The organism is Amycolatopsis sp. lyj-109 (genome assembly GCF_046548995.1).
Taxonomy (GTDB): domain Bacteria; phylum Actinomycetota; class Actinomycetes; order Mycobacteriales; family Pseudonocardiaceae; genus Amycolatopsis.
Genome location: NZ_JAJPWR010000005.1, coordinates 224,461 through 279,267 on the forward strand (window position 1 = coordinate 224,461; position 54,807 = coordinate 279,267).

A 54,807-nucleotide genomic window follows, 5' to 3' on the forward strand; every position below is an offset into this window, starting at 1 on the left:
CTCTCCCTGGAACTGGAAGAGGTCTACCGGAAGATCGACGAGCTGCGCGAGAAGCTGGTTCACGCCGCGAAGCGCGAAGACGGCGACCGCGAACTGGAGCTGGAAAAGGCGCAACAGGAAATCGCCACGCTCCGCGAGGAGCTCAACACCCTCTCGCGAGCGGCGACGACCAGCAAGGCGGGACGGTACCTCGACTCGGGGTCGGACGACATCTTCAGCTCGAGCGATCGCGCCGTCCCCCCGACCATCGGCGCCTGATGGTGCCCAGGTCGAGACGGCGGCGCAAGCACTTCCGCATCGCGGACACCTCGGCTCCCAACGCATGAGAACCCGAGCGGTCCGCTGTGGAATCGCCCACCCTGAAGCAAATCACGATCTTCAGGAGAGCCCATGTCGCTGACCGAAGTCATCGATGGCACCCGCAAGGCCGTCGACGCCGATCCGCACAACGCTGCCGTCTCCTTCAGCGTTGACCACGTTCTCAAGCCCGGGACCGCGACCCAGGTCGAAGTCAAGGTCCGGGACCACAGCTTCACCGTCGACGAGCCACCCGCGCTCGGCGGGACCGACCAGGCCGCCAATCCCGTCGAGTACGCGCTGGCCGCCCTCGGGTCGTGCCAGGTCATCACCTACCAGTTCTGGGCGGCGAAGCGCGGGATTCCGCTCGATTCGATCAAGGTCACCGTCGACGGGGACCTCGATCTGCACGGCTTCTTCGGCTTCTCCTTCAACACGCGGCCCGGCTTCGGGGATGTCCGCGTGTCCGTCGAGCTGGAGGGGCCGGCGAGCCGGGAGCGCTACGAAGACCTCAAGCGCGAGGTCGACGAGCACTGCCCGGTGCTCGACCTGTTCCGGAACGAAACGCCCGTCAGCACGAAACTGACCTAACCGACAGCGCCTTAGACAAACGTGTGCCGCACGATCGTCTGCTCGCGGCCCGGGCCGACGCCGATCGCGGAGATCCGGGCGCCTGACAGCTCTTCCAGGCGCTCGACGTACGCGCGGGCGTTCGCCGGGAGCTCCTCGAACGTGCGGCACGCCGAGATGTCCTCGAACCAGCCCGGGTGCTCTTCGTAGATCGGGATCGCGTGGTGCACGTCGGTCTGCGTCATCGGCATGTCCTGGGTGCGGAATCCGTCGACTTCGTAGCCGACGCACACCGGAACCTTCTCCAGGCCGGACAGCACGTCCAGCTTCGTGAGGAAGTAGTCGGTGATGCCGTTGACGCGCACCGCGTACCGCGCGATCACCGCGTCGAACCAGCCGGTGCGGCGCGAACGGCCGGTCGTCACGCCGAACTCGCCGCCCTGCTTGCGCAGGTACTCGCCGGACTCGTCGTGCAGCTCGGTCGGGAACGGGCCGGAGCCGACGCGCGTGGTGTAGGCCTTGAGGATGCCGAGCACCGTCGTGATGCGGCCCGGCCCGATGCCCGAGCCCGCGCTCGCGCCGCCGGACGTCGGGTTCGACGACGTCACGAACGGGTAGGTGCCGTGGTCGACGTCGAGCAGCGTGCCCTGCGAACCCTCCAGCAGCACGGTTTCGCCGCGCTCCAGGGCCTGGTTGAGCTGCAGGCGCGTGTCGGCGATGCGGTGCGCGAACTTCTCGCCCGCCGCCAGCACCTCGTCGGCGACCTGGTCGGCGTCGAGGGCCTTGCGGTTGTAGACCTTCACCAGCACCTGGTTCTTGAACTCCAGTGCGGCTTCGACCTTCTGGCGGAAGATCTTCTCGTCGAGCAGGTCCTGCACGCGGACGCCGACGCGGGCGATCTTGTCCTGGTAGCACGGCCCGATGCCGCGGCCGGTGGTGCCGATCTTGCGGCTGCCGAGGTAGCGCTCGGTGACTTTGTCGATGGCCACGTGGTACGGCATGATCAGGTGCGCGTCGGCCGAAATCAGCAGCTTGGACGTGTCCACGTTCCGCGCTTCGAGGCCGGAGAGCTCGTCGAGCAGCACACCCGGGTCGACCACCACGCCGTTGCCGATGACGTTGGTCACGCCCGGGGTCAGGATGCCGGACGGGATGAGGTGCAGGGCGAAGTTCTCGCCGTTCGGCAGGACGACCGTGTGACCGGCGTTGTTGCCACCCTGGTAGCGGACGACCCACTGGACGCGGTCACCCATCAGGTCGGTGGCCTTGCCCTTGCCTTCGTCCCCCCACTGGGCACCGATGAGCACGATGGCCGGCATGTGACACTCCAGGTGTTCGACGACTGAGGTTAAGTGTCCCGGACGGACACCGGTGGCGCTGAAGAAATGCCGGTGCATGACTGTAACGGAGGACCTGCGGGTGCGCGGAATCGTGGTGGCCTGTGGCGACGGCGCGGCGGGCTTCGAAGAGGTCGACGACGTCGCGTCGATCCGCGTGCCGAGCCGTCCCGGCAAGGCGGAAATCGACCCCTTGCTGGGCGAACACGATCATCTGGTGGTGTCGGGCACGGACGCCGACCTCGCCGCGGTCGTGCTGCGCCTGCTCCGGAAGGACGCGCTCTCCGGCGTGTCGGTCGGGTTCGTGCCGTCGTCGCCGGACTCGGTCGTCGGCGCACTCTGGGGCCTGCCGAAGACGCCGCTGCGGGCGCTCGCGCTGGCGTTGCGCGGTGAGGTCGACCCGGTGCCGCTGATCCGCGACGACGTCGGCGGCGTGCTCGTCGGGCGCGGGCAGCTGCGGCTGGTCCGCGGCGTGGCCTACGCCGACGAGCAGGTGGCGCTGCGGGGGCCGGCCGCGTCGATCGAGGTGACACCGGACCCGGGCGGCCCCGGCCTGGCCGTCCGCGTCGTGAAGGGCACCATCTTCAAGCGCCCGGCGACGCTGTACTCGCGGGCGTTCCAGATCGGCTGCATCCCGACGCGGCCGGTGCTGGACGACGTCATCCACGAGCGCGCGGTGAACAAGTGGACCTGGTACCGGCACACCGAGGACCTGCGGCTGGTCCGGGGCGCCGTCTGAACAAATCGTACGGTGACCCGCGAGTAACCCGGTGTTCATTGCCGGACAGCAACCTGTCACCTATACGTGTTGTACACGCCACTCCCGTGCTTCAGGGTTAGCTGTCCCCACTACCCGGAGGCAGCAAAATGCCAACCAGGCGTGCTGTTCGTCATACGTTCACCGTTCTCGCGGTCACCGCGGTGCTGTCCGGCACCCTGGCCGGCGTCGCGGACGCGACCCCGCCGGGCATCCCGTCGGCCACCACGGCGAAGTCCGAGCTCGCGACCCTGACCGTCAAGGCCGACGGCTCCCAGACCGGCTACAGCCGTGACAAGTTCCCGCACTGGATCGACCAGGGCAGCAGCTGCAACACCCGTGAAGTGGTGCTCAAGCGCGACGGCACGAACGTGGTGACGGACTCCAGCTGCGCCGCGACCTCCGGCAAGTGGGTCAGCCCGTACGACGGCGCGACCTGGACCGCGGCGTCCGATGTGGACATCGACCACGTCGTGCCGCTGGCCGACGCGTGGCGCACCGGCGCGTCCTCGTGGACGACCGCGCAGCGCCAGGCGTACGCGAACGACCTCACCGACCCGCAGCTGATCGCCGTCACCGACAACGTCAACCAGGAGAAGGGCGACAAGTCGCCCGACGCGTGGAAGCCGCCGCTGGTCAGCTACTGGTGCACCTACGCGAAGATGTGGGTCGCGGTGAAGTACAAGTTCAAGCTGACGATCAACTCCGCCGAGAAGACCGCCCTGACGGACATGCTCAACCGCTGCTGACGCCGGTACGCTTGGGCGGTGCGGATCCTCTTCACGTGCCGCCCGGCGTACGGCCACCTCTTTCCCCTGCTCCCGCTGGCGAACGCGGCGAAAGCCGCCGGCCACGAAGTCGTCTTCGGCACCGGCGAGGCGTTCGTGCCGAAGGTGCGTGAGCTCGGCTTCGAGGCCTACCGCGTCGGCATCTCCATCGGTGACGCGGAGGCCGAAGCCAAGCGGCGCCACGGTGCGGACGCCGGCTTCTTCGACATCGGGATCACGATGTTCGCCGAGTTGCTGCCACGAACGACGATGGCCGACCTGCGGCCGCTGCTGCCCGAGGTGCGGCCGGACCTGGTGGTCTACGAGCAGAGTGACGTCGGCACCGGGGCACTCGCGCGGCAGGTGGGCATCCCGGCCGTCTCGCTGGTGATCGGCCGGTCGATGTCGCCGGAGGTGCTCGCGGTCGCAGCCGAACGGCTGGCTCCGCTCTGGGGCAGCCTGCCGGCGGACGCCATGCTCGGCGACGCCTGCGTCGACGTCTGGCCCGACAGCGTCCGCGACCCGGGAACGGCGGCCGTGCCGAAGGTGTTCCGGATGCGCCCGACGCCGTACGACGCGGATGTCCCGCTGCCGCCGCTCCCGGAAGACGGCTTCGTGTACCTGACCCTGGGCACGGTGGTCTTCGGCGCGACGCAAGTGCTGCGCCGGGCGATCCACGCGCTGGCTCGCCTGGGTGTGGACGTGCTCGTCGCGCTCGGACCGGGTGATCCCGCGGCGCTGGGCCCGGTGCCGGAAAACGTGCGGGTGGCGGGTTTCGTGCCGCAGGCCGAGGTGCTGAAGCACGCCGGACTGGTGGTGCACCACGGCGGCACCGGAACGGTGCTCGGCACGCTCGCCGCCGGGCTGCCGCAGCTGATCCTGCCCCAGGGCGCCGACCAGTTCGCCAACGCGGAGACGCTGTCGGCGCTCGGCGCGGCGAAGGCCCTGGTGGGTGACGCCATCCGGATCGACGCGATCGAGGCGGCGGCCCGCGAACTGCTGGCCGGCCCGGCCGCCCGGAACATCGCCCGCGGCATCGCGGCCGAGATCGCCGGAATGCCCGCGCCCGCCCGGGTCCTCGACGACCTGGTCGCCTGGGCCTCGTGAGTGGTAATTCGGGTTAGAACCCTAATTACCACTCACGAGCGCCAGGATTTCCCGGGCCACCGCGTCGTTCTGGCGGAAGGACAGCGCGTTCGTCCGCGGCCGGGTGAACGCCGCCGCCGAGCGGGCGCTCGTGTGGGGGCCCACCGCGAACCGGTGCGGGTGGGGGCGTCCGGTGCCGTCGAGCAGCCGGGAGTCCGACACCCGCGTGTGGATGCGGCCCGACGGCAGCAAGGCGCCCGTCACCGGGTCCGCCACCGTCTCCTCCGCCAGCTCGCCCGCGTCGCGCAGCTGCCGGAGCAGGCCGTCGGCCGCACGGGTCACGCTCGGGCCCGGCAGCCGCGCCTCGATCAGCGTGCGGGCCTCGACCCGCTCCGGGTGGCTCGCCGACGACGCCACGAAGGCGCCGCGCTCCGCCGTCACCCGCATTTCCGCGCCCGCGAAGGAAACGATCCCCGCCTCGTGCAACGCCAACAGCTCATCCAGGCGACGCGGCGGCGGACCGCTGGCGTAGTAGGAGAAGAACCCGTGGAACCAGCCGTCCATATCGGACACTTGAGACGCGGCGCCCAGTCGTCCTTTTTGGACCAGGGTCGGCAGCTGGCCGTACACCGACAGCAGCGCCATGAAGGCACCCAGGTCCGCGCTGAACTCCTGGTCCGCCCGGCGCGCCAAATCGGCCTCGACGTACTTGCGGAGCTCCTTGCCGAACTCCTCCGCCGTGCCGAAGGTGCGGTCCGCCATCGGGCGGTCCAGCCGGTCGAGGTCGAGCCGGTCGGCCTCGGCGGGCACCGCCCGCGCGACGAGGTCCCGCATGGACGGCGAATCCCAGGCCAGGTCGGCGAAGGCGTCGGCGAACACGGCGAAGTCCATGCGGACGCGGCCGGGGTGCCCGGTGAACAGCTCGCTGTAGTAGCCCCAGGCCAGTTCCTTGGCGATCAGCGGCCAGACGTCCGCGCGGAAGTCGAGCGCGTCGCCGGCCAGCCCGTCCATGGCGTAGGCGTCGAAGAACCTGGGCAGCCGCAACGGTTTCCCTCGCAGCCGGTAGCCGATCTTCGCGTGGTACGGCACCCCGCGCCGCGAGCCGACGTGCAGCACCGGCTCGGCGCCGCTCGGGTGGTAGCGGAGGCCGCCGCACGGGAGGTCCTCGAACCGGCCGCCGCGGCCCTCGGTCAGCAGCAGCATCAGGTCGACGAACGCCAGTCCGAACCCGCGTACCAGCACGGTTTCGCCCGGTTCGACGCCCGCGTAGTCGACGTCGGCGGTGTAGCCGGCCGGGTAGTAGGACAGCCCGTGCCGCGCGGCGAACGCCACCAGCTCGAGTTCGCGCTCGTCGGGTTCCGCGTCGAGGTGGCCGACGGTGAAGACGACGGCGTCCGCCACGATCGCCGATCCGTCGGACAGGCGGACGACGTGGCCGTCGACCCCGGTCGCGCTCGCCGCGTGCTCGACGACGTCGATGCCTTCGGGCAGGTCTTCGAGGACCTTCCGGTACACCCAGGTCAGGTAGGCGCTCTGCAGGCGCCGGGTGGGGAAGTCGAAGGGGTCGAGCGCCGTCAGCTCGGCGACGACGTCGGGCGGCACGTCGGCGTCGAGCTCGCCGGCCCGCACCCTCCGCGCCCACTCCAGCAGCGACGGCCCCGGCCGCACCGGGCCCGCCATCTTCACCGAGTCGTCGGTGAACATCGTGACGTCCTCGGGCATGGAGTTCATCCGCAGCAGCGGCGACTGGTCGTAGCGCCACACCCGGCCGGGTCCCGGCGGGAACGGGTCGATCAGGTGCACCTCGAGCCGCCGGCCGCCGAGCAGTTCGCCCGCGTTCGCGCCGAGCCGCTCGAGGATGCCGACCCCGCGGGGTCCGGCGCCCACGACAGCCAGGGTGAACGGCGGGAGAGCGGTCACCAACCCGAAGCTACGCCGGGGTTCCGGCGCCGGAACCACTTCCCACAGAGCGGAACCCATCCAGCCCGCGCTCGGCTCCGAATCCCTGCGGCCCATCGGCGAAAGGAGCGGACTTGATCTTTGTCCATCGAGGCACGCGGGCCTCAGCCGCACGTCGCCACCTGCGAATACTTGGCCGATGAGATCGGTTCGCCGCACCGCGTCCACACCGCGCAGGACGTGGTCGGCACCCTCCTCCGGGGGAACTGGGCGATCTTCGCCCACGAATGGGCCGATCCGGACGGGATCGACCCCGAGCACTGGCGGGACATCGTCGAGGCCGCCGCGGAGGCGGCCGGGGTCGACATCGAGTTCGTCGTCATCCCGCGCCGGTCCCTGACCGTCGTGTTCAACCGGGCGGTACCGCCCACCTTCGAGCAGGTCCGCGCGTCGATCGAGGTCATCGAGCACCACCGCGGGCCGGCCTGACCTCGTCCCTTCCCCGGTATCCACCTCGCGAACGCGAGGTGGATACTTTTGCCTCTGGCGACCGACCAAGCGGTACGGAATGATCGATTGGTGACTCCTGAGCCACCGGTCAGACACTGCGGGCTATCGTCTGACCCGTTCGGGAAGCTCCGGGACACCTTGGATACCAGCGAAAGAACCTAGAGATTTACCAACAGTCACGGGACACTGGCTGGGGTAACTCACGTACCGTGACTGCCCCATGACCGACTGGTCGTCTCGTCACCGCGGGTCATGGGACTGACGCGGTCTGTACAAGTGGTCGGGAGAAAACGCATGGCAGCACCGCCGGATCGCGTCACGTTCCGCGAGGTGTTCGGGATCGCCGAGTTCCGGGCGCTGTGGTTCGGCGAGCTGCTCTCGATCGCCGGCGACCAGCTGGCCAGGGTCGCGCTGTCCATCCTCGTGTTCACCGGGACGAACTCCGCGACGCTCACCGGCCTGACCTACGCCCTGACGTACGCGCCGTCGCTGCTGGGCGGCATCTTCCTGACCGGCTTCGCCGACCGCTTCCCGCGCCGCAACGTGATGGTGCTCGTCGACCTGCTGCGGGCCGGCCTGATCCTGCTGGTCGCCCTGCCCGGCATGCCGTTCTGGCTGATGTGTGTGCTGGTCGGCGGCGTTTCCCTGGTCAACCCGCCGTTCAAGGCGTCCCAGCTGGCGCTGCTGCCGCAGGTGCTCGAAGGTGACCGGTTCGTCGTCGGGATGGGTATCCGGAGCATGACCGTGCAGAGCGCCCAGCTGCTCGGCTTCGCCGGCGGCGGGGCCCTGCTGCTCGCTCTCGACCCGCACGTGGCACTGGTCGTCGACGCGGCCACGTTCGTCCTGTCGGCCGTCTTCGTGCGCTTCGGCGTCCGCGCCCGCCCGGCCGCGGCGACCGGCGAGCAGCGCAAGTCCTTCTTCGCGACGCTCGGCGGCGGTGGCCGGACGGCGTTCGCGAGCTCGCCGCTGCGGACGCTGGTGCTGTTCACCTGGCTGATGGGGCTGCTGCCGGTCTACGAGGGCATCGCCGCGCCGTACGTGACGGCGGCGGGCGGCGGCCCGGAGACGATCGGCCTGCTGCTCGCGGCCGACCCGATCGGCAGCGTCATCGCGACCTTCGCCTACACGCGCTGGGTGCCCGCGCGGCTGCGGCCGAAGCTGATCGGCCCGCTGGCGGCGCTGTGCGCCGTGCCGCTGCTGTTCTGCTTCCTGAACCCCGGCCCGGTCTCGTCGATCGTCCTGTTCATCATCTCCGGCGGCCTGGGCACGGTCTGCCTGCTGCAGGCGACCGCGTCGCTGACCCTGGCGGTGCCGGACGAGCAGCGGGCGCAGGTGATGGGCCTGTCCAACACGGGCCTGACCACGATGATGGGCGTCAGCCCGCTGATCGGCGGCGTGCTCGCGGATCAGCTGACCCCGCACGGGACGGTCGGGATCTTCGGCATCGCCGGGCTCGTGCTCACCCTCCCGCTGGCGGTGCTGTGGGCCCGGGCGCTGTCCGGCGAGCCGGAACGATGGATCGACAAAGAGGCCGCACGCGCCGAACATGCATGACATGCCCCGCGCGTGGGCTTGACCTGCGCGACCTTGCGGTGCGCTGTGCGGTCACTGTTCTTTGCCGCGCATCGCTGGCCACCTCTCGTTCCGGTGTCAAAGAAAAAGTACACACCGAAAGCCCTTGTGGACAGCGGGCGAACGGTCTGAAACTGTCCGTGAGTACTTTGTCACCGTACAAGCACGCAAGGGTCTGGGGGAAAAATGGTCACATCGGGGGAACAGCGCGGCCAAGACTTGATTTCTCGCGCACGGGGCTGGGCACTGTGGACACGCCCCCGCGACTGGATCATCGCGACGCTGACCGCCATCACGGTCATGCTGAGCTGGGCGGCCGTCTCACTGTTGACCGTGCCGGTCACCGTCGCCCAACTGGGCACGTTTGCGCTGCTCACAGCCTTGGCCGTGGCGCAGACGGAGGTCAGCAGGCGGCTGGAGCGGCAGCGCCGCATCCTCAGCAACGGGCCCTACATCTCGATGACTTCGGTGTGGCTGCTGCCCGCCGGCCTGCTGTTGCCGGCTCAGCTGATCGCCGCGCTCGGCGTCGTCCTGTACGTCTACCTCGCGTTCCGTAGTTGGTCCGGCACCCGTCCGGGTGAATTTCACCGAGTGGCCGCGAACGCGACCACGATGATCTTGTCGGCCTTCTCCGCGGGTGTCGTCAGTCACATGACCATCGGCAGCGGGGTGGCGACGGTGACGCTGGCCGCCCTGGCCTTCTTCACGGTCAACACCGCACTGACCGGCCTCGGCCTCTACCTGGCCGACCCGAAGAACGCGACCCCGGTGTCGTGCCTCGGCAACATGGACGACAACCTGCTCGAACTGTCCACATTGTGCGTCGGCGCGCTGCTGGTGATGGTGCTCAACGAGGAGCCGCTGCTGTCGGTGCTCGTCATCCTGCCGCTCTACGTGCTGCAGCGGTCCGTGCTGATCAAGCGGCTGGAAGAGCTGGCCACCACCGACCAGAAGACGCAGCTGCTCAACGCCACCACCTGGCAGGACGGCGCGCAGCGCGAGATCTCGCGGGCGGAGCGGGAGAACGGCAGCTTCGGCGCCATGATGATCGACCTCGACCACTTCAAGCGGATCAACGACACCTACGGGCACCTCGCGGGGGACGACGTGCTCAAGGCGGTCGCCGCCGTGGTCAGGCAGGAGACCAGGGCGCACGACCTGGTCGGCCGGTTCGGCGGCGAGGAGTTCGTCGCACTGCTGCCTTCGACGTCCAAAGAAGACGCGATCGTCACGGCGGAGCGGATCCGGCAGCGGGTCAGCGAGCTGATCATCAGCACCACGAGCAACGCGGGCGCCGCCGTCGACATCGAACGGCAGACGGCGTCCATCGGCGTCGCCGCCTACCCGCTGGACGGTTCGTCCATCGAGGAGGTGATGGCATCCGCCGACGCGGCCGTGTACGCGGCCAAACACGGCGGACGCAACCGGGTGGTGGGGTCGGTCGCCGCGGCGTTGGCCGCGGCTTAGCTACCGCAACCGGTCGATGACGTCGCTCGCCTTGGTCTGCAGGCGGGCGACGCCGCCCACGGTGAACTCGGTGAGCAGGTCGATCAGGGCGTCCTGGTCCGGCGGCTCGCCGTTCCAGGTGGCCTGGACCAGTGACTCGGTCATGGCGAAGAAGAGCGTGACGAGCGCGCGGTCCGCGCGGCCGGAGTCGATGCCGTGCGCGGCCCACCGCTTGCGGCTGGCTTCGGCGTAGACGACGGCCAGCCTCTCCCTCAACCGGGTGAGAGCGGGGTCGCCCGCGCGCTCGGCCGCGCGGAGCACGCCGTAGCCCTCGGGGTGGTCGGCGACGAAGGTGACCATGTTGGCGTAGTTGGCCCGCGCCCAGGCCCGCAGACCGGGTTGCTCGTCGGCCACCGACGGCCCGGCGATGGCAGTGAAAGCCCTCTCCTCGGTTTCGGCCACGACCTCGGCGAACAGCGTCGCCCGGTCGCCGAACTGCTCGTAGACGGCCTGCCGCGAGACGCCGGCTTCCCGCGCGATCTGCTCGATCGTCGCGCCCTGCATCCCGTGCTGCGCGACGACTCTCGCCGTCGCGCCCAGGACGCGGGCGCGCTGCTCCGAAACCGGGAGCTTGCGCGGCCGCCCGCGCGGAGCCGGGCTTGACATTGTGGTCCACCTCACGTGATTCTTTTTCCGACACCTCTGTCAAAAAAGGTGTTCCCCGCGCACTCGACCTGCTCAACGAGGAGCAAGCATGCGTATCTTCCCCCGCCGCGCCCTCTCCGCGGCCGTCGCCGGAGTTTCCGTTCTGGCCCTGGCGGCGCTGGGCCCGCCTCAGGCCTCGGCCGCGTCCTTCTACGACCCGCCGTCCCCCCTTCCCGCCGGCCGCGACGGCGACGTCATCCGGCACGAGGTGTCGACGTTCTACATCGATCCGATCCAGCTGATCAAGGCCGACGCGAACGTGCAGCGGATCATGTACCGCAGCACCGACACGCACGGCTCGCCGATCGCCGTCACCGGCACGGTGCTGACGCCGCGGTCGGCGTGGCACGGCACCGGCGTGCGCCCGATCGTTTCCTACGCCGTCGGCACCCAGGGCGAGGGCGACGACTGCGCGCCGTCGAAAGCGCTTGCCGCGGGCTTCGAGTACGAAGGGCCGTTCATCGCGGGGCTGCTGACGCGGGGTTACGGCGTCGTCGTCACCGACTACGAAGGGCTCGGCACGCCCGGGGACCACACGTACGTCAACCGCGCGTCGGAGGGCCACGCCGTGCTCGACGCGATCCGCGCGGCGCAACGGCTCCCGGAGGCGGGACTCCCGGACGACGGCCCGGTCGCGATCGCGGGCTACTCGCAGGGCGGCGGCGCGTCGGCCGCGGCGGCGGAGCTGCAGCCGGGCTACGCGCCCGAGCTGAAGCTGAAGGGCGCGTATGCGGGAGCGGTGCCGGCGGACCTGGCTTCGGTGGCCAAGAACCTCGACGGCCACTACGCGGTCGGCTTTCTGGCCTTCGCGCTGGTGAGCATGAACTACGCGTACCCGGAGCTGAACATCCCGGCGCTGCTCAACGCGCGCGGCAAGCAGCTGTTCGAGCAGGTCCGGACCGAGTGCACGGTGGAAGCGATCGCCGCGCACGCGTTCACGCAGTCCTCGACGCTGACCACCGACGGCCGCTCGCTGACCGCGTACCTCGGCGAGGAGCCGTACGCGTCGCGGGTGGCCGAGCAGAAGATCGGGACGCTGAAGCCGACGGCGCCGGTGCTGATCGTCCACAGCGCACTCGACGACATCGTCCCCTACGCGCAGGACCGCGACCTGGGCCGGACGTGGTGCGGCAAGGGCGTGAAGCTGCAGTTCAGCACTTCGCTGATCCCGACGCACGTGCTCGGCGCGCTGCGGGCGTTCCCGGAGGCGTTCGCCTGGCTCGAAGGCCGCTTCGCCGGCCTCCCGGCACCAGTCAACTGCGGCTGGTTCTGAGGTCTCCCGCGGCCGGTCGTGAGTGGTAATTAGGGTTCTAACCCGAATTACCACTCACGACCGGTGGGTCACTTGAGGCCGGTGGCTTCCGCGGCGGCGGGGTCGGAGTCGGCGAGGAACGTCCGGCAGCGCTCGTGCTCCTCGGTCTCGCCGATCTTGCCGGCGGCCTTGCCGAGCACGGCGAGGGCGCGGAGGAAGCCCTGGTTGGGGCGGTGCGACCACGGGACCGGGCCGAAGCCCTTCCAGCCCGCGCGGCGCAGCTGGTCGAGCCCCCGGTGGTAGCCGGTGCGGGCGTACGCGTAGGCGGCGACGGTCTCGCCCGCGTCGAAGGCGTTCTCGGCCAGCGAAGCCCACGCCTCGCTGTAGTCGGGGTGTTCGGCCGCGACGGTGGCCGGGTCGCTCCCGGCGTCGAGCGCGGCCTGGGCGGCGGTGTGCTCGGGCAGCAGCGTCGGCTCGGGGCCGAGCAGGTTGTGCGTCATGGCTCCCATTCTGCCCACGCCCGCGGATCAGAAGAACAAGCCCGCCAGAATCCCGCCGCCGGCCAGCACCAGCGCGGCGACGAGCACGGCCGCGACAACTCGTTTCGGCATCATGGCGCGACACCCTGCCAAGCCGGGCCCGGGAAAAGCAAGTCGGCTACCCGTAGGGGTGAACCCCGATTTTCGCGTCGTTTGCCACGGTCTTGGCCCACTCGTGACCATGACCGGCCATGATGTCCGGCATGGCCAAGGCAGTCGACGTCCCGGTGGACGTGATCCCGCGCAGTCCCGTCGGCAAGACGCGGCTGTTCTTCACGCGGCACTGGCACCGCGGCGCCCCCGGGCAGCCGACGCCGGACTGGGTGCTCCGGTTCTGCTACGGGATGTGGCTGGCGGCGTTCGCGTTCAAGCTGGTCGGCTCGTCGTGGGACATGTCGTGGCACTTCATGTGGCTGCGCGACGACCTGGCGCCGCCGCACCTGATCAACACCGTCGGCACGGTGATCATCGTGGTGCTGGTGGCGATCCACAGCTACACCGGCCTCGGCGCTGACAAGACGTCACTGCGGCTGATGCAGATCGGCCTGCTGACGTTCCTGGTCGCGGCCCCGCTGGACGTCATCAACCACCGCGTCAACGGCCTGGACCTGACCGCGTGGAGCCCGTCCCACATGATGCTCTACCTGGGCACGGGCATCATGCAGGCGGGCGTGCTGCTGGGCTGGCTGCGGTTTTCCCCGCCCGGCCGGTTCCGGACGGGCGTGCTGCTCGGGCTGTGGGCGTTCTTCCTGGAGAACACGTTCTTCCCGAACGGCCAGCAGGAGTACGGCATCCTCGGGCTGCGCGCCTGGGAACGCGGCGAGCCGGAGGCCGAGAAGTCGCTGCTGGACTTCGCCGCCAACCAGATCGGCCACCCGGTCGACCGGACGGCGGTGCTGCACTTCACGATGCCGATTCCGTCGTGGGTTTATCCCCTCTGGGGCATCGGGGTCATGGCGTTGATCCTGGTCCTGGCGCGGCGCACCCTGGGCTTCCGCTGGGCGGCCACTGCGGTGGCGCTCGCGTACGTGGCCTACCGGTCGGTGATGTGGCCGCTGCTGCTCGGGCTGGGTTTCCCGGTGTCGACGGTGCCGTTCTACCTGCTCTTCGTGGGGCTCGCCGTGGACCTGGCGTTCGCTCTCGGGTCGGGTGTCGTGCGGGCCGGCGCCGGAGCCCTGCTGGTGACGGCGTTCGGCTACGGGGCGTTCTGGCTGCAGTCGCAGTTCCGGCCGTGGGTGCTCGGGGACGCGCACACGGAGTCGGCCCCACCGGCGGCGTACTGGACGGCATTGGTGGTGCTCGGCGGGGTGTTCGCCCTGTGGGCGGCGGCCGGTCCGGCGACGAACTGGTGGACGGCCCGGCGAGCGGTGTCCGAAACGGTCTGAAGCACGACCAAGGGGCGGCACTTTCACGTGAAAGTGCCGCCCCTTGGCGCGACGAGACTTACTTGAGCTTCGTGCCCGCCGAGCCGAGGGCCTGGCAGGCTTCGACCACGCGAGCGGCCATGCCACCTTCAGCGGCCTTCAGGTACGAGCGCGGGTCGTAGACCTTCTTGTTCCCGACCTCGCCGTCGATCTTCAGGACGCCGTCGTAGTTCTTGAAGAAGTGGTCCACGATCGGGCGGGTGAACGCGTACTGCGTGTCCGTGTCGACGTTCATCTTCACCACGCCGTACGACACCGCCTCGCGGATCTCCTCCGGGAGCGAGCCCGAACCGCCGTGGAAGACCAGCTCGAACGGCTTCGCGCCGCTGTCCAGGCCGAGCTTCTTCGCCGCCGCCTCTTGGCCGCCCTTCAGCACGTCCGGGCGGAGCTTCACGTTGCCCGGCTTGTACACGCCGTGGACGTTGCCGAACGTCGCCGCCAGCAGGTAGCGGCCGCGCTCGCCCGCGCCCAGCGCGTCGATCGTCTTCAGGAAGTCGCCCTCGGCGGTGTACAGCTTCTCGTTGATCTCCGCCTCGACGCCGTCTTCCTCACCACCGACGACGCCGATCTCGACCTCGAGGATGATGTGCGCGGCCGCCGTCTTGGCGAGCAGCTCCGCGGCGATCTCGAGGTTCTCGTCGAGGTCGATCGCCGAGCCGTCCCACATGTGGGACTGGAACAGCGGGTGCTGGCCGTTCTTGACGCGCTCGGCCGAGATCTCGATCAGCGGGCGGACGAAGCCGTCCAGCTTGTCCTTCGGGCAGTGGTCGGTGTGCAGCGCGACGTTGACGTCGTACTTCGCGGCAACGACCTGCGCGAACTCCGCCAGCGCGGTCGCGCCGGTCACCATGTCCTTGACCTTCTGGCCGGACGCGAACTCCGCACCGCCGGTGGAGAACTGGATGATGCCGTCGCTCTCCGCCTCGGCGAAGCCGCGGATGGCGGCGTTCACGGTCTCGGACGAGGTCACGTTGATGGCCGGGTAGGCGAACTCGTTCGCCTTGGCCCGGTCGAGCATCTCCGCGTAGACCTCGGGGGTGGCGATGGGCATCGTTGACTCCTCCTTGGCACAGGGTGGTCCCGACCGCATCGTACGAGGTGTGCCGCCGCCGCACACCGGTCCCCGCACAAAAACTTCCCGCACGTCGGATCGGTTCAGAAGGAGTGCATCCGGCCGCCGCGCGGAGCGGCGGCCGGACGGAGATCACAGCAGCTCGGAAGCCAGCGCGCGGTACGCCGGCCACGGGTCTTCGTTGAGCACCTGGACGACCACCTGGTCCGCCCCCGCCTCGAGGTGGGCCGACAGGCCGCGGGCGATCGTGGCCGCGTCGCCGTGCAGCGCCAGGGCATCGACCAGGCGATCGCTGCCCTCGCCTTCGAGGTCGGCGTCCGTGAACCCCAGTTTCCGCAGGTTGGCGACGTAGTTCGACAGGCCGAGGTAGAACTTCACCGTGTTGCGGCCGATCGCGCGGGCCTCGTCGGCGTCGGTCGACAGGACCACCTTGTGCTCCGGGGCCAGCAACTTGCCCGCGCCCAGGATCTCGCGGGTGCCGCGGGTGTGCTCCGGCGTCGTCAGGTACGGGTGCGCGCCGGCCGTGCGCTCACCCGACAGCGCCACCACCTTCGGCCCCAGGGCCGCCAGCGCGCGGCCGGCCGCCGGGACGCCCGCCGCGTCGAGCCCGTCGAGGTAGTCGACCAGGGCCGCATACGGCTTCTTGTACTCCGTCGTCGCTTCGCGGTGGCCCGCGCCGATGCCCAGGAGGAAGCGGTCCGGGTACTTGGCCGCGATCCGCTCGTACACGCGGGCGATGTCGGCGGGCTCGTCCTGCCAGATGTTCACGATGCCGGTCGCGATGACCAGGGAGTCCGTTGCCGCGAGGAGGTCGTCCACCGATGCGAGGTCGGCGCTGCCGGGCGAGCCGCCCAGCCAGATCGCTCCGTAGCCGAGCTTCTCCGCCTCCGCCGCGAACGTCGCGTCCACGTTCGCGTGGTACCGCCAGATCCCGAGTTTGCCCAGTTCGATAGCCATAGAACACCCCAACGCGTGGGACGGCGATTTTCCTCCCGGGTCCGGCGAATTACTGTCGAAGACATGACCAAGCTGGGAAACACCGACCTCGACGTGTACGGGCTCAACCTCGGGTGCAACGTCTTCGGCTGGACGGCCGACGAGCCGCAGTCCTTCGCCGTCCTCGACGCCTACACCGCGGCCGGCGGCAACTTCCTGGACAGCGCCGACCTCTACGGCGGCGGGGGCGGCTCCGAGACGATCATCGGCAACTGGCTGGCCTCGCGCGGCAACCGCGACGCCGTCATCGTCGCGACCAAGGTCGGCATGTGGGACGGCCGGCCGGGCCTGTCGGCGAAGAACATCCAGGCCGCGGCGGAGGACTCGCTGCGCCGCCTCAAGACCGACCACATCGACCTCTACTACGCACACCGGGACGACCCGGACACCCCGCTCGAAGAGACGCTGACGGCGTTCGACGCGCTGGTTCGCGCGGGCAAGGTGCGTCACCTCGGCGCGTCGAACTACCACGCCGGACGACTCGCCGAAGCACTGTCTATTTCGGACCGGAACGGGCTCGCGCGGTACGCCGTGCTGCAGCCGCACTACAACCTGGTCGAGCGGGACTACGAACGCGACCTCGCCCCGCTCGTCGCCCGCGAAGGCCTCGCCACGCTGCCGTACTTCGCCCTGGCAAAGGGCTTCCTCACGGGCAAGTACCGCACGAAGGAAACCACCGTCGACAGCCCCCGCGCCGCCCGCGCTTCGTCCTATTTGGACGGCGACGGCGAGCGCGTGCTGGCCAAGCTCGACGAGGTCGCCGAGGCGCACGGGGTTTCGGTCGCCACGGTGTCGCTCGCCTGGCTGCGGCAGCAGCCGACGGTCGCCGCCCCGATCGCCAGCGCCCGCACACCCGAGCAGCTCGCCGACCTCATCGCCTCAGTCTCCCTCACCCTGACTCCAGACGAAGTAGCGTCGCTTTCACGTGAAAGCGACGCTACTCTCGGGTAGCTTACTGCGGGTAAGTTGGGGTACGGTCCCTCCGAGAGCGACGTTCGACGTCCAGGAGGGCACCGTGGCCAACCCGTTTTCGCTGCTGAGCGGCACCAAGAAGGTCGACGGCAAGGTCGTGCTGATCACCGGCGCCGCCCGCGGCATCGGCGCCGGGCTCGCCGAGCGGCTGGCCGCCCGCGGTGCCAAGGTGGCCCTCGTCGGCCTCGAAGCCGAAGAGCAGCAGAAGGTCGCCGACCGGATCGGCCCCAGCGCACACGCCTGGGAAGCCGACGTCACCAGCTGGGACGCCCTGGAAGAGGCGACGGCCGGCGTGGTCGAGCACTTCGGCGGGATCGACATCGTCATCGCGAACGCCGGCATCGCGACCGCGGGCTTCGTCCGCTCGGTCGACCGGGCCGCGTTCGAGAAGGTCATCGAGGTCGACCTGCTCGGCGTCTGGCGGACGTTCCGCGTCACGCTCCCGCACGTCATCGAGCGCAAGGGCTACCTGCTGGCCATCTCCAGCCTCGCCGCGATCACGCACGCGCCGGGCATGGCGAACTACTCCGCCGCGAAGGCCGGCGTCGAAGCCTTCTCGAACAGCCTCCGCGCCGAAGTCGCCCACCTGGGCGTCAAGGTCGGCGTCGCGCACCCGACGTGGATCCGCACCGATCTCGTCGAGAGCGCCGACGCGCACCCGGTGTTCGGCAAGCTCCGCGCGTCGATGCCCGGCCTGATCGGCAAGACCTACCCGCTCGACACCGCGCTGGACGACCTCGAAGCGGGCATCCTCAAGCGCGCCCGGACCATCCACGTGCCGCGCTGGGTCGGCGGCCTCAAGCTGTTCCGAGCGTTCCTCCCGCCGATCATCGAGATCGGTTCCCGCAGCCGGGTACCGTCGGCGGACAAGGCCGCGCTGGCCGACATCGAGGCGCGCGGCGCGTACGAGTCGGCGGTCACCGGCCACGGCGGGCGGGCCGCCACCAAGGGGTGAAGATGTCCCGTCGCGACCAGGTCAAGATGACCGAGGACGAGGTGCGCGCGTACCTCGCCGGGCAGAAGGTCATCAACGTCGCCAGCATCGGCCCGAACGGCCGCCCGCACCTCGCGCCGCTCTGGTACTTCCCGCACGAAGACGGCGTCGCGACCTGGACGTACGGCACGTCCCAGAAGGCGAAGAACCTCCGGCGCCTGCCGGAGGCGACCGTGCTGGTCGAGGACGGCGACAGCTACGAAAAGCTCCGCGGCGTCTCGTTCGAGGCCGACGTCGAGATCGTCGAGGACATCGCCGAGGTCACCCGGATGGGCACGGCGTTGCTGCAGCGGTATTCGGGCGCCAAGCCGGATGCCGCCGCCCCCGCCGAGATGAACGCCTTCATCGCAGGTCAGGCCGCCAAACGTGTCGGGCTGATCTTCCGGCCGACCAAGGTCGTCAGCTGGGACCACGGCAAGCTCGGCGGGACGTACTAACCGGTAAGGAGTACTTCCAAGTAACTGTTACCTGAGGTAACGTCATCTGCGCAGGATCCCCGACGCAGCGGAGGCCGACAGATGACCGAGCGGTTCAAGGTCGTGATCGTGGGCACCGGGTTTTCCGGGCTCGGCCAGGCGATCCAGCTCGAAAAGGCCGGCCTCCGGGACTACGTGGTCCTGGAGAAGGCCACCGAGGTGGGCGGCACCTGGCGCGACAACTCCTACCCCGGGTGCGCGTGCGACGTGCAGTCGCACATGTACTCGTTCTCGTACGAGCAGAACCCGGACTGGTCGCGGTCGTTCTCGCCGCAGCCGGAGATCTTCGAGTACCTCAAGGGCGTCGCGGACAAGTACCGGCTGCGCGAGAAGATCCGCTTCGGCGTCGAGCTGACCGGCGCCCACTGGGACGAGCGGGAACGCCGCTGGACGGCGACGACCAAGGACGGCCGCGAGTTCGTCGCGCAGTTCCTCGTCTCCGGCGTCGGCGGCCTGCACATCCCGCAGGTCCCCGAACTGCCCGGGATCGCGAACTTCCAGGGCCGGACCTGGCACTCCGCGCGCTGGGACCACGAATACGACTTGCGCGGCAAGAAAGTCGCTGTCGTGGGCACCGGTGCCAGCGCGGTCCAGTTCGTCCCGAAGATCGCCCCCGACGTCGCCGAGCTGACGCTCTTCCAGCGGACGCCGCCGTGGATCATGCCCAAGCCCGACCACGCGATGCCGCCGTGGGCGCAGACGCTGTTCAAGCGCGTCCCGGGCACCCAGCGTGCCTACCGCAACGCGCTGTACTGGCTTCTCGAAGCCCGCGCCATCGGCTTCAACGGCCACCCGGCGATCATGAAGGCCGGCGAGCTGATCGCGAAGCGGAACATCGCGAAGGGCATCAAGGACCGCGCGCTGCGCAAGAAGGTCACGCCGGACTACACGATGGGCTGCAAACGCGTCCTGATCTCCAACGACTACTACCCGGCGCTGGACCGGCCGAACGTCGACGTGAACACGTCCGGGATCAAGGAGGTCAAGGCGCACTCGATCGTCGACTCCGCGGGCGTGGAGCACGAGGTCGACGCGATCGTCTACGGCACCGGCTTCAAGGTGACCGACGCGCTGGAGTACCTCGACATCACCGGCGTCGACGGCCGCAACCTCGCCAAGGAGTGGGCGAGCGAGGGCATGCGGACCCACAAGGGCATCACCGTGTCCGGCTACCCGAACCTGTTCTTCCTGCTGGGCCCGAACACCGCGCTCGGCCACAACTCCGTGGTGTTCATGATCGAGTCGCAGTCGCGGTACGTCGTCGACGCCATCAAGCTCGCCGATGCGCGCGGTGCCGCCGCGCTCGACGTCCGGCCGGGCGTGCAGGACGAGTTCCAGAGCGAGATCCAGGACAAGCTGGTCAAGGGCGTCTGGACGCAGGGCGGCTGCAAGAGCTGGTACCTCGACGCCCAGGGCGTCAACCGGACGATCTGGCCGGGCTTCACCTGGCGCTACTGGCTCCAGACGCGCAAGGTCGACCCGGCCGACTACGAGCTGTCCGGCCGGGCGTCGTGACGTCCGGGGACGAGCAGCTGGTCCTGCACGCCCGGGACGTGAAGTTCGACTGGGCGGCGCTGCCGATGCACTGGATCCCCGGCGAACCGCAGGCCACGCACACGATCAACGTGCTGCACCTGGCGCTGCCCGAGGGCGAACGGTGGTTCGTCGAGGTGTTCAAGCAGGCGCTGCCGCTGATCCGCGACGAGCGGCTCAAGGCGGACGTTCTCGGCTTCATCGGCCAGGAGGCGGTGCACGCCGAGGCGCACGACGGCGCGGCGGCACACCTCGAAGCGGCGGGCGTGCGCGTGCGGCCGTTCGTGGCGCAGATGGAGTGGCTGTTCCGGAAGCTGCTCGGCGACCGCGACCTGACCGGGCGCGCGGCCGAGGAGTGGCTGGTCGAACGGCTGGGGATCATCGCCGCGATCGAGCACTACACGGCGTTCCTCGGCCAGTGGGTGCTCGACGCGCCCCTGGAGGACGCGGGCGCCGACCCGGTGATGCTGGACCTGCTGCGCTGGCACGGCGCCGAGGAGGTCGAACACCGGTCGGTGGCGTTCGACCTGTTCGTGCACCTCGACGGGCGGTACACGCGCCGGGTGCGCAGCATGGCGGCGGTGACGCCGGTGCTGGCCTGGGTCTTCGCCCGCGGTACGCGATATCTACTGCGCAACGACCCGACGCACCCCGGCCGCGCGTCCGTGCGGGGTTACCGCCGGGCGGCTCGACGCGGGTTGCTGCCGACCGGACGTCAGCTGGTGCGGGAGATCCGGCCGTACTTCCGCCGCGCTTACCACCCGGCCGGGACCGGGAACACCGAGCAGGCGGTGGCCTACCTGGCGACCTCACCCGCCGCCCGGGCCGCGGAGTGACCGAGCCAAGAGGGGCACTTTCACGTGAAAGTGCCCACCTGGGGGCGTCACTTTCACGTGAAAGTGACGCTCTCGGGCGGCCCACGAGGCTGGACGGCAGCGCGCGCACCGACCACCTGATGTCCACTTTGGTCGGCGTCGTGGGCGTTTACCGGCGTCTGTCGCAATTCAGCGGGAAGCGGCGGCCACCGGTGCGCACAGTGGACCGCGACCTTTCGCTGCTCGTCGAAACGATCCGGCCCGAAGCCGACGACGTCGTGAGCCTGCGGCTCGGCAACGGCACCCCGCTGCCGGGCTGGCGGCCGGGTGCGCACATCGACCTGGTGCTGCCATCCGGCCTGGTCAGGCAGTACTCGCTCTGCGGCGACCCCGCCGACCGCTCGCGCTACCGGATCGCCGTCCGGCGGATCGGCGCCGCTTCGGCCGAGATCCACGCGCTGGTCCCGGGCACCCGCGTCACCGCGCGAGGCCCGCGGACCGCGTTCCCCTTCGTCGGCGACGGGCCGTTCCTCTTCGTCGCCGGCGGCATCGGGATCACGCCGATCCTGCCGATGGTCCGCCGAGCCGTCGCGAACGGCGCGGACTGGCGGCTGGTCTACACCGGCCGCAGCCGCGCGTCGATGCCGTTCCTGGGCGAACTGCCGGACGACGACCGCGTGTGGATCCGGCCGGACACCGAGTACGGCATCCCGGCGTCGGGTGCCGAACTCCTCGAGGGGCTCCCGGCAGGCGCGTCGGTCTACTGCTGCGGCCCGGCGCCGATGATCACCGGCGTGCGCGCCGACCTCGGGGCGACCGCGGCCAAGGCCGTCCACTTCGAACGGTTCGCCCCACCGCCGATCGTCGCCGGAGCACCGTTCCAGCTCACTTTGCGCAGGTCAGGACACATCGTGACGGTGCCGGGCGACCGGACGGCGCTCGACGTCCTGCTGGCGGCACGACCCGCCACGCCGTACTCGTGCCGGCAGGGCTTCTGCGGGACCTGCGCGGTGCCGACGGCCGACGGCGGGTCGATGCGGATCTGCGTCGACCGCGGCACCACCGTGCTCGACCTATGACGGCAGCCAGGCGCCGATCACCGGCTTGAACTCGCGGACGGACCGCTGCGCGACGACTCCCTCCAGGAAGTACGGGTCCTGGTCGATCGTCTCCTTCAGGTGGGCCTCGTCGTCGGCTTGGTACAGCGTGAGGCCGCCGGTGCCGTCGCCGAGCGGGCCGGCGACCGCGACGCGGCCTTCCTCGGCCAGCTTGGTCAGGAACTCGCGGTGACGCGGCCGGACGTCCGGCATCTTCTCCTGGACATAGGTGATTTCGACGAGGAACCAGGCCATGTGGATCTCCGGGGTCGCGCGCGGGCGGGTCGGCTACGACGCTACCCGTGTCACGGTTCTGTACCAGCATCCGATCTGTGGCACCGGCATCTGAACCCGATAGGCTGGGCATGCGTCAGTACCTGTGTGAGCGCTGTGAATACCGCGAACCTGCTGACGCGGCACACCGTGCAAACCGGGGTCGAGAACAGGCAGGGGTTCATGCTCGAGGGCAATGCGGAACGCAGTGTCGAGGCGACCCTCGGCCACCTGCGGGTCATGGACGGTCCGGCGCCGGCGCAGACGCCGGCACCGCTGACCCTCGAAGACCTCTACCGCCAGCACCGCATGCGGCTGGTCCGGCTGGCGATTCTGCTGGTCGACGAGCCCGCGACGGCGGAAGACGTCGTCCAGGAGGCCTTCACCGGCCTGCACCGCAACTGGAGCAGGCTCCGGGACGCCGCGGCCGCGGTCGGCTACCTGCGCACGGCCGTGGTCAACGGGTCGCGCAGCGTGCTGCGCCGCCGCAAGACCGCCCGTGAGTACGTGCCGCCGCACGCCGTGAACGCGCGGTCCGCCGAGAGCCTCGCGATGCTCTCCAATGAGCACCAGGCCGTGGTCAGCGCGCTGTCGAAGCTGCCGCCCCGCCAGCGCGAAGTGCTGGTGCTGCGGTACTACGGCGGGCTGAGCGAGGCCGAGATCTCTGAGGCCGCAGGTATCTCCAAGGGTACCGTTAAATCGACCGCCAGCCGGGCGCTCGAGGCACTTCAGAAGGCCATGCAAACTCCGCAGTGACCCGGGTGGACCATTCCAGTCACTGAGTCGTATCACCATGCTTGGTCCAGACCAATATATGCTGGGGTGCGTGAGAGGCGCCGGAGATTTCGTGATCATGGGCGGCCGGGTCGCCGCCCCGGACCGTGTACTCGACGACGGCTGGGTTGCCGTCACCGACGGGCGGATCGCCGGCGTGGGTTCCGGGACCCCGCCGTCCGGCGAACACGTGGACGTCGGCGGGGCGCTGGTCGTCCCGGGGTTCGTCGACACCCACTGCCACGGCGGGGGAGGTGCTTCGTTCACCTCCCTCGATCCCGAGGAACTCCTGACGGCGGTGCGAGCGCACCGCCGTCACGGCACCACCACCATGCTGGCCAGCCTGGTCTCGGACCCGGTGGACATCCTGCGCGAGCAGGTCGCGGCGCTGCGCGAGCTCGTCCAGAACGGCGAGGTCGCGGGCATCCACCTGGAGGGCCCGTTCATTTCGAAGGCCCGCTGCGGTGCGCACGACCCGGAGACGCTGCTCGAGCCGGACACCGGCACGGTCGAGAAGCTGCTGCGCGCGGGCCAGGGTTCGATCCGGATGGTCACCATCGCCCCCGAGCTGCACGGCGGCGTGAAGGCCGTCCGCCAGCTGGCCGAGTCCGGCGTCATCGCCGCGATCGGGCACACCGACGGCGTCGAAGAGCAGTTGCTGCCGGCGATCGACGCGGGCGCGACGGTGGCGACCCACCTGTTCAACGGCATGCGGCCGCTGCACCACCGCGAGCCCGGCCCGATCGGCGCGCTGCTGGACGACGAGCGGATCACGATCGAGCTCATCTGCGACCTGGTCCACCTGCACCCGACCGTGGTCCGCCTGGCGGCGAAGCACGCGGGGCGCAACCGGACGGTCCTGATCACCGACGCGATGTCGGCCACCGACGCGGCGGACGGCCGTTACACGCTGGGCCGCCTCGAGGTCGACGTCCACGACGGCGTCGCCACCCTCGCCGACAACGGCTCGCTGGCCGGCAGCACCCTGACGATGGACACCGCCTTCCGCAATCTGGTCCGGGGTGCGAAACTCGGCATCCTCGACGCGGTGCACGCGACGTCGCAGCGACCGGCGGAGCTGCTCGGCATCGCGGACCGCACCGGGATGCTGTGCCCCGGTTACCAGGCCGACATCGTGGTCCTCGACCAGGACCTGCGGCCGGCGAAGGTTCTGCGCCGGGGAGAATGGGTCGCCGAGGTGGGTACGGCTACCTTGAGTACGTAGGTTCACAGCGAGCGGACGGGCGGCGATGAGCGAGCCGAAGGACCCCGAGCAACTGCTGGCGGACGCCCTTCGCGCGCAGGCCGTCTTCGCGCCGCAGGTGTCGCCGCCCAGGGCGTCCGACACGTCGTCGGCGGCACCGACCTCTCCGGTTTCCCCGGCTCGCGCGGCCGAGCCGGCCACCGACGCGGTCCCGACCAGCGCGATCAACGAGCTGCCCTCGGCGTACGGGCTGCTCTCGGGCGCGAGCGCGGACTCGCTGGAGCGGGAGCGCGCGGCCCTGGACGCGGAGGCGCCGACGACGTTCGCCCCGCGTCCGCCGGAGCCGGAGCCCGTGCGGACGTCGGCGCAGCTGCCCGCGTACTGGATCTTGCTGCTGGCGGTGCTGCTGGGCCTCGCCGCGGGGTCCGTGGTCGGCCTGCTGACCCTGGTCTGACCGGGCATCGGTCACGACTCAGGGTGACCCTGTACCGTTTTTGAAGTGATTCTCGCCCAGAGCACGGTCAACACGATGTCCCTGCTGCCGTCATGGCTGGACCCACAGCACCTGCTGAGCGGTCTGACGACACCGGTCATCGCGGTGCTGTGCCTGATCATCTTCGTCGAGAGCAGCATCTTCCCGGTCCTCCCGGGCGATTCCCTGCTGTTCACGGCGGGCCTGTTCATCGCGAACGGCACGCTGAACGCCCCGTTGTGGCTGGTCTGCGTCCTGGTGACGGCGGCGGCCCTGCTCGGCAACGCGGTCGGTTACTACATCGGCTACTTCGCCGGCCCGAAGCTGTTCAACCGCCCGGACTCGAAGTTCTTCAAGCGCGAGTACGTCGACAAGACGCACGAGTTCCTGGAGAAGCACGGCCCGAAGGCGGTCGTCCTGGCCCGGTTCGTCCCGTTCATCCGCACGTTCATCACCTGGATCGCGGGCATCGGCCGGATGGACCCGAAGCGCTACTTCACGTACACGGTGATCGGCGGCATCCTGTGGGCCGCGGGCATCACGATCCTGGGTTCGCTGCTCGGCGGGGTGTCGTTCATCGCGAACAACGTCGACGCGATCTTCGTGCTGATCGTGCTCGTGTCGGTGGTGCCGATCGCGCTGGAGTACCTGAAAGCGCGGCGCGAGAAGAAGGCGGTGGCCGAGGCCGACCCCGAGGTCACGCAGCGGATCCCGCGCATCAAGGACTGAATTTCCGGTTCGCGGGCCCGCCGACGTCTTGAATGACTCATTCAGGACGTCCCAGGTCCTGAATGAGTCATTCAAGACCTTCGCGCGAACCCCCCGGCCGCCGGAAACTCAGGTCATCGAGAACATCGAACCCGGGTTGAACAGGTTCTCCGGGTCCAGTGCCCGCTTGATCTCCTGGTGCACCCGCAGCCCCACCGGCCCGATCTCCCGGGCCAGCCACTCCCGCTTGATCTTCCCGACCCCGTGCTCGCCCGTCACGGTCCCGCCCAGCGACAGCCCCACCTCGAGGATCTCGTCGAACGCCCGCTGCGCCCGCTCGAACTCGGACGGGTCGTCCGGCTGGTAGACGATCGTCGGGTGCATGTTGCCGTCGCCGGCGTGGCCGACCACCGCGATCCGCAACCCCACCTCGGAACTGATCTTCTCGCAGCCCCGGATCAGCTCGGCGATCCGCGTCCGCGGCACGCACACGTCGTCGGTCAGCCACAGGCCGTACGTCTCCAGGGCCGTCAGCACCACCCGGCGGGCCTGCAGCAGCATGCGGCCTTCCTCGACGTCCTCCGTCGTGTACGCCAGGTCCGCGCCGCAGTCCAGGCAGATCCGCTCCAGCGCCGCCAGCTCGCGGCGGGCCACCTCGCCGCCCGCGTCCGACTGCCCGAGCAGCAGCGCCTGGCAGTCCGAGCCCGCGCCGAGGTCCGTCTTGAGGTACGCCTCGGACGCCTTGATCGATGACGCGTCCATGATCTCCAGCAGGGACGGCACGAGCCCTTCGCGCACCACCCGCGCCACGGCCTCCCCAGCCGCTTCGGTCGAGCCGAAGCCCGCGACGAGCGTCGCCGGCGCCTGGGGCAGCGGCTTGAGCTGGACCGTCGCCTGGGTGATCACCCCGAGCGTGCCCTCGCTGCCCACGAACAGCCGGGCCAGGTCGTAGCCCGCGACGCCCTTCACCGTGCGGCGGCCGGTCTTCAGCAGCGATCCGTCGGCCAGGACGACCTCCAGGCCGAGCACCGAGTCCGTCGTCACGCCGTACTTCACGCAGCAGAGGCCACCCGCGTTGGTCGACAGGTTGCCGCCGATCGTGCACCAGTCGTAGCTCGACGGGTCCGGCGGGTAGAACAGCCCGTGCTTCTCCACGGCGTTGCGGAAGTCCAGGTTGACCACGCCCGGCTGCACCACCGCCAGCCGGTTGCCGGCGTCGATCTCGACGATCTCGTTCAGCTTGGTCAGCGACAGCGTGACGCAGCCGTCGATCGCGTTCGCCGCGCCGGACAGACCACTGCCCGCCCCGCGCGGGACGATCGGCACCTTGGCCTCGGCGCACGCCTTGACGACGGCCTGCACCTCCGCCGCGTTCGCGGGCAGCACGACGGCGAGCGGCGTGCCCGACGGCGCCAGCGGCATCATGTCGCGCGCGTAGGACGCCGTGACGTCGGAGTCGGTGAGCACGGCGCCCTTGCCGAGCAGGTCCCGGAGCCGGGTGACCAAAGCTTCGTTGCCCATGGCCTCATCGTAAGCCCGAACAGTCCGCAGTGCGGAAATCTTCTTTCGAAACCAGCCGAAACGGAGCAGCGGGTCAGCGGACCAGCCCCAGCAGCTTCTCGACGTGGACGGTCAGCAGCACCCGCTGGTCGGTGACCATGGCCTGGCGGTACTCGGCCCAGTCCGGGTGCTCGCCCGACGCGCGCCGGTAGTAGTCGACGAGCGCTTCCACCGTGTCGTCGTCCGGCGCCGCGGCCGGCGCCGTGAGCGAAGCGCGCCCCTCGGCCACGACGTAGCTCCAGCCGTCCTCGCTGCTCACGTGGAACGTCACCCGCGGGTCGCGGCGCATGTTCTTCGCCTTCGCCCGGGTCTCGGTGATCGACGCGATGAACGTCGCCGAGTCCGGGTCGTACAGGTAGGTGATCGTGGACAGCTGCGGCCGGCCGTCGCGGCGGATCGTGGCGAGGACGCCGTGGTGGCGAGCGGCGAGGAAGTCCTTCAACGCTGTGTCGTCGGTCATACCGTTCTCAACCCGCCGCGGGCGCCGTTGTTCCAGCGGCAACCCGGAAGAAATGTGCTTGCATACGACAACTAAAGTGTGTTCTGCCACATCACGAGGTACTCCGCTTGCACAACCGCTAATGAAGGCACATGCTTGCCTGAGGCAACTAGTTGCAGCCGCCAACCAATGGCTTGAAGGATCACCATGGCACCGAACAACTCCGCCACCCGGCCCACGGCCGAGCTGGACCTCGCCGACCAGCTCGGGCACGAGCTCGTCCGCTTGGTCCGCTTGATCAACAAGGCGAAGTCGCAGGTCTCCAAGCAGGGTCCGGACGGCATCGAGCGGGCGGCGTACGCGATCCTCTTCACCCTCATCCACGAGGGTCCGCAGCGCACCAGCAAGCTGGCCGAGTCGCTCCACTCCGAGATCTCCACGATCAGCAGGCAGTCGAGCTCGCTCGTGCAGCACGGGCTGGTCGAGCGCCAGGCCGATCCCGAAGACGGGCGGGCCTGCCTGCTCGCGCCGACGGCCGAAGGCATGCGGGTGTTCGAAGAGAACCGCAAGAAGCGCAACGAGTGGCTGGCCGAAGTGCTCGGGGACTGGACCGACGGGGACATCCAGACCCTGAACCGCCTCTTCGGCCGGCTCAACACAGGTATCGAGAACCACTCTCCACAGCTGGCCGTCGCCCACGCGTCCGCCAGTGCACCGGCCAAGGGGGCCAACGCATGAGCACCACCACCGTCGAACAACCCGTGGCGAAAGAACCGCCACGGCTGAGCCACCGCCAGATCGTCACGATCCTGAGCGGCCTGATGTGCGGCATGTTCCTCGCCGCGCTCGACCAGACGATCGTCGGCACGTCGATCGTCAAGATCGCCAACGACCTGCACGGCTTCGACCTGCAGGCGTGGGCGACCACGGCGTACCTGATCACCTCGACGATCGTCACACCGATCTACGGCAAGCTCTCCGACATCTACGGCCGCAAGCCGTTCTACCTGGCCGCGATCACGATCTTCGTGGTCGGTTCGCTGGCCTCGGCTTTCGCGCAGTCCATGTACGAGCTGGCCGCGTTCCGCGCGGTGCAGGGCCTCGGCGCCGGCGGCCTGATGTCGCTGGCCATGACGATCCTCGGCGACATCGTGCCGCCACGCGAACGGGCGAAGTACCAGGGTTACATCCTCGCCGTGTTCGGCTTGTCGACCGTGCTCGGCCCGGTGCTGGGCGGCTTCTTCGCCGGCATCGAGCACGCGGGCAGCATCTTCGGCTACGACATCCACGGCTGGCGCTGGGTCTTCCTGATCAACGTCCCGATCGGCATCCTCGCGCTGTTCGTCGTCGCCCGGGTCTTGAACGTGCCGCACACCCCGCAGAAGCACAAGATCGACTGGTGGGGCGCCCTCGCTCTGGTCGTCGCGGTCGTGCCGTTCCTGATCGTCGCCGAGCAGGGCCAGAAGTGGGGCTGGGGCGACGGCAAGTCGATCCTCTGCTACGTCGTCGGCGGCGTCGGCGTGATCGCGTTCATCGCAATCGAACGGTGGATGCAGGACGCCGCGCTGATCCCGTTGCGGCTGTTCAAGAACTCGACGTTCACCGTGGCGATCATCGGCGGTGTCATCGTCGGTGTCGCGATGTTCGGCGCGATCACCATGATCCCGCAGTTCATGCAGGTCGTGCAGGGCTACACGCCGACCGAATCCGGGCTGCTGATGCTGCCGCTGATGGCGGGCATCATGCTCAGCTCGATCGTGTCCGGGCGGATCACCGGGAAGACCGGGCGCTACAAGGTGTTCCCGATCGTCGGCACGCTGATGATCGCCGCCGGCGCGTTCTTCTTCGCGCAGGTCGAGTACGACTCGCCGCTGTGGCACCCGCTGACCGCCGCCGCCCTGATCGGTCTCGGCCTCGGCCAGTGCATGCAGACGCTGATCATCGCGGTGCAGAACGCGGGCCCGCGCAGCGACATGGGCGTCTCGACCGCGTCGGCGACGTTCTTCCGCCAGATCGGTGGTACCGCCGGTGTCGCGATCTTCCTGACGGTCCTGTTCAACACCCTGATGCCCAACATCACCAAGGCGTTCGGCGGTCAGCTGCCCGCCGGGGCCGGCGCGAGCGTCGGGAACCTCTCCGAGAACACCAGCGTGATCCAGTCGCTGCCGGACGCGATCAAGACGCCGATCCTGATCGGCTTCACCGAGTCGATCACCACGGTGTTCTACATCGCGGGCGCGGTGGCCCTGCTGGCCACGATCGTGCTGCTGTTCATGAAGGAGATCCCGCTGACCAACGCGGCTCCGGCCGCTGCGGCCATGGAGGGCGGCGAGGCACTGCTCGAAGACCACGCCGACGAGCCCACCGAGATCGTCGAGGCGGTGCGTCCGGTCGACCGTGAACCCGCCCTCGTCGGTGGCGGGAAGCACGCACTGAACGGGAACGGCCACGGCGACTACCAGGCCGTCTCGGGCGCGCTGCCGATCACGAACTCCGTCGGACAGGCCGAGCTCGACACCCCCGTCGGCGCGGGCGGCGTGCCGGTGACCGGCCACGTCCGCCGCCAGGACGGCAGCCACGTGGCGGGCGCCGCGCTGACCCTGATCGACCAGCGCGGCCGCCAGGTCGCGCGGGCCACCGGGGCTGCCGACGGCAGCTACTCGGTGCCGAGCCAGGGCCCGGGCGCGTACGTGCTCATCGTGTCCGCGCACGGCCACCAGCCGCAGGCCTCCAGCGTCGTGATCAGCAACGGACCGGCGACGATCGACGTCACGCTCACCGGGTCCGGCGAGCTGACCGGCACCGTGAAGGCGGCCACCACCGGCGAGCCGCTGCCGAACGTGACCGTGACGCTGACCGACGGCCGCGGCGAGGTGAACGGCGCGTTCATCACGACCGCGGACGGCACCTACGCCTTCGTCGGGGTCGGCGCCGGGGCGTACACCCTGGTCGCCAGCGGCGTGGGCTACCGGCCCGTCGCGCTGACGCTCACCGTGCCCGACAGCGGCGTGCTGCGCCACGACGTCGAGCTCGCCAGCTCGGTGCAGCTGTCCGGCACCGCGCGGACCGAGGGCGACCGGATCGTGCCGGACGCGCGGATCACCGTGCTCGACGCCGAAGGCAACGTGGCCGCGGTCGCGCGGACCGACGGCGAAGGCCGGTACGTGCTCAGCGACCTGCCCGCGGGCGCGTACACCGTGGTCGCGAGCGGCTACCCGCCGGCGACCAGCCAGGTGGAGCTGACCGGCGGCGAAGCTGGCCACGACGTCCGGCTGAGCTACGACCAGGCCCTCGACGAGCTGGTCGACCGGTCATGACCGGCTTGCGCGCGACCTTCCGCACGGCCGAGGGCTGGGCGGTGGAGCACGCGGTGCTCACCGTCACCGACCCGGCCGGGCGGCAGGTCGCCCGCCAGGCGGCCGACGTCCGCGGCGAGGTCGTCACCGACGCGCTCGCGCCGGGTGTGTACACCGCCGTCGTCACCGCGGCCGGGTACACCCCGGTCGCGCGGACGGCCCACATCGCCTCGGACGGCAGCGGCGCGCTCGGCGACGTCGTGCTGGCCCCGGTCGCCGAGGCGATCGAGCTGCCGCCCGCCGGGCCCTGGGTGATCGACCCGATGCACACGTCGGTCTTCGTGACCGCGCGGCACCTGGGCATCGCGAGCATCAAGGCGCGGTTCCCGGACGTCTCCGGCCGGATCGAGATCGGCCGCCCGGCCGAACGGTCGTCGGTGCACGCCGAAATCAAGGCGGCGAGCATCGACACCGGCATCCGGATGCGGGACGACCACCTGCGCTCGCCGGACTTCCTCGACGTCGACGTGCACCCGGTGATCACGTTCACCAGCACGGGACTGCGCCAGCGCGGCGCGGACTCCTGGACGCTGCTGGGCGAGCTGACGCTCCACGGCGAACGCCGCGAGGTCGAGCTCGAGCTGACCTACGGCGGCTGGGGCCCGGACCCGTGGGGCGGCGTGCGCGTCGCGTTCCACGCCGAGACGACGCTGCACCGCAACGACTTCGCGATCAACTACAGCGCGCTGGCCCGCGCCGGCGTCGCGGTGGTCGGCACGACGGTGAAGGTCGAGCTGGACGTCGAAGCGGTCCAGGGCGAGTCGCTGCCGCAGTTCTGACCCACGCCGTTCCGGAGGCCCTCTCACCACTGGTGAGGGGGCCTTCACCGTTGGTGAAAGCTGAAACTTCCAGGGAGCTCGATTTGACCGTTAGCCGCGGTCCGTTCACCCGGGCCACGTAGGCTCGCGGGGTGAACGTCGTGAGCATCGAGGCCGCGGGCGTCGGCGTGAGCTGGCTGGACACCGCCGGACCGCTGCTCGTCTGGGTGATCGTGCTGAGCTTCGTGCTGGTCGAGTGCGCGCTGATCATCGGGTTGTTCCTGCCCGGTGACTCGCTCCTGTTCGGGGCGGGCGTGGTGCTGGCGCAGCACGGTTCGGATGCCAACGCGTGGCTCCTGTCGGCGGCCGCGCTGATCGTCGCGGTCCTGGGCAACCAGATCGGCTACTACATCGGCCGCACCGGCGGCACGAAGCTCATCGCGCGACGCGACGGCAAGGTGCTGAACCGGCAGGCCCTCGAGCGAGCGCAGCGCTTCCTCGACCGCAGAGGGTTCTTCGCGATCGTGGCGGCCCGCTGGATCCCGTGGATCCGCACGCTGGCTCCGCTGATCGCGGGCGCGGCCCGGATGGACCCGCGCCGCTTCATGGCCGCGACGGCGCTGGGCGGGCTGTTGTGGGTGCCGACGCTGGTGCTGCTGGGGTACTACGGCGCCGGCCTGCTGGACTCGCTGCCGTGGTTGAAGACGGCCGCGCTGTGGATCAGCATCGCGTTCTTCGTGTTCGGCACCGGGTACGGCGTGCTGCGCTACCGCCAGGAGATGCGCCGGCCGGTGGACGAGCCGGACGACGCACGGGCCTGAACCGTCTTGCGGGGGTCCGGGTGGCGAAGCCCCCGGCCCGGGGCAAAGCCCCGGATGTCACAGCCGTCTTGCGGGGGGTCCGGGTGGCGAAGCCCCGGATGTCACAGTCAGAGCTGGGGGTCGGCCCAGATCTCCAGCTGGATGCCGTCGGGATCGCGGAACACGACGACTCGCGAGCCTTCGAAGGTCCGTGACGGCGCCGCATCCTGGTAGTGCACGCCGAACTCCTGCAGCCGGCACTCCCACTCCGCCAGCTCGGCCGCCGAATGCACGCGGAAGGCCACGTGGTCGAGACCGGTCCGGCGTTCGTCGAACCCGCGTCGTCCGGTGTCCGCGTGCTGCACGAGGACCACGGAGAACTCGTCCCCGGCGGACCGCAGCACGACCTTGCGCAGTCCCGTGTCCGGCTCTTCGCGCCGGGTGACCTCCTCGAGGTCGAGGACACGCACGTACCACGGCACGCTGCGGTCCACGTCGGTCACGGTGAGCGCGAGATGGTGCACGGACATGAGTTTCGCCATGGCTTCCGAAGCCGTCCTTTCTCGTGGCGGCTCCCCAGAGTTGCACAGCGTCCGACCGCCGAAACGGAGGTGACCAATTCCCCGGCCAATCGTGATCTCGCCGTCTCCGGCCGTCTCAGCAGCCGGACAAATCACACGGACCGCGACCGGGACATCACCTCAGGTCACGGATACGATCCAGAACGGCCAGGCGTCCTTCGCGTTCGATGCGCCGGGTGGTCACCCGGTCCGGGTAACAGCGCGTGAACATGTTCGTGAAGTGCGTCCCGTAGTGGATGGACTCCTCGCCACCCGCCAGTGGCCGGGCGGTGGCACCGAATGCCGGCTCGTGGAAGTACGCCAGCGTGTACCGCTCCCGGCCGGCGAGCCGGACCTTGTGCGGCGTCGACAGGAGCCGGCCGCCGGTGAGGAACTGCAGGATGTCGCCGGGAAACACGGTGAACACCGCCGGCTCGGGTGCGACGAAGTGCCACGGCTCGTCGTCCTGGTACATCCCGGCCGTGCTCTCCTCCGCCAGCCAGTTCCGGAGGCGCGGTTCCCCGGCCACCGGCGGCCGCACGAAGAGCCCGCCGACCTCGTCCTGCGCGGCGATGACGAGCAGTCCGTAGTCGGTGTGCGCGCCGATCCCGCGTTCGGTGGTCGCCGACCGGGCGGGGAACCGCAGCACGCGCATGTGGTGCCAGCCGTCCCGGGTGAGCCGCGTCAGCCGGTCGATTTCGACGCCCAGCCCGAGTGCGACGAGCTTCAGGAGCTTCTCGCCGATCTCGCCGACCTCCCGGAGATGGGCCTCCATCGCCGTCCGGTAGCCCTTGTCCGGCCACGGGACCGGTCCGTGGCACGGCCAGCCCTCGGTGACGCGGGTGTCGGTGTGCGGGATGTCCGGGCACACCGTGAAGATCTCCGAATAGTCGGCCTCGCCCGCGGTCACTTCCTCACCGGACGCTATATAGCCGCTGTAGGTCAGGTCGCTGACGAACTTCGCTTTCTCCGGCAGGGATCTCGCGAAGAACCGCCGGCTTTCGGCGAGTGCTTCACCGGTGACGCGGGCCTGCTCCGCGGTGGCGGCGACCTGGAAGATCCCGTCGTCCTCCCAGGTCCGGACCAGCTGTCTGCCCAGTATCCGATCGACCGTCGTCCCGCCCACCGAATCGGGCAGCTCGAACGTACGCATTGTTGTTCACCTTTCGCGCGGTTCCGGGAACGCTCACCACACGAAGCACCGGAAACGCCGGTTCACAACGATCAGCGGCCGCCACCCACGTCGAGCACCGCCCCGGCGGTGAAGGACGCGGCCGGCGAAAGCAACCACAGCACGGCTTCGGCGATCTCGGCCGGGTGGCCGGCGCGCCCCATCGGAATCTGCCGCGCGAACTTCTCGAGCCGGTCCGGCAGTCCGGCGGCCTCGTGCAATCCAGTGTGCACCATCCCGGGCGCGACAGCGTTGACACGAATGCCCTCGCCCGCGACCTCCTGGGCGAGGCCGAAGGTCAGCGTGTCCACGGCGGCCTTCGACGCGGCGTAGTGCACCCACTCGCCGGCCGAGCCGGTACGGGCGGCCGTCGAGGAGATGTTGACGATCGCGCCGCCGTCGCCACCGTGGCGAGTGGACATCCGGCGGACCGCCTCGCGGCAGCACAGGAACACCCCGGTGACGTTGACGTCGAAGGTGCGCCGGACGACGTCGACCGCGTAGTCCTCGAGCCGGCCCGGGGTGTTGCCGACGATCGCCGCGTTGTTGACCAGGCCGGTCACCGGGCCGAGCCCGGCAGCCGCGTCGAAGAGCGCGCGGACGTCGTCCTCGCTGGAGACGTCCGCGCAGAAGGGCAGCGCCTGCCGGCCGGACGCCCGCACCTGCTCGGCGACGGCTTCGGCGGGAGCGGGATCGCCGGAGTAGTCGACGACGACGTCGTAGCCGCGCGCGGCGGCAAGGGTGCAGATCGCCGCCCCGATCCCCCGGCTGCCGCCGGTGACGATCAGGGTCAAATCGCGAAGTTCGCCAGCGGCAGGTTCTCCAGCACCAGGTCGGCCCGGTCGCGCGTCTGCGAGATGAGGTCGGCGTTGCGCTGGTCCGAACCGAGCGCGCGCTGCTTCGCCTCGACCAGCGAACGGCCGAAGCGGCGGTGGCGCGACACGAGCCGTTCGATCCGCTCGGGCTCGTCCGGCGCGAGGAACCACGCCTCGGTGAGCAGCGGGCGGATCGCGCTCCACGGGTCGTCCGGGAGCAGCAGGTAGTTGCCCTCGGTGATGACGAGCTGGACCTCCGGTGGCACCGCGACGGCGCCGGCGATCGGTTCCTCGATCTCGCGGCGGAACTCCGGCGCGTACACCGTCTCGCGGCCTTCGGCGAGGCGGCGGATCAGGTGGTAGTAGCCCGCGGCGTCGAACGTGTCCGGGGCGCCCTTGCGCTCGGTGCGGCCCAGCCGGCGCAGCTCCACCTGCGCGAGGTGGAAGCCGTCCATGCCGACCACCGCCGCGCGCGAACCGAGCGCGTTGGCCAGCGCCCAGGCGAGCGTGGTCTTGCCGGACGCGGGCGAGCCGATGATGCCGAGCACGTTGCGCTGCCCGCGCACGGTCAGCCCCTCGGCCCTGGCCAGCAGGTCGTCGAACGCCGTCATGTCCTGTTCCTTCCTGCGATCGCGGTCGTCCACGACCGCGGTCCCACCTGCCGCACCCGTTCGGCGGCCACCTCGTTGGCGAAGCGAATCCGGCCCGTCACCGTCCGTTCCCGGATCACGGCCACGGCGAGCGCGCCGTGCCAGACGTCGCCTGCCCCTAGTGTGTCCCGCGCTTCCACGTCCGCGACAGGCACCTCACCCGAGTCGCCGTCCGCAGTGGACCAGCGCACCGGGTGCGGCCCCGCGGTGGTGATGACGGTCGGGACGCCGCGCTCGTGCAGGCCGGGTCCCGGCGCGGTGAAGTGCGCGGAGCACGCAGCGATGTCGACCAGCGGAAGCAGCTCGTCGAGCACGGGCTTCCAGCTCCCGGCGTCAAGCACCACCGGCGCCTTCTTTTCTCGCGCAACCGCCAGCGCAAGCTCCGGATAGTGCCCATCAAGCAAAATGACATCAGCTGCCAAAAGCGGCACTTTCACGTGAAAGTGCCGCCCTCCGGCGTTGCGGGAGACGACCGTGCGCTCGCCGTCGCGGACGCGGACGGTGGCCGCGCTGACCGGGGGCGGGTCGGGCAGGTCGGGAGCCAGGTCGATCAGCCGGACGCCGTGGGCTTCGAGGTCGGCGCGGGCTAGCGCCGCCAGCGGGTGTGCACCGAGGACGGTCAGCAGGGTCGCCTCGGCGCCGAGCGCGGCCGCCGTCACCGCGGCGTTCGTCGCGGGCCCACCGGCCGCGACGTCCACCTGCAGCGACTGCACCTTCTCGCCCGGCGCCGGAAGCTCCTCGACCCGCTGGACGACGTCCACGGTGCACAGTCCCGCCAGCAGCACTCTCACTTCAAGCCGGCCACGTGGGTCGCGGCGGCCGCTTCTTCCACTTCACCGTTCTCATTGAGCCGCAACGCGCCCGTGAGCAGGCCGACGACCTGGTTCATCGAGTGCGTCTTCGGCGAGACCACCGCGACGCGCTTGCCGAGGCGGTGCACGTGGATGCGGTCGGCGATGTCGAACACGTGCGGCATGTTGTGGCTGATCAGCACCACCGGCAGGCCGCGGTCGCGGATCCGGCCGATCAGGTCGAGCACCTTGCCGGACTCGGCGACGCCGAGAGCGGCGGTGGGCTCGTCCATGATCACCGCCTTGGTGCCGAACGCGGCCGCGCGGGCCACCGCGACACCCTGGCGCTGCCCGCCGGAGAGCGTCTCGACCGGCTGGCTGATCGACTTGATGTTGATGCCCAGCTCGTCGAGGATCCGCTGCGCCTCGGACCGCATGGTCGCGGTGTCGAGCTTGCGGAACAGTCCGAGCGGTCCCTTGAGCCGCTTTTCCCGGCCCAGGAACATGTTCGACGCGATGTCGAGCGCGGGCGCGACGGCGAGGTCCTGGTAGACCGTCTCGATCCCGTAGTGCCGAGCGTCCAAAGGGGACTTGAAGTGGACGGTTTTGCCGTCAACTTTGATCTCCCCTTCGTCCGGGATCACCGCGCCGGACAGGGTTTTGATGAGCGACGACTTCCCGGCGCCGTTGTCGCCGACCACGGCGAGCACCTCGCCGGGCAGCAGGTCGAAGTCGGCGCCGTCGATGGCGGTCACCCGGCCGTAGCGCTTGACCAGTCCGCGAGCCTGGAGGATGGGTTCACTCATGACTGCTGCTGCCTCCTCGCGATGCGGTCCACCACGACGGCGGCGATGAGCAGGGCGCCGGTGGCGAGGTCCTGGTAGTTGCCGTCGACGTTCATCTGCGTCAGCCCCGACCGCAGCACCGCCACGACCAGCGCGCCCATCAGCGTCCCGAGCACCGAGCCGCGGCCGCCGAAGAGGCTCGTCCCGCCGAGGACGACGGCGGTGATCGAGTCGAGGTTGCCGAGCTGGAACTGGTTCGGGTCGGCGTTCGGCGTCCGGCCGAGCGCCTGCCAGGCCGCGATGCCGAAGGTCAGCCCGGCCACGATGTAGACCGACAGCACCGTGCGGTTGACCTTGATGCCGGACAGCCGTGCCGACTCCGGCGCGTTGCCGACCGCGTAGACGTGCTTGCCCCACGCGGTTTTCGTCAGCGCGTACCAGACGCCGAGGTACATCAGCAGCGCCAGCGTCATGCCGTAGGTGATCGGGATGCCGCCGAAGAGGTAGCGCTTGGTGCCGAGCCACTGCAGCACCCCGTCGGTCACCGGCACGGCCTGGCCGCCGGCGATCAGCTTCGACACCGCGGTCAGCATGGTGAACGTGCCGAGCGTGATGATGAACGCCGGCAGCTTGATCCGCGTCGCGAGCCCGCCGATGAAGATGCCGACGATGATCGTCAGCACCACGCCGGCGAGCAGCGCGACGAAACCGTTGGTCCCGGCCGCGGCGAGCTTGGCCATGATCAGCGTCGCGACGACCATCGAGGCCGCGTTGGACAGGTCGATGCCCGCGATGAGGATGACGAGCGTCTGGCCGAGCGCGAGCGTCCCGACCACCAGGGACTGCTGGACCACGGTGGACAGGTTGTCGAGGTCGAAGAACGTGTCCGTGGCCAGCGAGAACACCACGATCGCGACGACCAGCGCGAGCGCCGGGCCGACCGCGGGGGCGCGGAGGAGGAAGTCGCCGAGTGATTCACGGTCCTTCGAAGCCACTGCGGTAGTCATTTCTTGCCTCCCCAGCAGTTCTGCAGTCCCCAGGCGGTGTCGTGGCTTTCGATGCCGGGCAGGGGCTTGTCGGTGATCACGGCGGACCCGGTGTTGACGAACCCGGTCGGCTTCTTGCCGGTCTTGGCGTACTCGACGGCCGCGAGCACGCCTTGTTCGGCCATCTTCGCCGGGAACTGCATGACGGTCGCCGCGTACAGGCCGTCCTTGACGTTCTGGACGCCTTCGCAGCCGCCGTCGATCGAGCCCATCACGATCTGCCCGGTGAGGCCGCGGGCCTTCAGCGCCGCGTACGCGCCGCGGCCCATCGGCTCGTTCATCGAGTAGACGGCGTTGATGTCGGTGCTGCGCTGCAGCAGGTTCTCCATGCCCTGCTGGGCGAGGCTCTGGTCGCCGTTGGCCGCGGTGTGCCCCTTGATCTCCGGCGAGCCGTCGGTCAACCCGATGCCCTTGAGGAACCCGGTGTGCCGCTGGGTGTCGACCGAGCTGCCGGCGGTGCCGTCGACCATGAGCAGCTTGGCCGGGACGCCCTTGAGCGCGGCCTTGACGTACGCGCCCTGCTGCTCGCCGGCCGCGAAGTTGTCGGTGGCGAAGGTGGCGTCGACGGCGTCCGGCGGTTCGGTGGCGGTGTCGAGGGCGATGACCAGGACCCCGGCGTCGCGGGCGTCCTTGATCGCCTTGAGCACGCCGGTGGACGAGCTGGGTGTGATCAGGATGGTGTTCGCGCCCTGTTGCCGGAGGTTCTCGATGGCGCGGACCTGGCCGTCGTTGTCACCGTCGAACTGGCCGGCGAGCGCGCTGAAGTCGGCGCCGTTGGCCTGCGCCGCCGCTCTCGCGGAGTTGCGCAGTTCGACGAAGTAGGGGTTGGTGTCGGTCTTGGTGACCAGGCCGACCTTCGCCTTGCCGCTCCCGGCCGTGTTGGTGTTGCCGCCCCAGTGGCGTTCGACCGTGCACCCGGTCGTCGCGGCGAGGACCGCGGCCAGCGTGAGCGCGGTGAGACTTCGGTGTCTCATGGGTTCCCACCCTTTGTTCGTGTCGAAGCTTGCCGATGGTCGGGAAGGTAGACAGACTGCTCGATGCGCGCAAGCGTTTGCGCAAACGCTTGCCGGAAAGGATGGGTATGCCCCAGTCGAAGTCTTCGCGGCCGACCCAGCGGGACATCGCCGAGCTCGCGGGCGTGTCGATCACGACCGTGTCGCACGTGGTGAACGGGACGCGCGCGGTCGCCGAGGACACCAAGGCGGCGGTGCTGCGGGCGATCGAGACGACCGGGTACACCGGCGACGCCATCGCGCGTTCGCTGGTCACCGGCGGGACCCGGTCGATCGGGATGGCGATCTCCCTGGTGGCGAACCCGTACTTCGCCACGCTGATGCAGGCGATCGAGCGCGAGGCGTCGACCCACGGCTACACCGTCCTGCTGGCCGACACCCACGACGCGGCGGACACGGAACGTGACACGGTGCGGGCGCTGCGCTCCCGTCGCGTCGACGGCCTGCTCATCACCCCGGCGCCCGGCGACGCACCGGTGATCGGCGAGCTGGTGTCCCTCGACGTCCCGACCGTGCTGATCGACCGGCTGGCCACCCGCACCGACGTCGATCAGGTGGGTTCGGAGAACATCCAGGCGACGTCGGCGCTGACCGCGCACCTGGCGACACTGGGGCACCGGCGGATCGGGATGATCAGCGGCGTGCCCGGGCTGTCGACGAGCGAAGAGCGGGTGCTCGGCTACCGGCTCGGGCTCGGCCGGTCCGGGCTCACGTGGTCGTCCGAGCTCGTGGCCTGCGGAAACTCGTCGCGCGAAGGTGGCGCCCTGGCGTTGAGCACGCTGCTGGCCCTGCCCGAGCCGCCGACGGCACTGGTCGTCGGGAACGACGGCATGATGGTCGGGGTGCTGCACGAGGCCCGGCGGCGCGGGCTGCGGATCGGGCGTGACCTGCCGGTGGTGGTCTACGACGAAGTCGAGTGGGCGGACCTGGTCGACCCGCCGCTGACGACGATGGCGCAGCCGATCGAGGAGATCGGCCGGCAGGCGGTCCGGCTGTTGCTGGCCCGGATCAACGACCCGGCCCGCAAGGCCGAAACAGTGCGACTGGCACCCACTCTGCGTCACCGCGAGTCGTGCGGCTGCCCGGCCGTTCACTCACTTCAGTGAATCTGGGTTCCTGATACGCCCGCACGTCCGTTCAGCGGATACCTTTCGGCGGAGCGTCTGCGAGGGCTTATGACCGCACTTTCGCCGGACCTCCGGTTGTGGGACCCCCCGGTCACCTACCGGATCGGCGTCGCGATGGGAGTGAACGCGCTCCCTTACTCCGGCGAGCTGCTGCGTGCCGTCCGGGCGGCCGCGGCGCAGGCGGGGTGTGACGTCGTGCTGGCGGACACCGCGGACGCGGTGGGCGAAGAGGCGGCGGTGGTGCGCGCGCTGCGCGCGGACCTGGTGGACGGCGTGCTGCTGGTCCCCTCGGCCGGCGATGAAGCGGTGATCAACGGCCTGGTCCGGATGGGCGTGCCGACGGTGCTGGTCGACCGGGTGGCCGCGCGCAACGACGTCGACCAGGTCGGTACCGAGAACGTGCACGCGATGGCATCGCTGGTCCGGCACCTGACGGACCGGCGGCACCGCAAGATCGGCCTGATCTCGGGCGACGAAGGCCTGGAGGTCAGCCGCGAGCGCGTCCGCGGCTACCGGCTGGGCCTGGAGCAGGCCGGCCTGCGGTTCAACCGCGAACTGGTCGAGTCCGGGTTTTCGAACTCCGGCGGCGCAACCCGCGCGACGGCCAAGCTCCTCGACGGCTGGCCGTCCCCGACGGCGTTGGTGGTGGCGGACGAGTCGATGCTGGTCGGCGTCCAGTACGAGGCCCACCGCCGGGGGATCCGCATCGGTTCGGAGCTGGCCGTGGTGGGCTACGGCGACATGGACTGGGCGCGCCGCGTGAGCCCGGCGGTGACGACGCTGGTCCAGCCGATCGCGGACCTGGGCCGCCGGGCGGTGCAGCTGCTGATGTCCCGCATGGCGGATCCGGACCGGCCGCCGGAATCGGTGTGGCTGACGCCGAAGTTCCTGCACGGCGCGTCCTGCGGCTGCTGAGCTCTGCCGCGACCCTCGTGAGTGGTAATTAGGGTTAGAACCCTAATTACCACTCACGACAGGGTGGCCACCGCCTCCAGCAGCATCCAGCCGCCCACCTGGACCGACATGTCCCGCTCGGGCGCGCCCTCCGGCAACGGCCACGGCGCCGGACGGTCCCAGTACGCGCTGAACACCGGCCCCTCCGGGGTGGCCGCGGCGCCGGACCAGCACGCCGAGGCCGACGTCAGCACCAGTGATCGGGCCGTCGAGGCTTCCGGCCCCGGGAGGGAACGGGCCGCCAAGGCCAGGTACCGGGCCAGGATCGCCGCAAACAACCCGCCGTCGCCCCCGCCCTGGCCGCGGATGACACCCTCCGGCGCGACGTGCTCCGCCACCGCCCGTACCGTCCGCGCCGCTTCGTCCACTAAGGACAACTCCAGGCAGGCGCCGAGATACACCCCTTGGCAGTACGTGTAAATGTGCTTCACGAGCTCGCCCGTGTCCGCGCGAATCCCGTCCCAGACCAGACCGGACGCCGGATCGACCAAAGTGGACGTCAGCCACGAAGTCATCTCCCGTGCCCGGGCGAGATTTCCCGATCGGGCGTGGAAGATCGCCGCCGGGCCGTTGGCCGGGGCGTTCTTGAAGTCGTCGCCGCGGCGCCACCAGATTCCGCCGCCCGCCGCGGCTGTCCAGCCCGAGAGGAGCTGGGTGTCGATCGCCGCCAGGGCCGGTCCGACGTCGATGCCCAACGCGGAAACGCGTTGCAGCGCAAGGCCGAGCCAGGCGATGTCGTCGTAGTAGTCGTTGGTCCAGCGGCCGAAGTTGCGCAGCCGCACCGAACGCACGAAAGCGCGGATCGACGCGAGCCGCGCCGGAGAGGGCGCGCGCAGCTGAGCGTCGACCAGCGTGTCCAGCAGGTGCGCCTGCCACCAGTAATTCCAGTGCCAGTGCAGCCGCTGATCGACCGAAGCCGGCCAGCGGCTCCGGCCCAGGACCGTGCCGGGCAGCGCCCACACCCGGCGCAGGTGGCGCGAAGTCACCGCGTGTTCCGCGGCCGAGACGTCCATGACGCAATCGTGCCTTGCCCATCCACATACCGCTCGGTATGTTCAGTGGTCATGACGACGGCCCACCTCACCTGCCCGCTGTGCGAAGCCACCTGCGGCCTGGAGGTGACGCTCGATGCGAACCAGCAGGTCACCCGCGTCAAAGGTGACAAGGAGGACGTCTTCTCGCGGGGGTACATCTGCCCCAAGGGCGCGTCCCTCGGCGCGCTGCACCACGACCCCGACCGGCTGACCGCCCCGCTGCTCAAGCGCGACGGCGAGTTCGTCGAGGTCAGCTGGCAGGAGGCCTACGACGAGATCGCCCGCCGCCTCCCGCCGATCGTCGAGCAGCACGGCCGGGACGCCGTCGCGGTGTACGCGGGCAACCCCGGCGTGCACAACATCGCGCTGACGCTCTACGGCCGCGTCCTCTACAAGGCCCTGGGCACCAAGAACTTCTACAGCGCGACCTCGGTCGACCAGCTGCCGAAGCACTACTCCTCCGGCACGATGTTCGGCGACCCGCTCGCCATCCCGGTGCCCGACCTCGACCGGACGCGGCACCTGCTGATCCTCGGCGCCAACCCGCTCGTCTCCAACGGCAGCCTGATGACCGCGCCGGACATCCGCGGGCGGCTGCGCGGGATCCGCGACCGCGGCGGCAAGATCGTCGTCGTCGACCCGCGCCGCACGCGCACCGCCCAGTTCGCCGACGAGCACCACGCCATTCGGCCCGGCACCGACGCACTGCTGCTGTTCGCGCTGGTCAACGTCCTGTTCGCGGAGAACCTCGGCGATCCCGGCCGCGTCGCCGAACACCTCAACGGCCTCGACGAGGTCCGCGAACTGGCCCAGCCGTTCACGCCGGAAGCCGTCGCGCCGCGCACCGGCATCGACGCGGCCGAGATCCGCACGATGGCCCGGGAGCTCGCCGAAGCCGAGAACGCCGTCGTCTACGGCCGGATCGGCACCACGACGCAGGCCTTCGGCACCATCGCCAGCTGGCTGGTCGACGTCCTCAACGTGCTCACCGGCAACCTCGACGAACCGGGCGGCGCGATGTTCCCGCTGGCCGCGTGCCAGCCGACCGGGAACCGGCGGCCGTTCGCCGTCGGGCGCTGGCACAGCCGCGTGCGCGGTTACCCCGAGGTCGTCGGCGAGTTGCCGGTCGCGACGCTCGCCGACGAGATCGAAACCCCGGGCGAGGGCCAGGTCCGCGCGCTGATCACGGTCAGCGGCAACCCCTGCCTGAGCACGCCGAACGCCGGGCGGCTCGCCGCGGCCCTGGAAAACCTCGACTTCATGATCTCCGTCGACGTCTACCTCAACGAGACGTCGCGGCAGGCCGACGTCATCCTGCCCGGCCCGTCGCCGCTCGAACGCCCGCACTTCGACCTGGCCTTCTACCAGCTCTCCATCCGCAACATCGCCAATTGGACGCCGGCGACGCTGCCCTCGGCGCTGCCGCAGGAGTGGGAGACCATGCTGCGGCTGACCGGCATCGTCGCCGGTCAGGGCCCGGAAGCCGACGTCGCCGCGCTCGACGACTTCGTCGCCGGGGAGACCGCGCGCCGCAACGGGCTCGACGTCGCCGTCGCCGGCGAGCGCACCGGGCCCGCGCGCCTGGTCGACCTGCTGCTGCGCGCCGGCCCCTACGACGTCACGCTGGCCGACCTCGAAGCCGCACCGCACGGGATGGACTTCGGGCCGCTGAAGCCGCGGATCCCCGAGGTGCTGTGCACGGCGTCCGGCCGGATCGAACTCGCGCCCGCACCGGTGGTCGCCGACGTTCCGCGATTGCGGGAAGAACTTGCGAAAAACGCGGAAGACGGCCTGGTGCTGATCGGACGGCGGCACCTGAGCTCGAACAACTCGTGGATGCACAACCTGGAACCGCTGATCCGCGGCGGCAACCGGTGCACCGTGCAGGTCCACCCCGCCGACGCGACGCGCCTGGGCCTCACCGACGGCGGCCTCGCGTCGGTGACCTCCCGCGCCGGAAAACTGCAGGTCCCGGTGGAGGTGACCGACGAGGTCCGGCCCGGCGTCGTGAGCATCCCGCACGGCTGGGGCCACGACGTCGACGGCACGCGGACGCGGGTGGCGCGCGCGAACCCCGGCGTCAACTCGAACCTGGTCGCCGACGAGACGCTGCTGGACGTTCCGTCCGGAACGTCGGTGTTGAACGGAATCCCGGTCGAGGTCGCCCCCGTCTGACGCTTGACACCGGCGCGGGCGCTGACGCATTCTCAGCTCGGATGTTGACGTAAACATCGATCACGCGCCCCCTCGGACATCGGAGTTCGTATGAAGCGCTTCGGTACTCGCATCTGGCTACACGCCGCGATGGCCGCAGTACTCGCTGTCCCCCTGCTCGCGGTTCCGCCGAGCGCGTCCGCCGCGACCAACAGTTTCCGCGGCGTCAACTGGGCGGACGCCCGCGACAACTACGTGGACGGCTGGGTGATCCCGACCGGCCTCGCCGCCGGGGACAGCTACGACAGCGTCCGCGGCAAGGCGGACGGCATCATCACCGGCTTCCAGCAGAAGCTCGGCGCGAACACCGTGCGGCTGCCGATCAACCCGCAGAGCGTCAACTCGGACTGGTGGGGGCGGTACAAGGGCGCCGCCGACTCGGCCCTGTCCCACGGCATGAAGGTCATCTTCGGCTACTGGGAAGCGAACAAGGACGGCTTCGTCGACGACACGAACGCCTGGAACACCATGTGGGACAAGGTCACCGCCGACTACGGCGGCAACGGCAACGTCTACTTCGAGCCGATGAACGAGCCGTTCGGCTACAGCCTGAACGCCTGGGTGTCACTCTGTTCGACCTGGCTGTCCCGGCACTCGGCCATCCCCCGCGGCCGGGTGCTGATCAGCGGCACCGGCTACAACGACAACGTGACCGGCGTCGGCGCGGCGAGCGCGTTGGACGGCACGCTGCTGTCGCTGCACTTCTACGGCTTCTGGGCGTCGGACACCACCCGCTCGGCGTGGACCACGAACCTCAGCAACCGGCTCGGGTCGTACTCCTCCCGCACGATCATCGACGAGGCCGGCGCCCCGATGACGACCGGACTGGACTACTCCGCCGGCCACCAGGACGGCAACAACTTCACCGCGTACTTCGCCGCCACCACGGACCTGACGCGGTCCCGGCAGATGGGCGTCGTCTACTGGCCCGGCCTGCGGTCCGGGGACACATACTCGATCACGCGGCAGAGCGGGAGCGGCCTGGAGACCAACAACGCGTCGGGCGTGGTCCAGCTGCGCTGGGGCTGGGGCCTGTAGGCGTCACCAGGCGCGGCCGAGGTCGGCGTGCTGCCGGATCCAGGCGTGCATGACGATCCCGGCCGCGACCCCGGCGTTGATCGAGCGGGTCGTGCCGAACTGGGCGATCGACACCACCAGCGACGCGGCTTCCTGCGCCGGCCGCGAAAGCCCGGGCCCTTCCTGCCCGAACAACAGGACGCACTCGCGCGGGATCTCCGCCGTCTCGACCGGCTGGGAGCCCGGCGTGTTGTCCACCGCGACGACGGCGAGGCCCTGCTCGGCTGCGAAGGCGATCAGGCCGCCGACGTCGTCGTGGTGGCGCAGGTGCTGGTAGCGGTCGGTCACCATCGCGCCGCGCCGGTTCCAGCGACGGCGGCCGACGATGTGCACCTCGGCCGCGGCGAACGCGTTGGCCGTCCGGACGACGGTGCCGATGTTGTGGTCGTGCTGGAAGTTCTCGATCGCGACGTGGAACGGGTGCCGCCGGCTGTCCACATCGGACACGATCGCCTCACGGCGCCAGTAGCGGTAGGCGTCGACGACGTTGCGACGGTCGCCCTCCCGCAGCAGCTCGGGGTCGTACCGCTCGTCGGCGGGCCACTCGCCCGGCCACGGGCCGACGCCGACCTCTTCGCGGCTCACCCACTCGGTGGGTCCGGGGATGGTGTTCACCCGGCGATTGTCGCCTAACCGAGGTGAACGGGACGCACGTGGGTTTCCTCCGCATGGTCGTGGCGGTGGCGCCAGCGGTGGTAGACGCCGACGTAGGAGTACGCGACCAGCACGATGGCGATGATCCCGATCGCCGGCAGCCACGACTGGGGGAAGACCGTGCCGTACAGGTAGTAGGAGTTGAACCCGCCGGGCAGGTCGCCGAGGCCCTGCTGGTGCCGGAAGTAGTTCTCCAGCGCGGTGAGCGGGCACGGCACCGGCGTCACGTTGACCAGCACGCCCCAGGCGGCAGCGAAGATGTGGACGAAGATCAGCTTCGGCCAGCGCCAGGCGAGGAAGCCGCCCAGCCCGATGAGCGCCAACGCCAGGATGTGCACCACGACGGTCACGTCAGCCAGGAACTTCGCCATCGCACCCCTCCACCGATCCCCCTACCAGCGACTTTACTCCGCCGGCCGGGGTCGTCCGTCTCTATGGATGCCCAGGCGGGTGATGTTTAACCCAGCGGAGCAACCCGTTCACCTGCGTGGTGACGGAGGAGTTACGCCCGGTGGAAATTCCGGCGGCCGCTTGGCGGGGTACTGCGTCGGCTCCTCGCGCGGGTACTGATCGGGCGCACCGTCCGGTTTCTTCCGGTTCGGGTCGGCTGGGCGCTGCGGTTCCGGCGGCTCCTCCATGCCCCGACGGTACGCCCGGGCCGGCGTCCGGGCAGCCGGATTTCACTCGACGCGATCGCTGACGCCCGGCTCGTCGTCGCCGGGGAGGTGGACGTCGGTGACGGTGATGTTCACCTCGACGACCTGCAGCCCGGTCATCTGCTCGATGGCCGTCACCACGGTGCGGCGCACCGAGCGCGCCAGCTCCGCGATGGCGACGCCGTACTCGACGAGCACCTGCAGGTCCACCGCCGCCTGCTTCTCGCCGACCTCGACCGAGACGCCCTGGCCGATGCCGGCCGACGCGCCCGGGATGCGGTCGCGGAGGGCGCCGAACGCCCGGGCCGCGCCGCCGCCGAGGTCGTGCACCCCGCGGACCTCGCGCGCGGCGAGACCGGCGATCTTCTGCACCACCGTGTCGGAGATGGTCGTGGTGCCCTGCTTGGTGACGAGTGCGGTTTCGGTCATGGTTCCTCCCTGGATGCCCGGTCCCCCAACGGCTTCGTCACCAAGGACATTCAGGACGGGAGGTCGTCACTGTGACGTGGCTCTCGCGAACGCCGCTCCGTCGAGGTCGGTGACGACCAGGCGGAGCCGCGCGTTCGCCCACTCCGTGCCCGCCAGCGCCGGGCGCACGGCTTGGGCCGCGCGATCCAGCAACGGCGGGATCGGCAGCCGGGTGGCGATCAGGCGGATCTCGACCACGTTCGGGCCCAGCTCCACCGCCAGGGTGTCCCAAGCCACCGGCAACGCCGGGCGGACACCGTCCACCATCTCGAGCGCGCCGACGATCTTCTCGACGGCTTCCTTGGCGGTCAACGGGTTTCCGGCTCGATGTCCATAATGGACACTGAAACCTCGTCGACGACCAGGCCGATCTGCTCGGCCACGGACCGGGTCACCGAGCGCTGGACTGCCCGGCCAACCGCCGCGGCTTGGTCGGCTCCCGCCGTGACCAGGTCGATGTGGACCGTCACCCGGCCGTCCGCGGTCCGGACCCGGACGCCGTCCGACGGCGCCGGGTCGAGGCCCTTCCAGCGCTGCCGGGCCGCGCGTGTCCACGCCGTCACCAGGCCGCGCAGGCCCGGTTCCAGGCGCACCACGCCCGGCGTGTCGATCGCCGCCCGCGCCGCCACGCCGGCGATCACCGGATCGGCGATGACGTACTCCACGCTCATTCCGGCTCCCCGTACACGTCCTCCACGAGCAGGTCGAGCTTCGCCAGCGTCAGGCCCACCCGGGCGGTGGCCGCCGTGGTCACCCGCTCCCGCACCTCCGCCAACGCCGCCCCGCCGGTGGCGGTCCGCAGGCTCACCGCGAGGGTGAGCTCCACCTCGACCCCGCCGGGGACGGTCCGCACCCGGCAGCGCCGCGCCCGGACGCCGTCGACGGTGTCGGCCGCGTACCGCAGCACCGTCGCCACCGCCTGCTCGCTGACCTCGACGAACCCGGCTTCCGGGGTCGGCAGCCGCACCATCGAGCCACGCCGCACGTCGGCCCGCACCGCCGACATGATCCGCCCGAACAGGTCCGGCGACGGCGCGTCCTCCTCGGCCGCCAGCTCGGAAGTGGCCGCCCGCAGGGCCAGCAGGCTCTCGCGCGCCGCCCGGCAGTGCGGGCAGGTCAGCTCGTGCTCGTCGGCCAGCCCGGCGCCGACCGCGTCCAGCCGCGCCCACACGTGCTCGACATCGCGTTCGCAAGGCAGCTCGTAGTCCGTCATCGCCATGGCTTCATCACCTCCGCCAGCTGAGCCCGGGCGCGCGCGATCCGGCCGCGGACGGCCGTCGCGTTCACGCCGACGATTTCGCCGATCTCCTCGTAGGACCGGCCGTGCACCTCACGCAGCAGCCAGCAGGCCCGTTGCTCGGGAGTGAGCTGGTCCAGCGCCGTGTTCAGGGCGGCGAGCTGACTGCTCACCTGGGCGGCCCGTTCCGGCTGGAGGTCGGTCCGCGGCGACTCGGCGGTGTCGAGGTCGACGTCGGCCTGGGGCTTGCGCGCGCGGATCGCGTTGAGGCAGCGGTTCGTGGTGGCCCGGTAGAGCCAGCCGACGAACGCGGCGTCCTCGGTGAGCTGGCCGAGCTTGCGCCAGGCGTTGAGGAACACCTCCTGCACGACGTCTTCGGCGTCGCCGCGGTGGGCGAGCATCTTGACGGCGAGCCGGAACATCGGGCCCTGGTAGCGCAGCACGAGCTGCTCGTACGCGCGGACGTCGCCGTCCCGCGCCCGGCCGACGAGAGTCACGTCGTCGAGCGGCGTAGTCGTCGTCACGGCACCTCCTCAGCGGGAGGACACCGGAGCGCGGAAAACGTCACGCGCTGATTGTCGGTGACGGTGGTCACCGGGGCGAATCCACTGATCCGCCCCGGTGGTGGTCAGTCGAGGCCGAGGTCGTCCTTGCCGAGGACGTACCGGTACTCGAGGCCTTCCTTCTCGATCGCCTCGCGCGCGCCGGTGTCGCGATCGACGACCGTCACCACGCCGATCACGTTCGCGCCCGCCTCGCGCAGGGCCGCGACCGCTTCGAGCACGCTGCCGCCCGTGGTGGACGTGTCCTCCACGGCCAGCACGCGCTGGCCGCGGACCTCCATGCCCTCGATGCGCCGCTGCATGCCGTGTTCCTTGACCGACTTGCGGACCACGAACGCGTCCAGCACGACCCCGTCGGTCGCCGCCGAGTGCAGCATCGCCAGCGCCACCGGGTCGGCACCGAGCGTCAGGCCGCCGGCCGCCACGTAGTCCCAGTCCGCCGTCAGCTGACGCAGGAGCTTGCCGATCAGCGGCGCGGCCGCGTGGTGCAGCGTCGCCCGCCGGAGGTCGATGTAGTAGTCGGCTTCCTTGCCGGACGCCAGAGTCACTTTTCCGTGCACCACGGAAAGATCGGTGACCAGCCTGGCCAGTTCGAGTTTCGCCGCTTGATCCAACCCGGGGTTCGCCACGGCCGAGAGTCTTACACACGGCCGGGTTCACTCACCGACGGATGTGGCGTCGACCGCACGCCCGCGCGTGGCGGCCCAGGCCGGGACCAGGATGGCCACGAGCGAGAGCACCACGGCGATCGCGAGCACGGCCAGGTAGATCGTCACCGGCCCCGACGGCAGCAGCGACCCGGTCACCACCAGGCAGAACGGCACGATCGCGCCCGCCGCGACGAGCGTCCCGAGCAGCACCGCGATGGTCGCGATCAGGCCGCCCTCGACGCCGGCCATGCGCAGCACCTGGCCGCGGGTGAAGCCGCTCAGCCGCTGCACCCCGAACTCGCGGCGGCGCCGCGCGGTGGCCGTCACCAGCGTGTTCACCACGGAAATCACCGTGTACGCGACGATCATCCCGACCAGCAGGTAGTTGACCCAGGCGCCGACCTCGTTGCCCTTCGCGTGCGCCGCGATCAGCGTGCCGCGGTCGCCGACGAACACCGGCAGCCCGGCCGTCGCCTCGCGAAGGCGCGCGGTCAGCGTCGCCGGGTCGACGCCGGGGGCGGCGCGGACCAGCAACTGCGGGGCGAGCCCGAGCGTCGTGTGCGGGGCCAGCAGCTCCGCGGGCAGCACGAGCCGTTCGAAGCCGGGGCGCTGGTCGACGACGGCGGTGACCCGCACGGCCACCGGCGTGCCGTCGCCGAGCCGCAGCGACAGCGTGTCGCCGACGTGGTGGCCGAGCGTCGAGGGCACCTCGACGGCGTTCCCGGTCAGCTCGCTGACGCCTAGCGCGGGCCGGCCGTCGTCGTGCTGGCCCGAGTCGAACGGCTTCTCGACGAACACCGTGCTGGTGACGTACTCCGACGCCTCGGCCACCCCCGGCACCGCGCGCACCCGGCCCAGTACGGCCGGGTCGAGCCCGCCGGCCGCGCCGACGACGGCGTCCGCGCGCAGGTCCTCGGTGTAAGCCTGGTTCGAGACGGCTTCCTGGGTCGTCTGCAGGTAGATGTTGGCGGTCGCGATGCCGACGGCGAGCATGATCGGGGTGACCGCGCCGGCCGCCCGCACCGCGCCGACGCGGGTGTTGCGCAGCGCGACCCGGCCGTTGACGCCGGTGAGCGCCTCCACCGGCCAGCGCAGCAGCGTGGCCATCAGCTTCGTCACGCCGGGGCTGATCGCGGCGAGCCCGAACGCCCACAGCATCACCGCCGGGCCGGCCGTGCTGGCCGCGACCGGGCCGGTCATCACCGCGACCGTGACGATGCCGAGCGCCGTCCCGCCCGCGAAGCACAGGATCGCGGTGACCAGCCGGATCGGCGTCAGCCAGCGCCGCTCGACGGCGGCTTCGGCGAGCGCCTCGGTCGGGCGGATCCGCGCCGCCCGCCGTCCCGCCACGACGGACGCACCCACGACGGCCAGCAGCGACGCGCCCGCGGCGACCACCGCCGGGACCCAGCCCTGCCGGAACCGCAGCACATCGGGGACGACGTCGTGCTCCACGAGCCGATCGAACAGCCACTGCCCGAGCACCGGGCCGAGCACCACCGCGGCGCCGACCGCGAGCAGCCCGACGACGAGCGCCTCGCCGAGCACCATCCGCCGCAGCTGGCGCGGCGTCGTGCCGACCGCGCGCAGCAGCGCGAGTTCGCGCTGGCGCTGCTGCGTCGACAGCGTCAGCGTGCCCGCCACGACGAACACCATGACCATCGCGGAGAGCCCACCGGACACAGCGGCCAGCACGATCAGGTTCTCGCCGCCCTTGCCCGTCTCGGGGAACTCGAAAGCGCCGCGGTCGAGGCCGGTCGCCACCACACCGGCGTCGCCGACAGCCGCGGTCACGGCGGCGACGTCACCGCCGAAGACGCCGATGGTGTCGAACCGGCCCGGGTGCCCGGACAGCCGTCCGGCGTCCGCGGGCGCGAAGAACACCGCCGCGTCCCGCATGGCCTGGGGCGCCTCGGCGATGCCCGAGATCCGGTACTGGGCGACGCTGCCGTGCGCGGCGATCGGCAGCGTGTCCCCGACGGCGAGCCCGAGCCCGGCGTCGACCACGACTTCGCCCGGCTTCGGCGCCTGGCCGCTGAGCGCGTACGGCGTCAGCACGGCGGAATCCCAGGCGTGGCCGAGGGCGCTCGCGGCCCCGAGCTGCATGGGGAAGCTGAGTTCGCCGACGACGTTCGTGACGCCCGGGACCGCACGCAGGCGATCGGCCAGCGCCGCGTCCAGCCGGACGCGCTCGGGCAGGGTCGCGTTCTCGAACTTGTGCTTGTCGTCGGGCTCGAGGGTCGCCGGGTCGTCCTCCGGCAGCTTGAGCATCTGCTGCCCGCCGACGACGATCGGCGCCGCGGCCAGCCGCTGCACCGGCGTCTCGGACCGGATGCCGGTCTCCATCAGGCCACCGCACGCCGAGACGACCAGCGCACCGAAGAACACCGCGACGAACGTCGCCAGGAAGCCGCCTTTGCGCAGGCGGAGGGTCCGCAACGCCAGCTTGAACATCACGCCGCCACCTGGCCCCAGGCACCCAGGTGGGTCATCCGCTCGGCGACGGCTTCCGCGGTCGGGCGGGCCAACCGCCCGGCGATCCGGCCGTCGGCCAGGAACACGACGTCGTCGGCGTAGGACGCGGCGACCGGGTCGTGCGTCACCATGATCACCGTCTGGCCCGACGACCGCACGGAGTCGCGCAGCAGGCCGAGCACCTCGGCGGCGGTGCGGGTGTCGAGGGCGCCGGTCGGCTCGTCGGCGAACAGCACCGCGGGGTCGGTGACCAGGGCCCGCGCGATCGCGACGCGCTGCTGCTGGCCGCCGGACAGCTGACCGGGCAGGTGCTTGCGGCGCCCGTCGAGCCCGACGTGCGCGAGGATCCGCGCCACCAGCCGCTTGTCGGGGCGCTTGCCGGCCAGCTGCAGCGGCAGCACGACGTTCTGCTCGACCGTCAGCGCCGGGAGCAGGTTGAACGCCTGGAAGACGAAGCCGACGCGGTCGCGCCGCAGCTTCGTCAGGTAGGTCTCGTTCTTGCCGTCGAGGTCCTGGCCGTCGAGCACGACCCGGCCGGAGGTGGGCCGGTCGAGGCCGGCCGCGCAGTGCAGGAACGTGCTCTTGCCCGAGCCGGACGGGCCCATCACCGCGGTGAACCCGCCGCGCGGGAACGCGATCGAGACCCCGTCCAGCGCGACCACGCCGTCGCCGTACTCCTTGCGCACGGCCTCGAGCCGGACCGCGTCGGCTGCCTCGTGCCACCCAGTTGTCATGGGGAAAACGCTAGGGACGCAGCCCCCGGACCACCCTGGTGCAGACGCGCGTCTCGGAGGTGGGGACAGCCCTACCCGAGGGCACTTTCACGTGAAAGTGCCCTCTCAGGTGCGGCCGCGGCCGCCGCTGATCCGGCGCAGCACCGCGCGCGGCAGCAGGCCGCCGATCGCGACGACGACCTTGTACTGCAGGCTCGGCACGGAGATCACCTTGCCGCGGCGCAGGTCCGCGAGCGCCTCGCCGACCACCTGTTCGACACCCAGCCAGGCGATTTTCGGGCCGGATTTACCGATACCGGCCCGTTCGTGGAACTCGGTCGCCGTGAAGCCGGGGCAGAGCGCCATCATCCGGATGCCCTTCGGCAGCGACACGGCGATGCCTTCGGTGAAGGAAGTGACCCAGTTCTTGCTGGCCGTGTACGTCGAACCGCGGCCGCTGAAGAAGCCCGCGACGCTGCTGACCTGGATGATTTCGCCGTGCCCGCGTTCGATCATGCCGGGCAGCACGGCGCGGGTGAGCCGCAGGACCGCGGTGACGTTGACGTCGAGCTGGCGCTGCAGCGCGTCCGGCGGGATGGTCCAGAAGTCGCCGTTCAGCCCGAAGCCGGCGTTGTTCACCAGGAGGTCGACCGGCCCGGCGGCGAGCCGCTCCTCGACCGCCGTCCGGCCGTCCACTTCGGACAGATCGGCGGGCAGCACCTCGACCGCCACGCCGTGCTTTTCCCGCAGCTCAGCGGCGTAGGCCTCCAGCCGCGCGGCGTCCCTGGCGACGAGCACCAGGTCGTAGTTACCGGCGGCGAGCGTGCGCGCAAACTGCGCGCCGATGCCCGCCGTGGCGCCGGTGATGAGAGCGGTGTTCATCCGGGGGCTCCGCCACCCGGACCCCCGGCAAAGAAATCTGTGGTGGTCATGTGGGTGAACATACTCGCTGGTCACGGGTGGACGTGCGTTCGATTGGCCGGGGAAGTATCGTCCGCCGCATGGGTAAGCACAGCAGGCGCAAAAGCGGCTACCTGCCCAAGGTCGCCGCGGGCGCGGCCCCCGTCGCGCTGCTCTTCGCGGCCCCCGCCACGGCACTCGCGACCCAGACCGACATCACGCTGCCGATCGACCGCGTGACCCTCCCGGTCGACCACCGCCACGACGGCACCCTCGGCCGCGACATCTCGACGGCGACCGAGAACGAGACGTCGTCCGCGCGCGAAGTCGTGACGGCGACCCGCCACGACTTCGTCGCGAAGGAGGTGGCGGGCGCCCTGCTGATCAACGACCTCTCGGAGTCGGCGACCATCCGCCGCGAGGGACGGCAGAACGCGACGGCCGCTTCGGAGCGCGAGAGCGAATCGCTGGTCCGCACCGGCCAGCACGCGCTACGGCTGGGCGAGATCTCGGCGACCACGGCGAACAACCAGCGGCTCGGCCAGGCCGCAGCGCGGGACCTGTCGCTCACGCCCGGCCTGACGGGCACGACCGAACGCCGCCTCGGTGCCGGCGAAGGCACCAGCCACGGAATCTGGCTCGCGGACGGCGTCGACGTCCTGAGCCAGAACGCGGAGCAGCTGGACACGGGCCTGCGCGGCACCTTCGCCGGCGACCTCCGGGGCGCCCTGTCGGCCCGCAGGTCATCCGGCCAGGCGGTCGACCTGGGTCGCTTGGGCGCGGTGGGCACGACG

The 54,807-nt window shown here is 70.4% G+C and carries 58 protein-coding genes (2 of these 58 cut by a window edge); 29 read left to right on the forward strand and 29 right to left on the reverse strand.

Annotated features, from left to right (window positions below; all coding sequences use genetic code 11):
* Nucleotides 1-258, forward strand: the end of a protein-coding gene (locus tag ACLJQF_RS13155; RefSeq protein ID WP_410608604.1) for a hypothetical protein. Its footprint begins 777 nt before the window's first position; 258 of the gene's 1,035 nt are visible here — the last part of the coding sequence; the start codon falls outside the window, past its left edge; the stop codon is at nt 256-258.
* A gap of 132 nt (nt 259-390) precedes the next feature.
* Nucleotides 391-888: an OsmC family protein gene (locus ACLJQF_RS13160; RefSeq protein WP_410608605.1), complete on the forward strand. Its 498-nt coding sequence runs from the start codon at nt 391-393 to the stop codon at nt 886-888.
* Between the two features lie 11 nt (nt 889-899).
* Here ACLJQF_RS13160 and ACLJQF_RS13165 read toward each other — a convergent pair whose 3' ends face one another.
* On the reverse strand, nt 900-2,186 hold the full coding sequence (locus tag ACLJQF_RS13165) for an adenylosuccinate synthase (RefSeq protein ID WP_410608607.1): 1,287 nt from the start codon (nt 2,184-2,186) through the stop codon (nt 900-902).
* Between the two features lie 112 nt (nt 2,187-2,298).
* On the opposite strand from ACLJQF_RS13165, the gene ACLJQF_RS13170 reads away from it, so the two are divergent.
* From ACLJQF_RS13170 to ACLJQF_RS13180, 3 genes are all read left to right on the forward strand, one after another.
* Entirely contained in the window at nt 2,299-2,943 is a 645-nt protein-coding gene (locus tag ACLJQF_RS13170; RefSeq protein WP_410609018.1) for a hypothetical protein, read from the forward strand.
* 128 nt (nt 2,944-3,071) lie between these two features.
* Entirely contained in the window at nt 3,072-3,710 is a 639-nt protein-coding gene (locus ACLJQF_RS13175) for an HNH endonuclease family protein (RefSeq protein ID WP_410608608.1), read from the forward strand.
* A gap of 18 nt (nt 3,711-3,728) precedes the next feature.
* On the forward strand, nt 3,729-4,835 hold the full coding sequence (locus ACLJQF_RS13180) for a glycosyltransferase (RefSeq protein WP_410608610.1): 1,107 nt from the start codon (nt 3,729-3,731) through the stop codon (nt 4,833-4,835).
* Between the two features lie 21 nt (nt 4,836-4,856).
* Here ACLJQF_RS13180 and ACLJQF_RS13185 read toward each other — a convergent pair whose 3' ends face one another.
* Nucleotides 4,857-6,734: an FAD/NAD(P)-binding protein gene (locus tag ACLJQF_RS13185; RefSeq protein WP_410608611.1), complete on the reverse strand. Its 1,878-nt coding sequence runs from the start codon at nt 6,732-6,734 to the stop codon at nt 4,857-4,859.
* A gap of 120 nt (nt 6,735-6,854) precedes the next feature.
* Here ACLJQF_RS13185 and ACLJQF_RS13190 point away from each other — a divergent pair, with 120 nt between their 5' ends.
* The 3 genes from ACLJQF_RS13190 to ACLJQF_RS13200 all read left to right on the forward strand — a co-directional run bounded on the left by ACLJQF_RS13190 (nt 6,855) and on the right by ACLJQF_RS13200 (nt 10,262).
* Nucleotides 6,855-7,202: a hypothetical protein gene (locus ACLJQF_RS13190; protein ID WP_410608612.1), complete on the forward strand. Its 348-nt coding sequence runs from the start codon at nt 6,855-6,857 to the stop codon at nt 7,200-7,202.
* Nucleotides 7,203-7,517: 315 nt separating this feature from the next.
* On the forward strand, nt 7,518-8,777 hold the full coding sequence (locus ACLJQF_RS13195) for an MFS transporter (RefSeq protein WP_410608614.1): 1,260 nt from the start codon (nt 7,518-7,520) through the stop codon (nt 8,775-8,777).
* Between the two features lie 321 nt (nt 8,778-9,098).
* A complete protein-coding gene (locus ACLJQF_RS13200; RefSeq protein ID WP_410609019.1) occupies nt 9,099-10,262 on the forward strand; it encodes a GGDEF domain-containing protein in 1,164 nt (387 codons plus the stop codon).
* Here ACLJQF_RS13200 and ACLJQF_RS13205 read toward each other — a convergent pair whose 3' ends face one another.
* Entirely contained in the window at nt 10,263-10,907 is a 645-nt protein-coding gene (locus tag ACLJQF_RS13205; protein WP_410608615.1) for a TetR/AcrR family transcriptional regulator, read from the reverse strand.
* Between the two features lie 88 nt (nt 10,908-10,995).
* Between ACLJQF_RS13205 and ACLJQF_RS13210 the strand changes: the two genes are divergently transcribed.
* Nucleotides 10,996-12,219, forward strand: coding sequence for a lipase family protein (locus tag ACLJQF_RS13210; RefSeq protein WP_410608616.1), 1,224 nt, complete (start codon nt 10,996-10,998; stop codon nt 12,217-12,219).
* 68 nt (nt 12,220-12,287) lie between these two features.
* Here the strand turns inward: ACLJQF_RS13210 and ACLJQF_RS13215 are convergent, their stop codons facing one another.
* Nucleotides 12,288-12,698, reverse strand: coding sequence for a DUF3151 domain-containing protein (locus ACLJQF_RS13215; RefSeq protein WP_410608617.1), 411 nt, complete (start codon nt 12,696-12,698; stop codon nt 12,288-12,290).
* Nucleotides 12,699-12,940: 242 nt separating this feature from the next.
* Here ACLJQF_RS13215 and ACLJQF_RS13220 point away from each other — a divergent pair, with 242 nt between their 5' ends.
* Nucleotides 12,941-14,122, forward strand: a complete 1,182-nt coding sequence (locus ACLJQF_RS13220) for a hypothetical protein (RefSeq protein WP_410608619.1) — start codon at nt 12,941-12,943, stop codon at nt 14,120-14,122.
* Between the two features lie 58 nt (nt 14,123-14,180).
* On the opposite strand, the gene fbaA is transcribed toward ACLJQF_RS13220, so the two are convergent.
* Nucleotides 14,181-15,212 carry a class II fructose-bisphosphate aldolase gene (gene fbaA / locus ACLJQF_RS13225; RefSeq protein ID WP_410608620.1) on the reverse strand — a complete coding sequence of 344 codons (1,032 nt, stop codon included), beginning with the start codon at nt 15,210-15,212 and terminating at the stop codon, nt 14,181-14,183.
* Nucleotides 15,213-15,365: 153 nt separating this feature from the next.
* Nucleotides 15,366-16,190 carry an LLM class F420-dependent oxidoreductase gene (locus ACLJQF_RS13230; RefSeq protein WP_410608621.1) on the reverse strand — a complete coding sequence of 275 codons (825 nt, stop codon included), beginning with the start codon at nt 16,188-16,190 and terminating at the stop codon, nt 15,366-15,368.
* Between the two features lie 63 nt (nt 16,191-16,253).
* On the opposite strand from ACLJQF_RS13230, the gene ACLJQF_RS13235 reads away from it, so the two are divergent.
* From ACLJQF_RS13235 to ACLJQF_RS13260, 6 genes are all read left to right on the forward strand, one after another.
* On the forward strand, nt 16,254-17,180 hold the full coding sequence (locus tag ACLJQF_RS13235; RefSeq protein WP_410608622.1) for an aldo/keto reductase: 927 nt from the start codon (nt 16,254-16,256) through the stop codon (nt 17,178-17,180).
* Between the two features lie 64 nt (nt 17,181-17,244).
* Nucleotides 17,245-18,156 carry an SDR family oxidoreductase gene (locus tag ACLJQF_RS13240; RefSeq protein ID WP_410608624.1) on the forward strand — a complete coding sequence of 304 codons (912 nt, stop codon included), beginning with the start codon at nt 17,245-17,247 and terminating at the stop codon, nt 18,154-18,156.
* A 2-nt stretch (nt 18,157-18,158) separates the two neighbouring features.
* Entirely contained in the window at nt 18,159-18,632 is a 474-nt protein-coding gene (locus ACLJQF_RS13245; RefSeq protein WP_410608626.1) for a pyridoxamine 5'-phosphate oxidase family protein, read from the forward strand.
* Between the two features lie 81 nt (nt 18,633-18,713).
* Complete coding sequence (locus tag ACLJQF_RS13250; RefSeq protein ID WP_410608628.1) at nt 18,714-20,186, forward strand: flavin-containing monooxygenase; 1,473 nt, start codon at nt 18,714-18,716, stop codon at nt 20,184-20,186.
* Nucleotides 20,183-21,040 carry a metal-dependent hydrolase gene (locus ACLJQF_RS13255; RefSeq protein ID WP_410608629.1) on the forward strand — a complete coding sequence of 286 codons (858 nt, stop codon included), beginning with the start codon at nt 20,183-20,185 and terminating at the stop codon, nt 21,038-21,040. The genes ACLJQF_RS13250 and ACLJQF_RS13255 overlap by 4 nt, the downstream gene beginning before the upstream one ends.
* 119 nt (nt 21,041-21,159) lie before the next feature.
* The gene (locus ACLJQF_RS13260) at nt 21,160-22,098 is read left to right on the forward strand and encodes a PDR/VanB family oxidoreductase (protein ID WP_410608630.1); all 939 of its coding nucleotides are present in this window, start codon (nt 21,160-21,162) and stop codon (nt 22,096-22,098) included.
* Here the strand turns inward: ACLJQF_RS13260 and ACLJQF_RS13265 are convergent.
* The gene (locus ACLJQF_RS13265) at nt 22,093-22,371 is read right to left on the reverse strand and encodes a YciI family protein (protein WP_410608631.1); all 279 of its coding nucleotides are present in this window, start codon (nt 22,369-22,371) and stop codon (nt 22,093-22,095) included. The genes ACLJQF_RS13260 and ACLJQF_RS13265 overlap by 6 nt on opposite strands.
* A 201-nt stretch (nt 22,372-22,572) precedes the next feature.
* Here ACLJQF_RS13265 and ACLJQF_RS13270 point away from each other — a divergent pair, with 201 nt between their 5' ends.
* The 4 genes from ACLJQF_RS13270 to ACLJQF_RS13285 all read left to right on the forward strand — a co-directional run bounded on the left by ACLJQF_RS13270 (nt 22,573) and on the right by ACLJQF_RS13285 (nt 25,568).
* On the forward strand, nt 22,573-23,145 hold the full coding sequence (locus ACLJQF_RS13270) for a SigE family RNA polymerase sigma factor (protein WP_410609021.1): 573 nt from the start codon (nt 22,573-22,575) through the stop codon (nt 23,143-23,145).
* Nucleotides 23,146-23,236: 91 nt separating this feature from the next.
* A complete protein-coding gene (nagA, locus tag ACLJQF_RS13275; RefSeq protein ID WP_410609022.1) occupies nt 23,237-24,388 on the forward strand; it encodes an N-acetylglucosamine-6-phosphate deacetylase in 1,152 nt (383 codons plus the stop codon).
* 25 nt (nt 24,389-24,413) lie between these two features.
* Complete coding sequence (locus ACLJQF_RS13280; RefSeq protein WP_410608633.1) at nt 24,414-24,821, forward strand: hypothetical protein; 408 nt, start codon at nt 24,414-24,416, stop codon at nt 24,819-24,821.
* A 45-nt stretch (nt 24,822-24,866) separates the two neighbouring features.
* Nucleotides 24,867-25,568, forward strand: a complete 702-nt coding sequence (locus tag ACLJQF_RS13285) for a DedA family protein (RefSeq protein WP_410608634.1) — start codon at nt 24,867-24,869, stop codon at nt 25,566-25,568.
* A 108-nt stretch (nt 25,569-25,676) separates the two neighbouring features.
* On the opposite strand, the gene ACLJQF_RS13290 is transcribed toward ACLJQF_RS13285, so the two are convergent.
* The gene (locus ACLJQF_RS13290) at nt 25,677-27,068 is read right to left on the reverse strand and encodes an FAD-binding oxidoreductase (protein WP_410608636.1); all 1,392 of its coding nucleotides are present in this window, start codon (nt 27,066-27,068) and stop codon (nt 25,677-25,679) included.
* Nucleotides 27,069-27,141: 73 nt separating this feature from the next.
* On the reverse strand, nt 27,142-27,567 hold the full coding sequence (locus ACLJQF_RS13295) for a PPOX class F420-dependent oxidoreductase (RefSeq protein WP_410608638.1): 426 nt from the start codon (nt 27,565-27,567) through the stop codon (nt 27,142-27,144).
* Nucleotides 27,568-27,753: 186 nt separating this feature from the next.
* Here ACLJQF_RS13295 and ACLJQF_RS13300 point away from each other — a divergent pair, with 186 nt between their 5' ends.
* From ACLJQF_RS13300 to ACLJQF_RS13315, 4 genes are all read left to right on the forward strand, one after another.
* On the forward strand, nt 27,754-28,284 hold the full coding sequence (locus ACLJQF_RS13300; RefSeq protein WP_410608640.1) for a MarR family winged helix-turn-helix transcriptional regulator: 531 nt from the start codon (nt 27,754-27,756) through the stop codon (nt 28,282-28,284).
* On the forward strand, nt 28,281-30,863 hold the full coding sequence (locus ACLJQF_RS13305) for an MFS transporter (RefSeq protein WP_410608641.1): 2,583 nt from the start codon (nt 28,281-28,283) through the stop codon (nt 30,861-30,863). Before ACLJQF_RS13300 ends, ACLJQF_RS13305 begins: the two co-directional genes overlap by 4 nt.
* Entirely contained in the window at nt 30,860-31,681 is an 822-nt protein-coding gene (locus tag ACLJQF_RS13310) for a YceI family protein (RefSeq protein WP_410608642.1), read from the forward strand. The genes ACLJQF_RS13305 and ACLJQF_RS13310 overlap by 4 nt, the downstream gene beginning before the upstream one ends.
* Nucleotides 31,682-31,812: 131 nt before the next feature.
* A complete protein-coding gene (locus ACLJQF_RS13315) occupies nt 31,813-32,481 on the forward strand; it encodes a DedA family protein (RefSeq protein WP_410608644.1) in 669 nt (222 codons plus the stop codon).
* Nucleotides 32,482-32,588: 107 nt separating this feature from the next.
* On the opposite strand, the gene ACLJQF_RS13320 is transcribed toward ACLJQF_RS13315, so the two are convergent.
* The 8 genes from ACLJQF_RS13320 to ACLJQF_RS13355 all read right to left on the reverse strand — a co-directional run bounded on the left by ACLJQF_RS13320 (nt 32,589) and on the right by ACLJQF_RS13355 (nt 39,252).
* Complete coding sequence (locus ACLJQF_RS13320; protein ID WP_410608645.1) at nt 32,589-33,002, reverse strand: VOC family protein; 414 nt, start codon at nt 33,000-33,002, stop codon at nt 32,589-32,591.
* A 154-nt stretch (nt 33,003-33,156) separates the two neighbouring features.
* Nucleotides 33,157-34,173, reverse strand: a complete 1,017-nt coding sequence (locus tag ACLJQF_RS13325; RefSeq protein WP_410608647.1) for an isopenicillin N synthase family dioxygenase — start codon at nt 34,171-34,173, stop codon at nt 33,157-33,159.
* Between the two features lie 71 nt (nt 34,174-34,244).
* Complete coding sequence (locus tag ACLJQF_RS13330; protein WP_410608648.1) at nt 34,245-34,985, reverse strand: SDR family oxidoreductase; 741 nt, start codon at nt 34,983-34,985, stop codon at nt 34,245-34,247.
* Entirely contained in the window at nt 34,982-35,617 is a 636-nt protein-coding gene (locus ACLJQF_RS13335) for a nucleoside/nucleotide kinase family protein (protein WP_410608649.1), read from the reverse strand. Before ACLJQF_RS13335 ends, ACLJQF_RS13330 begins: the two co-directional genes overlap by 4 nt.
* The gene (locus ACLJQF_RS13340) at nt 35,614-36,441 is read right to left on the reverse strand and encodes a PfkB family carbohydrate kinase (RefSeq protein WP_410609024.1); all 828 of its coding nucleotides are present in this window, start codon (nt 36,439-36,441) and stop codon (nt 35,614-35,616) included. The genes ACLJQF_RS13335 and ACLJQF_RS13340 overlap by 4 nt, the downstream gene beginning before the upstream one ends.
* Before the next feature lie 2 nt (nt 36,442-36,443).
* Entirely contained in the window at nt 36,444-37,253 is an 810-nt protein-coding gene (locus tag ACLJQF_RS13345) for an ATP-binding cassette domain-containing protein (RefSeq protein ID WP_285987298.1), read from the reverse strand.
* Nucleotides 37,250-38,239, reverse strand: a complete 990-nt coding sequence (locus ACLJQF_RS13350; RefSeq protein WP_410608651.1) for an ABC transporter permease — start codon at nt 38,237-38,239, stop codon at nt 37,250-37,252. The genes ACLJQF_RS13345 and ACLJQF_RS13350 overlap by 4 nt, the downstream gene beginning before the upstream one ends.
* Entirely contained in the window at nt 38,236-39,252 is a 1,017-nt protein-coding gene (locus ACLJQF_RS13355) for a substrate-binding domain-containing protein (protein WP_410608652.1), read from the reverse strand. The genes ACLJQF_RS13350 and ACLJQF_RS13355 overlap by 4 nt, the downstream gene beginning before the upstream one ends.
* Before the next feature lie 107 nt (nt 39,253-39,359).
* Between ACLJQF_RS13355 and ACLJQF_RS13360 the strand changes: the two genes are divergently transcribed.
* Both ACLJQF_RS13360 and ACLJQF_RS13365 read left to right on the forward strand, forming a co-directional pair.
* Nucleotides 39,360-40,397: a LacI family DNA-binding transcriptional regulator gene (locus ACLJQF_RS13360; RefSeq protein WP_410608654.1), complete on the forward strand. Its 1,038-nt coding sequence runs from the start codon at nt 39,360-39,362 to the stop codon at nt 40,395-40,397.
* A gap of 69 nt (nt 40,398-40,466) precedes the next feature.
* Complete coding sequence (locus tag ACLJQF_RS13365) at nt 40,467-41,333, forward strand: LacI family DNA-binding transcriptional regulator (protein ID WP_410608655.1); 867 nt, start codon at nt 40,467-40,469, stop codon at nt 41,331-41,333.
* Between the two features lie 53 nt (nt 41,334-41,386).
* Here ACLJQF_RS13365 and ACLJQF_RS13370 read toward each other — a convergent pair whose 3' ends face one another.
* Nucleotides 41,387-42,385 (reverse strand): glycoside hydrolase family 76 protein, encoded by a 999-nt coding sequence (locus tag ACLJQF_RS13370; protein ID WP_410608656.1) that lies wholly within the window; start codon nt 42,383-42,385, stop codon nt 41,387-41,389.
* Between the two features lie 51 nt (nt 42,386-42,436).
* Between ACLJQF_RS13370 and ACLJQF_RS13375 the strand changes: the two genes are divergently transcribed.
* Both ACLJQF_RS13375 and ACLJQF_RS13380 read left to right on the forward strand, forming a co-directional pair.
* Entirely contained in the window at nt 42,437-44,581 is a 2,145-nt protein-coding gene (locus ACLJQF_RS13375) for a molybdopterin-dependent oxidoreductase (RefSeq protein WP_410608658.1), read from the forward strand.
* Nucleotides 44,582-44,710: 129 nt separating this feature from the next.
* On the forward strand, nt 44,711-45,658 hold the full coding sequence (locus ACLJQF_RS13380; protein WP_410608659.1) for a cellulase family glycosylhydrolase: 948 nt from the start codon (nt 44,711-44,713) through the stop codon (nt 45,656-45,658).
* A 3-nt stretch (nt 45,659-45,661) separates the two neighbouring features.
* Here the strand turns inward: ACLJQF_RS13380 and ACLJQF_RS13385 are convergent, their stop codons facing one another.
* The 11 genes from ACLJQF_RS13385 to ACLJQF_RS13435 all read right to left on the reverse strand — a co-directional run bounded on the left by ACLJQF_RS13385 (nt 45,662) and on the right by ACLJQF_RS13435 (nt 53,995).
* On the reverse strand, nt 45,662-46,312 hold the full coding sequence (locus ACLJQF_RS13385) for a TrmH family RNA methyltransferase (protein ID WP_410608660.1): 651 nt from the start codon (nt 46,310-46,312) through the stop codon (nt 45,662-45,664).
* Nucleotides 46,313-46,326: 14 nt separating this feature from the next.
* A complete protein-coding gene (locus tag ACLJQF_RS13390) occupies nt 46,327-46,722 on the reverse strand; it encodes a DUF2784 domain-containing protein (protein WP_410608661.1) in 396 nt (131 codons plus the stop codon).
* A 309-nt stretch (nt 46,723-47,031) separates the two neighbouring features.
* On the reverse strand, nt 47,032-47,436 hold the full coding sequence (locus ACLJQF_RS13395; RefSeq protein WP_410608662.1) for an Asp23/Gls24 family envelope stress response protein: 405 nt from the start codon (nt 47,434-47,436) through the stop codon (nt 47,032-47,034).
* 66 nt (nt 47,437-47,502) lie between these two features.
* The gene (locus ACLJQF_RS13400; protein ID WP_410608663.1) at nt 47,503-47,787 is read right to left on the reverse strand and encodes a hypothetical protein; all 285 of its coding nucleotides are present in this window, start codon (nt 47,785-47,787) and stop codon (nt 47,503-47,505) included.
* The gene (locus tag ACLJQF_RS13405; RefSeq protein WP_410608665.1) at nt 47,784-48,146 is read right to left on the reverse strand and encodes an Asp23/Gls24 family envelope stress response protein; all 363 of its coding nucleotides are present in this window, start codon (nt 48,144-48,146) and stop codon (nt 47,784-47,786) included. The genes ACLJQF_RS13400 and ACLJQF_RS13405 overlap by 4 nt, the downstream gene beginning before the upstream one ends.
* On the reverse strand, nt 48,143-48,694 hold the full coding sequence (locus ACLJQF_RS13410; protein ID WP_410608666.1) for an Asp23/Gls24 family envelope stress response protein: 552 nt from the start codon (nt 48,692-48,694) through the stop codon (nt 48,143-48,145). Before ACLJQF_RS13410 ends, ACLJQF_RS13405 begins: the two co-directional genes overlap by 4 nt.
* The gene (locus tag ACLJQF_RS13415) at nt 48,685-49,236 is read right to left on the reverse strand and encodes an RNA polymerase sigma factor (RefSeq protein WP_410608667.1); all 552 of its coding nucleotides are present in this window, start codon (nt 49,234-49,236) and stop codon (nt 48,685-48,687) included. Before ACLJQF_RS13415 ends, ACLJQF_RS13410 begins: the two co-directional genes overlap by 10 nt.
* Nucleotides 49,237-49,340: 104 nt before the next feature.
* On the reverse strand, nt 49,341-49,904 hold the full coding sequence (gene pyrE / locus ACLJQF_RS13420; RefSeq protein ID WP_086671745.1) for an orotate phosphoribosyltransferase: 564 nt from the start codon (nt 49,902-49,904) through the stop codon (nt 49,341-49,343).
* A gap of 27 nt (nt 49,905-49,931) precedes the next feature.
* Complete coding sequence (locus tag ACLJQF_RS13425) at nt 49,932-52,379, reverse strand: ABC transporter permease (RefSeq protein WP_410609025.1); 2,448 nt, start codon at nt 52,377-52,379, stop codon at nt 49,932-49,934.
* Nucleotides 52,379-53,134, reverse strand: coding sequence for an ABC transporter ATP-binding protein (locus tag ACLJQF_RS13430; RefSeq protein ID WP_410608669.1), 756 nt, complete (start codon nt 53,132-53,134; stop codon nt 52,379-52,381). The genes ACLJQF_RS13425 and ACLJQF_RS13430 overlap by 1 nt, the downstream gene beginning before the upstream one ends.
* A gap of 105 nt (nt 53,135-53,239) precedes the next feature.
* A complete protein-coding gene (locus ACLJQF_RS13435; RefSeq protein ID WP_410608670.1) occupies nt 53,240-53,995 on the reverse strand; it encodes an SDR family NAD(P)-dependent oxidoreductase in 756 nt (251 codons plus the stop codon).
* 119 nt (nt 53,996-54,114) lie between these two features.
* On the opposite strand from ACLJQF_RS13435, the gene ACLJQF_RS13440 reads away from it, so the two are divergent.
* On the forward strand, nt 54,115-54,807 hold the 5' portion of the coding sequence (locus ACLJQF_RS13440; RefSeq protein WP_410608671.1) for a hypothetical protein. Its footprint extends 261 nt past the window's final position; only the first 693 of its 954 coding nucleotides appear in the window; it begins with the start codon at nt 54,115-54,117; its stop codon lies beyond the right edge, outside the window.

Excerpts from the sequence above, each read along its gene's own strand:
- ACLJQF_RS13160 (WP_410608605.1), top strand. The coding sequence starts at position 391 with ATGTCGCTGACCGAAGTCATCGATGGCACCCGCAAGGCCGTCGACGCC.
- ACLJQF_RS13165 (WP_410608607.1), bottom strand. The coding sequence starts at position 2,186 with ATGCCGGCCATCGTGCTCATCGGTGCCCAGTGGGGGGACGAAGGCAAG.
- ACLJQF_RS13175 (WP_410608608.1), top strand. The coding sequence starts at position 3,072 with ATGCCAACCAGGCGTGCTGTTCGTCATACGTTCACCGTTCTCGCGGTC.
- ACLJQF_RS13195 (WP_410608614.1), top strand. The coding sequence starts at position 7,518 with ATGGCAGCACCGCCGGATCGCGTCACGTTCCGCGAGGTGTTCGGGATC.
- ACLJQF_RS13205 (WP_410608615.1), bottom strand. The coding sequence starts at position 10,907 with ATGTCAAGCCCGGCTCCGCGCGGGCGGCCGCGCAAGCTCCCGGTTTCG.
- ACLJQF_RS13210 (WP_410608616.1), top strand. The coding sequence starts at position 10,996 with ATGCGTATCTTCCCCCGCCGCGCCCTCTCCGCGGCCGTCGCCGGAGTT.
- ACLJQF_RS13215 (WP_410608617.1), bottom strand. The coding sequence starts at position 12,698 with ATGACGCACAACCTGCTCGGCCCCGAGCCGACGCTGCTGCCCGAGCAC.
- ACLJQF_RS13220 (WP_410608619.1), top strand. The coding sequence starts at position 12,941 with ATGGCCAAGGCAGTCGACGTCCCGGTGGACGTGATCCCGCGCAGTCCC.
- fbaA (WP_410608620.1), bottom strand. The coding sequence starts at position 15,212 with ATGCCCATCGCCACCCCCGAGGTCTACGCGGAGATGCTCGACCGGGCC.
- ACLJQF_RS13230 (WP_410608621.1), bottom strand. The coding sequence starts at position 16,190 with ATGGCTATCGAACTGGGCAAACTCGGGATCTGGCGGTACCACGCGAAC.
- ACLJQF_RS13235 (WP_410608622.1), top strand. The coding sequence starts at position 16,254 with ATGACCAAGCTGGGAAACACCGACCTCGACGTGTACGGGCTCAACCTC.
- ACLJQF_RS13245 (WP_410608626.1), top strand. The coding sequence starts at position 18,159 with ATGTCCCGTCGCGACCAGGTCAAGATGACCGAGGACGAGGTGCGCGCG.
- ACLJQF_RS13250 (WP_410608628.1), top strand. The coding sequence starts at position 18,714 with ATGACCGAGCGGTTCAAGGTCGTGATCGTGGGCACCGGGTTTTCCGGG.
- ACLJQF_RS13260 (WP_410608630.1), top strand. The coding sequence starts at position 21,160 with ATGTCCACTTTGGTCGGCGTCGTGGGCGTTTACCGGCGTCTGTCGCAA.
- ACLJQF_RS13265 (WP_410608631.1), bottom strand. The coding sequence starts at position 22,371 with ATGGCCTGGTTCCTCGTCGAAATCACCTATGTCCAGGAGAAGATGCCG.
- ACLJQF_RS13270 (WP_410609021.1), top strand. The coding sequence starts at position 22,573 with ATGCTCGAGGGCAATGCGGAACGCAGTGTCGAGGCGACCCTCGGCCAC.
- ACLJQF_RS13280 (WP_410608633.1), top strand. The coding sequence starts at position 24,414 with ATGAGCGAGCCGAAGGACCCCGAGCAACTGCTGGCGGACGCCCTTCGC.
- ACLJQF_RS13290 (WP_410608636.1), bottom strand. The coding sequence starts at position 27,068 with ATGGGCAACGAAGCTTTGGTCACCCGGCTCCGGGACCTGCTCGGCAAG.
- ACLJQF_RS13295 (WP_410608638.1), bottom strand. The coding sequence starts at position 27,567 with ATGACCGACGACACAGCGTTGAAGGACTTCCTCGCCGCTCGCCACCAC.
- ACLJQF_RS13300 (WP_410608640.1), top strand. The coding sequence starts at position 27,754 with ATGGCACCGAACAACTCCGCCACCCGGCCCACGGCCGAGCTGGACCTC.
- ACLJQF_RS13305 (WP_410608641.1), top strand. The coding sequence starts at position 28,281 with ATGAGCACCACCACCGTCGAACAACCCGTGGCGAAAGAACCGCCACGG.
- ACLJQF_RS13310 (WP_410608642.1), top strand. The coding sequence starts at position 30,860 with ATGACCGGCTTGCGCGCGACCTTCCGCACGGCCGAGGGCTGGGCGGTG.
- ACLJQF_RS13320 (WP_410608645.1), bottom strand. The coding sequence starts at position 33,002 with ATGGCGAAACTCATGTCCGTGCACCATCTCGCGCTCACCGTGACCGAC.
- ACLJQF_RS13325 (WP_410608647.1), bottom strand. The coding sequence starts at position 34,173 with ATGCGTACGTTCGAGCTGCCCGATTCGGTGGGCGGGACGACGGTCGAT.
- ACLJQF_RS13335 (WP_410608649.1), bottom strand. The coding sequence starts at position 35,617 with ATGACGGCGTTCGACGACCTGCTGGCCAGGGCCGAGGGGCTGACCGTG.
- ACLJQF_RS13345 (WP_285987298.1), bottom strand. The coding sequence starts at position 37,253 with ATGAGTGAACCCATCCTCCAGGCTCGCGGACTGGTCAAGCGCTACGGC.
- ACLJQF_RS13350 (WP_410608651.1), bottom strand. The coding sequence starts at position 38,239 with ATGACTACCGCAGTGGCTTCGAAGGACCGTGAATCACTCGGCGACTTC.
- ACLJQF_RS13355 (WP_410608652.1), bottom strand. The coding sequence starts at position 39,252 with ATGAGACACCGAAGTCTCACCGCGCTCACGCTGGCCGCGGTCCTCGCC.
- ACLJQF_RS13360 (WP_410608654.1), top strand. The coding sequence starts at position 39,360 with ATGCCCCAGTCGAAGTCTTCGCGGCCGACCCAGCGGGACATCGCCGAG.
- ACLJQF_RS13365 (WP_410608655.1), top strand. The coding sequence starts at position 40,467 with ATGACCGCACTTTCGCCGGACCTCCGGTTGTGGGACCCCCCGGTCACC.
- ACLJQF_RS13370 (WP_410608656.1), bottom strand. The coding sequence starts at position 42,385 with ATGGACGTCTCGGCCGCGGAACACGCGGTGACTTCGCGCCACCTGCGC.
- ACLJQF_RS13375 (WP_410608658.1), top strand. The coding sequence starts at position 42,437 with ATGACGACGGCCCACCTCACCTGCCCGCTGTGCGAAGCCACCTGCGGC.
- ACLJQF_RS13380 (WP_410608659.1), top strand. The coding sequence starts at position 44,711 with ATGGCCGCAGTACTCGCTGTCCCCCTGCTCGCGGTTCCGCCGAGCGCG.
- ACLJQF_RS13390 (WP_410608661.1), bottom strand. The coding sequence starts at position 46,722 with ATGGCGAAGTTCCTGGCTGACGTGACCGTCGTGGTGCACATCCTGGCG.
- ACLJQF_RS13395 (WP_410608662.1), bottom strand. The coding sequence starts at position 47,436 with ATGACCGAAACCGCACTCGTCACCAAGCAGGGCACCACGACCATCTCC.
- ACLJQF_RS13405 (WP_410608665.1), bottom strand. The coding sequence starts at position 48,146 with ATGAGCGTGGAGTACGTCATCGCCGATCCGGTGATCGCCGGCGTGGCG.
- ACLJQF_RS13410 (WP_410608666.1), bottom strand. The coding sequence starts at position 48,694 with ATGGCGATGACGGACTACGAGCTGCCTTGCGAACGCGATGTCGAGCAC.
- ACLJQF_RS13425 (WP_410609025.1), bottom strand. The coding sequence starts at position 52,379 with ATGTTCAAGCTGGCGTTGCGGACCCTCCGCCTGCGCAAAGGCGGCTTC.
- ACLJQF_RS13430 (WP_410608669.1), bottom strand. The coding sequence starts at position 53,134 with ATGACAACTGGGTGGCACGAGGCAGCCGACGCGGTCCGGCTCGAGGCC.
- ACLJQF_RS13435 (WP_410608670.1), bottom strand. The coding sequence starts at position 53,995 with ATGAACACCGCTCTCATCACCGGCGCCACGGCGGGCATCGGCGCGCAG.